Here is a 57,098-nt window from a genome sequence, read left to right on the forward strand (position 1 = left end):
CCGGTTTTCAATTTTGGGTGCCGCATCGGATCATTGCCAGGGTCGATACCTTCCCATTCATGCATCTAGGTATTCAGTCCCGGCATCTGGTGGATCGGGTCGACGATGAACCGGTCTGGCTCTGACGTCCAGATCTTGGCGATGTATTGTTAGGGTGTGGGCCCGCCGAGCGTCTTGAGCCGGCGGGCGAAGTTGTAGGCGGCCATGAAGTCGGCGAGGTGCGTCCGGAGCTGGTCGTGGCTCTCGTAGTGGAAGCGTTTGACGGTCGCCTCCTTGATGGTCCGGTTCATCCGCTCGACCTGTCCGTTGGTCCACGGATGGTTCGGTTTGGTGAGCCGGTGCTCGATGTCGTTTGCCTCGCAGATCATGTCGAAGCGCATTTGGCGGGATCAGGCGGTGTTGCGGTTGCGCGGCTGCTCGGCGAACTGAATGCCATTGTCGGTCAGGATAGTGCGGATGCGATAAGGCACGGCCTTGAGCAGGTGTTCGAGGAACTCCCACGCTGTGCGCCTGTCAGCCTTGTCGACCAACTGGGTGACCGCGAACTTGGCGGGAAGCGATCTATGCCAACGAACAGGTAGAGCTTGCCTTGGGCAGTCTGCACTTCGGCAATATCGATGTGGAAGAAGCCGATCGGGTAGCGTTTGAAGCGTTGCCGCTTCGGTTTGTCGCCTTCGATGTCCGGCAGGCGGGAGATCCCGTGCCGCTGGAGGCATCGGTGCAGCGCTGAGCGCGTCAGATGCGGGAGCGACGGTTGCAGGGCGTAGAGGCAGTCCCCCGCCTACGCGGGGGCAGGCTAGCGGCAGCAGCGTGTGCCGCCGGAACGCCACAACCATTGCCTCCTCCGCCTCGGACAGGGTTGAATGCGTTCGTCCAGGATGTTGCGAACATAGGCGCTGATCATGAGGTTAGCCTTCTGTTCAGAAAACCGGGACCACCTCTGTATGACCCTCGCCGCATCGATCACGTCCGCAGCGAGATATCCCGGTGGCAGGTTGGTCGTCCACCTATTTCCTTCGCTGCTGTCTGGTACGCGACCGACAGGCTGATCAGCGTAGTGACGACCAGACCGCTGGCGACGTTGAGTGATCGCGGCTAATGCAAACCCCTCATTTTTGCCGTTTTGACAAGGCCGAAGCAGTTGGAATCGTATCGACGTATCGGTCCCAATGGTCGAGCAGTTCGTTCACGACAGGCGCGCCTACGCGATAGTTGGCTTCATACGCTGCGATTTGACCCAGCCCTTCGTCGCTGACGCTGGCGACGGCGGACTTGCCGGGTGGGGGCATCGAGGGATTGCTACCCGTGCGAAGCACCATCACGCGCGCGGGATCGACCAGCTTCAGCTTTGCGCCGAGTTCGATCGCGCCCGCCAATGTCTGGCTTTCCATGTTGGTCATGGCGAACACGCCTTTGCCATGCGTCCACAACTTGACCCAGTCGCGTGCCCATTGCGTCCGGCCGGATCCGTGCCAGTAGCGCCGCGCCCCGAGTGTCTCACCCATCAGCACGAACGGAGGCCTCTGCGCATTGGGAAAGCCCTTCCAGGCGGCGCGCGCTTTCTGGAGGGGCCGGGGTATCCGGAATCGTGATCGAGCGTGTTCGTTCAAAGGCCCAGCGGGCGAGGCCTTGATTCAGTTCGATCGCCATGCCCAGCCCGGCCGTGTCGTCACTGCCACCGAAGCTATTGCCGTTGTCCGGCAAGGCATTGGGCGCCGTCGCCCCTATCGCGAACAGTCCGTAGGGCCAGGACTTCGGAACCTCACGGTCGTCGAATTCGCGCAGCGTGTCGCCCTGCACGACCCAGCGTGCCCACGCCGCGCTGCCGACCGAGGCAAGCTGCGGATCGACGCCCGATATCCCGGTGAACAGCCAGTAGGTCTTCGAAAAATCGAACCGCGGATCCATCAGCAGTCCGATCAACTGCTGCCCGGCATCGCCGAACAAGGTTCCGGTGCCGCCCCAGACCATCCCGTACAGCCCGCGCGCATTGCGGCGCAGCGGGTGGACGCCACCGGGCAACGCGATGACGTCGTCGAGCTTCTCCCGTTCGGCCCACAGCTGGAATTCCCCCGGGATGTCGCCGGTGTCCTCCCCCGGTTCGAAATTGGCGATCACGATCACCTTGACCGGGATGCGCTTCGTGACGGGAAGCGGTGGCACTGTAGGTTCTTGAGCGGCGGCGACGGGGGAGGCGGTGAGCGCGAGCAGTACGGCGGCAAGGATCGATTGCATCGTCATCTCCCGATTTAAAAGTCTATCCGCGCGCCGACCCGCAGGCCCCAGACTGAAAAGCGCGCCTGGTTGGTTTCCACCGGTGCCGTGAACGCGGAGTAGCGATACTGTGCACAGGCGTTGGCGCCGCTGGCGACACAGGCAACACTGACGATTGGCGAATTTGTCGCCACCGTGCGGTACGATCCCCAGTTGTGATCGATCAGGTTGAGCACGTTTTCAAGGTCCGCGAACAGTTTGAACTTCGCTGGCACAAATGGGATAGGCATTTCCTGATCCACGTGCAGATCGACCTTGAACCACGTCGGTGCACGCATGCTGTTCTTGGCGATGACCCCCTTGGTCAGCCCGTTGGCAACGGCATATGCATGCAGCGAGTCATAGGTCGCCGAACTGTCGTACACGACCAGCGGATCCGCAGTCGCGCTGGACAGATCCGGCACGTACAGCAGCGCTCGCGTTGCGGTGTTCGTCGTTCCAAACACCACCGAACGGCTGTTGACGGATGCCGGATCGCGCATCGTCAGACTATAGGGATTGCCTGAGCGTCGTTCACCATACAAACTGAACCGGGTCTTATTGTCGCCGAAGAACGCATGATTGAAGTCGAGATTGAACTTTAGGCTGCCGCGGATTTCATATTGGCTTGTGCCGTAGGCGGATCCGTTCGGATCGACCGCAGCACTTGCACTGTAGAGTTCCGACGCCAGCGAGCCGTTGAGCGGCGCCAGTTCGGTGATATCCTGGAAGGTGTAGCTGGCACCTAGTCCCAAGCTCTTCCCGAAGCGTTTGTCGATGCGGGCGACGGCCACCAGCGAATGGCCCCGGTCAGTGTTTGTCAGCCGGAAATCGCTGTTAACCGTCGCGGTCGAATAGCGTGGGCGACCGTCTGGGGTCGTGCCGATTACTACCGAACGTAAGTCGGTGTAGATCGGCGCGTCCTTTACGACGCCATAGTATATGTCGCCGCCGATGCGCCAGCCATCGCCGAGGAAGCCAAGGTTGGCAATATAATCACCCGAGAGGCTGGTTTTCCACGTCGAGGCAGGCCGATAGTTCGCGGCCATCGATGCGGTGCCCGCATTGGCCAGGCTGGCGGTGTTCGTCCGTAGATAGTCGAGCACGGCGGGAGTGAACGTACGTCCGTTGACGCCGTCCAATGCCGCTGAACACAGTGCCGCAGCGACGTTACAACTGCCGTTCGCAAGCCGTTGGATGGTTATAGAATTGCTGACGACCCCGGTATCGGTAAAACTGCGCCCGATCAGCACGTCGGGTGTGCCGCCCTGAAAGAGCCCCCCGCCCGCGCGTAGCGTTAGCCGGTCACTCGCTCGCCATGTCGCCCCGATGCGAGGTTGCGGCACAAACTTGCCCTTGAAGGTGCTGGTATTGGTGAAGCCGTACCGCGCTTGGAAGAAGTTACTGTCCGCCGGTCGGTCCGACATATCGTACAGGTCGGCTCGGACGCCATAAGTGACGTTCAGCCGGTTGCTAACGTCCCAGCTGTCCTGCAGACCATAGGTGATTTGATTGTAGGAAAAGTTGCCGTACGCATCGGCGTTGTTGCCCGAAACGGCTCCCGCCAACACCAGCGAGCTTGCCCGGCCGCTGCGCAAATCCGCGATAGAGTCGAAGTAATACGTCCCCAGCGAGTTGGCAATAAACTGGTTTACGATGTCGTTTCGGTTATATCCAAAGTTTAACTTTACCGAATGCGCGCCAAATTCGCCCCGCAGTGTAACATCCGCCCCATAATTCTTGGTACGGACTACGTTGGTCTGGTTGAAACGAGCAGTGCCTACTACCAGGCTGGCGTTATCGGCAACGCCAATCGTCCCGGATACGCAGTTTATCGGATTTCCAACCGACGACGGATCAAGACAGGTCGTTAGTTGCGCGAATCCTGCTTCGCCGGCTGGCAACCTCGGCGCATCATAGCTTCGGTAATTGACGCGGATTTCGGAATGGAAATTGTCGGACCAATCTGAATTAAGCTGTGCAATTGCCGCATCTGACTCTTGCGGGACTTTCGTTGCGTTGCTTGCCAGTGCCAGCGAGGGCTGGCTGACGGATACCGATCCGCCCCCCGCGCTCACATTTGTGTTCGAATTATGGATATACGTAAGCGCCAGACGCTGCCCATCGACGATATTCCAATCGATTTTAGCCGTATATTTCTCGTCAGTCTCGCGGACCGATCCAAGCACCCCCATTGCATCGTATTTATAGTTGGATGACAGGATCGAACTGACCGTGTCGATCTGCGATTGCGCAAGGCTGGGCACAACGTTCGGCGAGCCCGCCAGCCCGAAAGTCGCCGGGGTAGTCTCGCTTAACCGTTCATAGGCTAATGCGAAGAACAATTTGTCCTCGAAAACTGGTCCAGACAGAAACCCGCCGTAGCTCCGGCTACTAAAATCGAGGACGAGCGGGATTGCTCGCGTGCTGTTCCCGGTAAGGCCGTCGCTAGTGTAGGTGAAGAAGCCGTCACCGTGGAACTTGTTGCCGCCCGAGCGCAGAACGACGTTGATGGCGCCACCCTGAAAATCGCCCTCGGCAACGTCGTATGGCGCTACCTTGACCGACAATTGCTCGATCGCATCGAGCGGTACGGGACCGCGTGCGGTCGGCAGGCCGCCGGTGTTGAGGCCCAGCGTGTCACTGAAGCGCTGGCCGTCGACCGAAAATTTGTTGGTGCGTGCATTCGCTCCGGCGATGCTAATGCCGTTGTTGGTTGGGTCGATCGTCGCAAAGGGATCGCGCTTGGCAATGTCGCGAATGTCGCGTTTGACCGACGCAACGCCAGCGATCGCGGTGCGATCAAAGACTGAAATCGGGCCAGTTGACAATTGTGTCGCCTCGCCACGTTTGCTGCCTGTAACGACGATGTCGGCCCCGTCGCCAGGCTGGCTCAGTTCGATAGGCAGACGCAGCGGCTGACCGGCGGTCAGGCTGATCCCGGTAATTTCGAGCGGAGCATGTCCCGCTACCTCCACACGGACGGTGAACGGGCCACCCGGGCGCAGGCCAGTCGCGGCGAAAGTACCCGAAGCGTCCGTCCGGCTAGTCGCAGTGGTGCCCGACGGCACGTGGACGATGGTGATGTCAGCATCGGCGATGGCCATGCCGCCATCCGTCACTATTCCCCGGATCGCGGATGTCGTCTCCTGCGCATGGATCGCCGTAGCGGAACACAACGCCATCGCAAACAGGCCGGAACGATGAAGAACACGCATGACGAAGCCCCCTTTGACGGCAATGGATTGCATTGATCAGACGCGGAAAGAGCGTTCATTACCCTGCGTCGGATTTTCAGCGGTGCGCGGCTATGGGAGCCGATCTGCGTCGCTATCCCGGCCGTTCGATTACGGAAGGCCACGGGAAAATCAAAACGCAATGATTATCACAGATCGTTGCAAAAATGAGCGCGGTCCACGATCGACGCGAGTTTAGCATTACGGTTGGGTTCTTGATCGTGTTCTGAATCAATGTGTCACCATAGCGAGGAGGTCGCGGTGACGGGAGCATCGATCGAGACAACGCTGGAGTTTTGGGCATCACCGCTGCGTAAGGTGAAGGCGCGGATGCAGTCCCTGTTCAGCCAAGCGTTCAGCCAGGCGCGAGTTGCGGCATCGGCGAACAGTTTTCTGGATGGCCTGCTGGGCTCGAACAGCAACGGGCGGGGTTGACCCCGCCCGTTGCTTCACCCGCGCTCATGCGCGACAACACCGGTCGGTCTCTGGTCGCCGCTGGATGAAAGACTGGGGTCACGTCAGGGTCACGTCATCTGCGCCGACAAATCCCCGAAAAGCTGCGTCCTGCATTCGACGGCAAGGCGTTGTCGAAGGTATCGCTGGGCACCAAGAATGGCAGCGAAGCAACGGTGCTCTTCCTCCAGGCCAACGCCACACTCGAACAGTGTCTCGAAGAGGCGTGAGCCCGGCTGAAGGCAACAGGCAGCCCCTGCCCGTCCGCACGCGATCGTGCCGACGAATTGATTTCTGCTATTTCCAGGGCCCCGAGTTGAAGGCCGGCGGTCTTGATGGCATCGAACCTCTGCTGCTTGCCCGGCTGGAGCTGGACCGTGGATTGTGGAACGCAACGCAGCCCGGATGCAGTTCCCCCTAGCCCACTGGGCGGTCAGCAATGGTGGGAGGTGGCGAACATGGCGACGATCCGCGCCGGGATTGCGACCCTGATGCGGGAGCTGGGGTGGTCCGCACCGGGGACATGGCGCGGCGATGGATGCCGCATTGCTGACAATCCTGGTCGAGGCACTGCGCGCTTTGGGCGCGATGCAGAGCGGCGCGGTCTGTACCGGACCATCATCACAACCTCGTCGCCCGCCTCCGCGCGCGGATCGACGAGCGTTTTCGGCTGCGCGAACCGATCGCGGACTATGCCGACGCACTGGGGACCAGCGAAAGCCACCTGTGTGTCGCCCGTGCCCGGATCGCGCCTCTATCCCCCGCCGCGATGCTGGACCAGCACGCCATGCTCGATGCCAAGCGGGCGCTCCTCTACATCAATTTGTCGGTGGCGGGGGTGGGCTATTCAATCGGCTTTTCCGCCCCGGCCTATTTCACGCGCTTCTTTATCCGCCATGCGGACGTATCGCCGCGCGCCTATCGCCAAATGGGCAATAGCTGATCCGCGATGCGATCAGATTGCGCGCTCACCCGCCACGCGCAACCCATAGCCCTCCAGCCCGACCAGTGTGTGGCGGCTGTTGGTCAACAGGATCATTTCCTCGACGCCCAATTCGTTCAGGATCATCGCGCCCACGCCATAGTCGCGCAGCTCCTCCATATCGGGCACCGCTGCACCAGCACGGGCATGGATCGCCAGCGTCAGGCCATCGGGGCGCGGGCGGTTGATGACCACGACGATCCCGCTTCCCTCCCGGCCAATCGCCTCCATCGACCGGCGAAGCAGACCGCTGCGCGCACCCGCCTCACCGAACAGGTCGGCAAAGGGCGACAGAGCATGCATCCGCACCAGCGTCGGCCGCGTCGGATCGACCTTCCCCTTGACCAGCGCGACCTGCTCGCTGCCGGTCGCGCGGTTCCAAAAGGTCATGGCCCGCCATTGTCCGCCCCATTCGCTGTCGAACACCGTCTCCGCGCGCTTTTCGACCAGATGATCGTGACGGCGACGATAGGCGATCAGGTCGCGGATCGTCCCGATCTTCAATCCATGGAATTGCGCGAAGGTAACGAGCCGGTCGAGCCGCGCCATCGTCCCGTCCTCGTCCATGATCTCGCAGATCACGCCGGAGGGATTGAGCCCGGCGAGCCGCGCAACATCGACCGCCGCCTCGGTATGCCCGGCGCGGACCAACACGCCGCCGTCGCGCGCAACCAGCGGAAAGACATGACCCGGGCTCACGATCGCTTCCGCACCCTGGGCCGCGTCGATCGCAACCGCGATGGTGCGGGCGCGGTCGGCGGCGGAAATGCCGGTGGTCACGCCATCGCGTGCTTCGATCGAGATGGTAAAGGCCGTCTCGTGCCGCGTCCAGTTTGTGCGCGTCATCAGGTCCAGCCCGAGGTGTTCGACCCGTGCACGCGCCATCGCGAGGCAGATCAGACCGCGCCCATGCCGCGCCATGAAGTTGATCGCATCGGGGGTGGCCATCTGGGCAGGGACGACCAGATCGCCCTCATTCTCCCGATCCTCATCGTCGACGAGGATGAACATGCGCCCGTTACGCGCTTCGTCGATGATCTCCTCGGGGGTGGAAAGAAAGGCGTGGCCGCCGGTCATGCGCGGACCACGCACTGGTCGATGGAGCCGAACTGCGACCCCGCCCACATCGTCACCCGGTCGCCGAAGGACAGGAAAGACGTACGCGGCGTACCGCCCTCGATCATCTCGATCGCCCGGCGTTCGGACAGGCAGGTTGAGCCGACCCGCGCATGATCGACATTCGACACGGTGCCCGAACCGATGATCGTCCCCGCGGGCAGGTCGCGGGTTCGCGCGGCGTGCGCGATCAGTTCGTGGAAGCCATAGGCCATCTCGTCGCCCACCGGGTTTCCGAACCACGCCCCGTTGATCTCGACCGTCAGCGGCAGGCAGACGCGACCGTCGCGCCAGTCATCGCCAAGTGCCTCGGGCGTGACCGCAAAAGGCGCGACCGAACAGGCGGGCTTCGCCTGGACCCAGCCGAAGCCGGTCTTCATCTCGATCGGGGCGATCGCGCGCAACGACCAATCGTTGAGCAGGAGGACCAGTCGGACATGGCCAAGCGCCGCCTCCGGTGTACACCCCATCGGCACATCGCCCGTCACCACCGCGAACTCACCCTCGAAATCAATGCCGTCGGCCTCGCTGGGGAGCGGCACGTCCTGCGTCGCCGCGAGGAAGCGGTGCGACATGCCCTGATACATCAGCGGCTTGTCGGTCTCGATCGGCGGCAGGTTAAATGCCTTCTGCATCAACGCGCCGTGCGTCGGGAAGGCCGAGCCGTCGAGCCACTGCCAGGCGCGCGGTAACGGAGCCAGTAACGCGGTCCCGTCCAGCGCCTCCCCCTCCGCATCGGCCCGCCCGGCCAGTGCGCGCAGAGCGGGTTCGACGCGCGTCCAATCGTCCAGCGCCGCCTGCATCGAAAGGCCCGTATGCAGGCAGAGGCGGCCGTCGGTCGAGACCACGACCAGCGCTCCGTCCCGGCTGCCATCGTCCCGGGTCGCAAGCCGCATCGCGATCAATCCTCAAAGATGGCGACGGCGCGGCACCAGCCCGCCGAGCCGCCCTTCACTTTGACCGGCAGGCAGGAGACGGTGAAACCGGTGGACGGAAGCTCGGCCAGTCGGGTCAGCTTTTCCATGTGGCAATAGCCGATCTCTCGCCCGGCCTTGTGCCCTTCCCAGACCAGCGAATAGTCACCGGTCTGGGCGACGCGCGCGGCGGTGTGGCTGAACGGCGCGTCCCAGCTCCAGGCGTCGGTGCCGGTCACGCGCACACCGCGCTCGGTCAGATACATGGTTGCTTCATAGCCCATGCCGCACCCGCGCCCGAGAAAATCGGGCTGGCCCAGCGCCGCCCCTGCGCCGGTATTGACCAGCACGATGTCGAGCGGTCGTAGCTCGTGGCCGATCCGTGCCAGTTCCGCTTCGACCTCGGCCGCCGTCACGACATGGCCATCGGGCAGGTGTCGGAAATCGAGTTTCACGCCCGGCTGGACGCACCATTCCAGCGGAACCTCGTCGATGGTGAGCGCACGCCTGCCGCCATCCGCCAGCACCTCGTCCATCGTGGGATGGTAATGCCAGGGCGCATCGAGATGCGTGCCGTTATGCGTGCTGAGCGTCAACATCTCGGACGCAGCGAAGCCCTCGCCACCCGCCATCGCCTCGGCAGTGATGCCGGGGAAGAACATCGCGGCCTCCGCCACCGTCTCGCGGTGCGTCTGGCGGGTGATGCTGGGCCGCATGAAGGGTGGATCAGTGATGACCTCGGGGTCGATCGCGATCGACAGGTCGACGATGCGGCGCGTCATGCCGTGTGCCTTCCCAATGTCTCGGCGAACCAGTCGGAAATCAGGTCGCGGCCATAGGCCATGTTGTCGGCTCCGACATGCTCGACGCCGCCTTCACGCGCCGTGAAGACGAGCTTCTCGCGGCGGGGCGAATTCACCAGCTGATCGTAAAGGTCGTCGGCATATTTCACACTGATCTGGCGGTCGTTTGCGCCGTGGGTGACGAGGAACGGCACCTTGATCCGATCCATATGCCCGTTGAGGTTCATCGCCTCCGACTTGGTGAGAAAATCTTCCTGATCCTCGGCACCAAATGCCCAGTGGACATGCGCCCAGTAATGCGGAACGGGGTTTTCGCCCTCGCGCGCCATGCGCCTGTCCTGCACCTCGCGCCAATTGTGGTTCGCCCCCCACACCGCGCCGCTGGCGAAGCGGGGCTCATAGGCGACCGCGCGGGGGGCGAAGTGTCCGCCCAGCGAAATGCCGGTCATGCCGATCCGCTTGGGATCGACATCGGGCTGCCGTTCCAGCCAGTCGACCGCCGCGCTGGCCCAGTGTTCGCTGTGCGGATCGACCGGCAGATCCTGAAGCCGCAATGCCTCGCCGGAGCCTGGCTGGTCGACGCACAGGGTCGAAATGCCGCGCCGCGCCAGTTCCTGCGGTAGCCGCGTCCAGTAGAGCAATTCCTTGCAGCTATCGAGACCGTTGCAGAACACGACCACGGGCTTGCGGCCGTCGCCGGGCGCGCGGGTATAGAGCGCGGGCATGGTACCGACCGTCAACGGGATTTCCACACGCTCCCGGTTCAGTTGACCCAGCACCGTAGAACGATCGAAGGCATTGCGCGCACGTGCAAAGGTTTCGCGGCGGCCCGGATGGCCATGGCCCTGCATTCGCTCGGCGGTGATGAGGTACAGGCTGGCCCGCTCCAGCTTGTTGGAGGCGGAGAAGCCCCGCCCCTTCGCCTCATCTTCGGCCGCAAGCGCGATCAGCTTGTCGCCCATCGCGGCCCAGGCCTTCATGAACATCGGCGTGCCGGCGTCCGCGCCGCTGGCCGCCGCGTCCTTGATCGGCTGGCACATGTCGATGATCTCGCCGAGCTGCGCGCCCGACTCCATCGCGATCGCGACCGACAGATTCCAGATATAGTTGGGAAAGGGTTCGTAGAGCGCCATCGGGCCTACACCAGGACCGGCTGGAACAGCCCGGCATCGGGCTTGGGATGCGGCATGGTCTGCGGACCGCCGACACCGATGCCCCATTGGTCCATCGTGCCGGGGCCGGGGACATGCACCTGATGCTCGTGGGTCTCGAAATCGACATGCTCCAGCTCGGAGGTATATTCGACCGCGAAAACCGTTGGGCGTCGTGAAATAGCTGAAGGTATTGTTGCCCGCCGTATGGCGACCCGGCCCCCAGCGAATGTCCGTCCCCGCCTGCTTCAGGCGCCGGATACCCGCCATCATGTCGTCGACGGTCAGCATGTCATAGGCGACATGATTGAGGCAGGGCGGCCCCGGCAGGATCGCAAGACGATGATGCGCCGAGTTGCAGCGCAGGAAGCACATGAAATCGCCCAGCCAATCCGATACGCGGAAGCCCAGCACGTCGGTGAAGAAGGCCACCATCGCCCGGTGATCGGGCGAGTGGAGCACGATATGGCTGATCTTCTGCGGAATGCCTTCCCAGCGGCTGAGCACACGTGGTGTGCGGCGCTCGACATCCGACGAAATCTCGAAGGGCAGACCGTCGGGCGAGAAGAAGCGGAAACCATAGCCCCCGCCCATCGTCGTCAGGTCGCGCGGGACGAAGATGATCCGGCATCCGGCGTCGACGACCTTGTTGTGCAACGCATCGACATCGGCGCGGGTATCGGCGGCCAGCGCGATGACGTCGATACGGTTGGCATCATCCTGCCGCAGGCGAACGACATAGGCCTCGTCATGCCCTTCGGCGGCGAAGTGATACAGGCCGTCCTGCTCGCCCGCCTCCACCAGTTTCCAGTCGTCGCGATAAAAGGCACGCTCGGCATCAAGGTCGGCGACACCGTAGCCGACGTAACGGATCTCGGTCACTCTTGCCATGTCATGCTCCAGGGGTGAGGCATTCCCCGGCGGTGGCCCCCCGCCCCGCCGGGAAAAGGGTCGTCAGAAGCGGAATGAGCCCTGCACGCCGTAGGTGCGCGGCTGGCCGAAATTCCAGTTGTAGATGTTGATGCCGCCACCGGTGAACCCGGCATAGGTCTTCACCCGATTGTCCTCCAGATTGCGGACATAGCCCTGGATGCTGAACCGGTTGTTCGGCATGTTGAGTTCCAGGCTGAGATCGGTGGTGGTGAACGCATCCACTTCGTCGCCCTTGTAGTTGAAGGCGGTGAGGAAGTAGCGCGACTTGAACCGGCTGAAGCCGTTGGCGACCAGCTTGTAGCCGTCACCCAGCTCGATCGTCTTGGTATAGTTGATACCGATCGTCCATTTCGGGGCCTGCGGGGCGACATTGCCCGCCAGATCCAGCGTCAGGCGCGCGACAGTGGACGCCGGGTTGGCCAGCGTGGGCGCCGGAATGCCAGCGAACTGCTGCAACCGTGCATCGATATAGTTGACGATCAGGCTGACCCGGTCGTTCGGCGACAGGCGAACGGCGGTGTCGGTTTCGATACCCCAGACCCGGCTCTTGCCCGCGTTAAAGGTGCGCGCGCCGACCGTGGTGTCGATATACACCTGAACCTGCTGGTCCTTATAGTCGTAATAGAAGGCGCTGGCGTTGAATTCGAGCTGGTTGCCCATGAAGCGGTTCTTCGAGCCGATCTCATAGGCGGTCAGATTTTCCGCGTTGAACGACCCGACCAGATCGAAGCCGCCGCTTTTGTATCCGGTGCTGACCTTCGCGTAGAGCAGGTTGTCGCGGGCGGGCTTATATTCGACACCCGCCGTCCAGGTGATCTTGTCTTCCTTATAGGTCGGATAGCGGATCAACGCCCCCGCCCCGCTGCCGTCGGCGGGCGGCCGTGCCATGGTCGGCGAACGATAGAAGCCGTAATTGATGTACTTCGCGTCCTTCTTGTCATCCGTATAGCGAATGCCGCCGGTGAAGCTCAGCGTGTCGGGCACGACCCAATAGGTCGCCTGGGCAAAGGCTGACTTGGAGTCCGAGGTGACGTAGGGGCGATAGAAAAAATTGGCGAAGGCACTTGCCGTAGTCAAATAAAGACCACGCGCGATGATCTGGTTTTCGTGGAAATAGAAACCGCCGACCTGCCAGACGAACTGGCCCTGCGTACCCCCGTTCAGACGGACTTCATGGCTTTGCGTACGGGTATCGTAGCGGTCGTTATAGAAAGTGAACAGCTCCGGCAGATAGCCGTTTTGCGGGATGACGGCCTGGTTGTCGACATGCCGGTAACCGCCGATGTAGCTGAGCGTCGCACCGCCGAAATCATAGGAGATGCGGCCGCGCACCGCATATTGCTGGCTCTTGAAGCTGCCCATCCGGCCGAGGGGGAAGCTGGCGGGATCGAAGCCCTGCGGCACGTCCACGAACGACGGGACCTGCCGCTGGGCCAGTGTGGGATAGGTCGTGGGCGAGGCCACGGACGCGGGCAGTTCCGTTACCCCGGGGGTCGTCCCGCTGACGGGCAGCCCATATTGCATCGGCCCGGTCTGGTCGATGTCGACATATTCCCCCGCGAGATAGACCTCGAGCGCACCGGGAGCGAACAATATGCTGCCGCGAACCGCATCGACATTGGCATCGTCGCCGCGCCCCGCCGGGCCGTTGTTGACATAGCCGTCATGCTGATTGTGCAGTCCGGCCACGCGGATCGCCAGCGTATCGCCGATCGGCACATTGACGGCGCCCGTGACATAGATCGCGTTGTAATTGCCGTAGCCTGCCGTCGCCGAGCCCTCGAAACTCTGGAGCACCGGCTTGGCCGCGACGATGTTGAGCGCACCCGCCGTCGAGTTGCGGCCGAACAGCGTCCCCTGCGGCCCGCGCAGGACTTCGATCCGTTCCAGGTCGAAGAAGTTGGCGTTCAGGCCGACCGGGCGATTGATATACTCGCCGTCGATCGAAACGGTCAGCGCCGGATCGGCGCTTTCCGAAATATCCTGGCTGGATACGCCCCGGATCGCGATCTTCGTGAAGACCGAGTCCGGGGTGATGCCGAGATCCGGAGCGAGACGCTGAAGCCCGCTGACGTCGGTCACCTGCGCCTTGGTCAGGTCTGCACCACCGATCGCGCGGATGGCGATCGGCGTATCCTGCAACCGGGTTTCGACCTTGGTTGCGGTGACGATGATGTCTTCGGAATTCATCGTATCGTCGGACGCCGCCGTCGTCGTCTTGTTGGCCGACGTCTGGGGCGTGGCACCCGCCGGATCGGCGACCTGGGCAAAGGCTGGGTTGGCCACCCACATGGCGGTGGTGGTGAGCGCCGTGGTTGCGACGCGACGGAACCTCATCATACGATCCCCTCTCCTTTGATCGGAGGCGTACCCGCCCCTCGTTTAGAACTAGAATGATTGTTCTGTTTATTTACCGAGTCAAGCGCTGATATACAGCCCCGCCCGATTATTTTGCGTGGTCGTTCAGAACATCGGATGGGGATTGCGCGAGGTCGTCGGCATGGGCTGGATGACGTCCCAATGCTCGACGATCTTGCCGTCCTTCAGGCGATAGATGTCCGCGACCGCGCCGCCGGCGGAGGCCGGATCGGTGCGGCCATGGAGGTGAATGACCGCCATGTCACCGTCGACGATGATCCGCTTCACATCGAACCGGGCGCCCGGCGTCGCGAATTTGGGGGCGAGCGCGGCGACCGCCGCCACACGTCCATCGGCCAGGCCCGGATTATGCTGGATATAGTCGGGCACCACGTAGCGCGCGAACGCCCCCGCCACATCGCGGCGGGTATAGAAGTGATCGGCGAAGTCGGTGATGATCGCGCGGTTGCGCTCGGTCAGCGTCGCGCCCGATCCAGCGATCGCAGCGGGAGCCAGGAACGGCGCGGTCAGGACAAATACATGAAACAAGGCCTTCATAACGTCACCTCGACGGTGAAGGGCAGATCGTCGCTTGCCCGACCGACGGCCAACACCGCACGATCGACCGCAACGCGCCAACCATGATCCCCCCAAATGCGGAACAGACGGGGCTCCGGAGTCACCCGAACGGTCGCGATTTCTCCTGCCGCCAGCGTGACCTTGGCGAATCCGACCAGCGCGAATTCGGGGGCGTGACGATAAAGCTGCACGACATCGCTTCCGGCGCGGTCGCCGACATTGCGCAATCGGACCAAGACATCACCCCCGTCGGCGTCGACACCCAACCATTCGAACCGCGTATAACCCTGCCCTGCCCCAAAGGCGTAGAGCGGCGTCGTTCCCCGCGCTTTCAGACCCCGATAGCCGATCAGCACACCATCGTCATAAGCTACGTCCCCCTGCCCGTCCGGCTGGAGGGACAGGGCGGGATAGTCCGCCTCCCGCCGCGCCAATGTGACTGGCAGACGGCCACCCGGTTCCACATCGCCCGCCAGGACCGCCGCGAGCGCGGGGCCGAACCCCTCGCCGGGATACCACGCGGATATCAGCGCGGATGCCTGGTCGCTCCACGTCGCATCGAAAGCATGGCCGATATTGGCGATGATCGCGGTGTTTGGGTTCGCGGCGCAGATCGCGTCGATCAGCGTGCGCTGCTCCGGCGCGATCGCCGTATCGGGTCGATCCTTGCTCTCGACGCTGGAGTCAGACGTTTCGCCGATCATCAGGATCACCGCATCGGCGCCGGTCGCGGCTTCGACCGCACGCGCCAGCATCGCCTCCGCACTGTCCGGGCCGCGAATGCCGTACCAGAGGCCATGCACACGGGCGCCGTCATAGTGGAATTCGACCTCCACCAGCACGCGTTGCCCGGCGGTAAGCATCATCTCGGCACTGTCGGCATCGCCCCGCTTGAGCGATCCCATGACGTCGGACGCCGCCATCCGTTCGGGCTGGTCGATCAGCGCCTCGCCATCGACTTTCAATCTGACCGCGCCGGTCGCCCCGACATAGAAGCGGTAGGCGCCATCCACAGAGGCCATGAACCAGCCGCTGGCGCGGATCGCCGCCGAACGGTCGAACACCCCCTGATCATGGACGCCGACGAACCAGACAAGCGAGTTGGTATCTCGCACTTCCTGCCCGATGGGCTGACCGGACAGATCGCCATCGGCGAAATACTCGACCGTCATGCCGGGGCCCTGGCCCCGCACCGGCGCGACCGGCATGGCGGGCAGCCGTGGTTGCGGGTCGACGCCGGGTTCGTAGACGATGTCCGCGGTCCCTGCATATCGGGCGATGATCGCCTCCAGGGGGCGTGCCGCATCGGGCGAGAGCGCGATCTTGGCAAAGGTCCCACCCTGATAGCAGGGCGCGGCAGCATTCGGGCCGATCACCGCGATCCGGCGGTGCCTGCCCGGCGTCATCGGCAACAAATCCCCCTCATTGCGCAGCAGCACCATACCGGCCGCCGCCGCCTCGACCAGCAAGGCATCGGCATCCTCTTCGGGCGCCGATTTCGGACCGGACCAGCGGCGGGCCGCTCGGGCCACCCGCTCGGCAGCATCGGCCACCCGCTCGGCCGCGACCTCTCCCGCCTCGACCGCCGCGACGGCCTTGGCACCGACGAAGCGTGCTGGCCCCGGCATCTCGAGGTCGAGCCCGCCGTTCAGGCTGCCCGCCGTCGAATGCGTTCCGAACCAGTCGCTGATGAACGGGCCCTCGAAACCCCATTCGCGCTTCACGATGGTCGAGATATGGCCGTGCTCGGCGCACCAGTCGCCATTGACCCGGTTATAGGCGGTCAGCATCGCCCCCGCCCCGGCTGCCGCGCAAAACTCGAAGGGCAGCAGATAGATTTCGCGCAGAGTCCGCTCGTCCACCACCGCGTTCATGCGGTCGCGGTCGGTCTCGCTATCGTTGCAGACCAGATGCTTGACGCAGGCGCCGACGCCGGTCGACTGAAGCCCCCGCGTCCATGCCGCTCCGGCTAGGCCCGTCAGCAGCGGGTCTTCGGAAAAATACTCGAATGCCCGCCCGGCCAATGGGCTGCGCGCCATGTTGACGTTGGGCGCCAGGACGAGGTCGACACCCATGCGGATCGCCTCTCCACCGACCAAAGCCGCGACCCGCGCGATCAGCGCGACATCGAAGCTGGCGCCGAGCGACGTTGCGCAAGGCGACAGGCGCGCGACGTCGCGCTCGTCGACCTTGCCACTCGCGATGCCCATCGGCCCATCGCTCATGTGTAGCGACGGAATACCCGCCTCCGGGATCGCGACCGATCGCCACATGGCCGCTCCGGCGGTCAGGCTGGCCTGCTGCGCGAGCGTCAGCGCGCTCATGCGACCAGCTCCAGCCGGAAGGCCATGATCTGCCGCGCCTGGGTCGCGATCTGCCCCGCCACGCCGTCATCGACGATCGCGCCGTCCGCGCCGAACGGCTTCTGCGCGATCGAGTTGATCGCGATCCCCGCCGGGGTCGGCCAGCCGCGCATGGCATGGACGATCCCGCGCAGCGCCGCCAGCGTGACGCCACCCGCCTGCCATCCCGCCGCCGAGACGATCAGCCCCACCGGCATGCCATCGAAATAGACCCGCTCGTCCCCGCGCAGATCCTCGAGCAGGTCGATGGCGTTCTTCACCACGCCCGATACGCCGCCATGATAGCCGGGCGTCCCGATAACCAGACCATCCGCTTCGCGCAGCGCGGCGACGAAGGCCGCCTGTTCGGCGGTACGCTCGGGACGCTCCGGGTTGAAGTGCGGCAGTGCCGCCAGCGCCGGACCGTCGAACATGGTGGTCTTCGCCCCCATGCTCTCGCACTCCGCCAGAACCGAGCGAACCAGCATCTCGCTCGACGAACGGGGTCGGAAGGTGCCGCCGATCCCCACGATATGCCGTGCCATCGGCTCAGGCCTTCTTGAACGCGGGCATGACCTTTTCGGACAGCAGCCGCAGCGTCTGGTCGCCAAGCCGCAGCCGCTCGTCGGTCAGCGGACCGGTCGTCGTGCCGCACAGGATGTTGCCGATGCCCAGTTCCTCATAGGGCTTGAGATGTTCGATCACCGTCTCGGGTGAGCCGTACAGGCACCAGGTGCCGATCCAGTCCTCGGTCAGCGCGTTGGGCGTGCGATCGGTCTTCTTGTTGGCCTCGTTCGACTCGGCGCGGGCATTGAATTCGGCCTCGCGTTCGATCGCGTCCTGATAGGCGCGCAGGATGGTCATCATCTCGTCGCGCGCCTGTTCGTCGCTGTCGGCCAGATGAACCAGCTGATAGGTATGGGTCGTCCAGTCCAGTGCGCGGGCGATCTTTCTCCGCACTGTGCCCGGCCTCGTCCAGCAAGGCACGATAGATGCCGAAATATTTGGCGACGTGCTTCATCGGCTCGGTCCCGCCGATCTGCGGCGGGGTGAAGGCCGGGATGAAGGCGGGCCAGGCGTTCTCCGCGGCGCGGCGGGCACTCGACTCCTTCATCGCCACCGGCATCAACCGGGCATGGCCCTCGCTATAGGGCGCCGGTGCGATCCGTTGCAGCACCCGGCCCTGGTGCGGGCCGTTGTCGATCTCGACCGCCGGATCGTCCATCGTCTTGGCCCAAAGCTGTTCGGCCAGGGCGAGGTTCTTTTCCGAAATGGCGCCCGCATCGCGGTAATCGACGCCGAAGCCGATCATCTCCTCGGGCGTGGTGCCCGAGCCGACACCGACCAGCAGCTTGCCGTCGGTCAGCTGGTCGAGAATGTTGATCCGCTCGACGAAGCGCACCGGGTGATGCAGCGGCACCGACGTCACCGAAAAGCCGAAATGCATGTGCGGGAATTTCGCCGCCAGATAGGATGCGAACATATAGCTGTCGCTGGCGATCGGCATATAGCCGTTGAAATGGTGATCCGGCATGAAAAGCGCGTCGAAACCGAGCGCGGCGGCCCGCTCGGCATGGCGGGTCAGACCATGGATCAGCGCGCGATCCTCGTCAGGCGCCATGGACCGTGCGTTGAGGAATACCGAGAAACGCATCAAACCTCTCCCTTTTTATCATGCCTGCCGTGGTCCGGCGCGTTGCCGCATTGATGCGGTTCGTTTAAAATAAAATTAGAACTGCAATTCTGATATGACGGTCTCCCACGGGCTGTCAATGGGGTGTTGATGGATATCGAGACGATCTTGGCGAAGGCGCGCGCGCCACAGCAGGGCCGCAGCAAGGCGAGCTTCGAACGGATGCTGGCCACCGCCGAGGAATTGATGACCCAGCGCGGTTCGGACGAATTCACGCTGAACGAGGTCGCCAAGCACGGCAAAGTGTCGATTGGTTCAATCTATTGCCGCTTCGACAGCAAGGACGATCTGGTCCATGTCGTGCAGCTGCGGGTGCTGGAACGGGTGGACGCCGACATGCTGGCCGTGATCGCCGATCTGGCTGCGCGCGGCGGCGGCCTGATCGACATGGTGCACGATCTGGTCGAATCGGTGGCCGAAGTGCTGCGGCGCTATGCCGACCTGATGCGCCCGCTGATGCTCCGCGCGAGCGCCGATCCGGTGATCGCCGCCATCGGCAAACGCAGCTATGGCCGCACCAGCGAGGCGGTGATCGCCGCATTGCTCAGCAATCGCGACTCGATCCGCCATCCCGATCCCGAGCATGCCGCCGATGCGGGTTTCCGTATCCTCTATGCCTCGATCGCGCGCTATCTGGGCTTCGGCTCGTCGATCGACGCGGCGGGCGAAGGCGACTGGACCGAATTGAAGGCCGATCTGGCCGACATGCTCGCCGCCTATCTTTCGACCAGCCCCAAGGCGCGCCCCACCCGCGCTTAGCGCTTGCACCGTCTTCCGAATCGTCTTACTAGAATGGTAGTTCTAATTATAGCCGCTGGCAAAAGCGGCGTAGGCGAGGATGGGGCACGGCATGGCCGATACGGGCTTGGCTCGGCGCGAGCTATTGGGAGGGGCGGCGCTGTTCGCGATGGCGGTGGGCGTTCCCGTCGCCGCCGTCCGCTGGACCGACACGGCAGAGGTCGTCACCGACCGGCAACGTGCGCTTCTGCGCGACGTCGCCCAGCGTGTCCTGCCCCGAACCACCACCCCCGGCGCGGGCGAGATCGGCGCGCATGACTTCGTCATTCTCGCGCTTGCCCATGGGCTGGACGGCACCCGCGCTCCGGCCGCCGGAGCGGCTCTGCCCGCGACGATCACCCGCCATCAACGCCGCGATGGGACGCTCGACTATCTCGACTGGCTGGAATGGCAGCTCGACGCCGCGACGCACGGCGATTATTTGGCCGCCCCCCCGGCCGGGCGGGAGGCAGCGGTCGCGGCGATCGACAAGGCCGCCTTTGCCGATGCTGGACCCGACGCGGTCGAATCGCCCTGGCGCAAGCTGAAGGGCCTGATCCTCACCGCCTATTACACCTCCGAGGTCGGCGGCTCACGCGAGTTGCAATATGAGCTCGTCCCTGGTCGGTGGGACGCCGACATCCCCTATATCCCCGGAAGCCGCGCCTGGTCGAGCGACTGGACCGCAGTGGAGTTCAGCTGATGGCGCAACAACCCGTTTTCGACGCCATCGTGGTGGGCTCGGGCATTACCGGCGGGCTGGCGGCCAAGGAACTGACCGAAGCCGGGCTGAAGGTCCTGATGATCGAGCGTGGGCCGATGATCGAACATGGCAGCGGCTACACGCGCGAGACGCTGGCACCCTGGGATCTGGAATTTCGCGGGGTCGGCGACGCCGAACTCTATGGCAAGGACTACGCCGTCCAGCGCAAGAACCGGCACTTTACCGAGTTCACGCAGGACCATTTCGTCAACGACCGCGAGAACCCCTACACCACCGAAGGCGAAACCGAATTCAACTGGTGGCGCAGCTACCAGCTGGGCGGGCGGTCGCTGACCTGGGGACGGCAATGCTATCGCTGGTCGGACTATGATTTCGACGCCAATCGCCGCGACGGGCATGGCACCGACTGGCCGATCCGCTACGCCGATCTCGCACCCTGGTACGACAAGGTCGAGGAGTTTATCGGCGTCGCGGGCATGGCGGAGGGCCTGCCCCAGCTTCCCGATGGGCGCTTCCAGCCGCCCATGGCGCTGAATGCCGTCGAGCAACACACCCGCGAGGTGATCGGTCGGCAATGGCCCGGCCGCCGCCTGACGATCGGACGCAACGCCAACCTCACCGAGGCCAAGCCCGACCAGGGGCGCGCGGCGTGTCAGTATCGCTCGATATGCGCGCGCGGCTGTTCCTATGGAGCCTATTTCTCAACGCAGAGTTCGACGCTGCCCGCCGCGCAAAAGACCGGCAATCTGACGCTCGTCACCGACGCGGTGGTCGAGGCGATCGAGCAGGACCCGGCGACCGGCCGCGCCACCGGCGTGCGCTTCATCAACACCAAGGACGGCACGAGACAGCGCGCTCACGCCCGGATCGTGTTCCTGAACGCCGGGTCGTTCAACAGCGTCGGCGTGCTGCTTCGCTCGGCGAACGAAGCCAATCCCCACGGCCTTGCCAATTCCAGCGGCGTGCTGGGCACCCATATCATGGACCATGCCCAGACGGTCGCCGGGATCGCGGTCATGCCGGGGTTCGAGCAACACAGCTATTTCGGCAATCGCCCGACCGGCGTGGTCATCCCGCGCTTCCGCAACCTCGATACGATCGACGGCAAGGGGCATACGCGCGGCTTCTCCTATCAGGGCGGCGCATTCCGCGCAGCCTGGACGGGTGGCAAGCGCGCGCCCGGCGTGGGCAAAGACTATAAGGACAGCCTGCGTGAGCCCGGCATGTGGCGCATGGTGCTGGTCGCCTTTGCCGACTCCATGCCGCGTCCCAGCAACCGCATCACACTCGACCCGACCGTCAAGGATGCCGCGGGCCTCCCGGCCCTGCGCATCAATTTCTCACACGGGGCGCAGGAACATGCCGCACTTGCCGATGCCAAGGCGGAAGCCGCCGCGATGCTGACCGCCGCCGGGGGTCATGTCATCATGGGTATGGACACGCCCAATCCAGGGGGGTCGGCCATTCACGAGATGGGCGGCGCGCGCATGGGGCATGATCCCCGGACAAGCGTGCTCAACAAGTGGAGCCAGGCGCATGACGTGCCCAACCTGTTCGTCACCGATGGCGCGCAGATGTCGTCCTCGGCCTGCCAGAACCCGTCGCTGACCTATATGGCGCTGACCGCGCGGGCCTGCGCGAACGCCGTGTCGATGCTGAAGGAAGGCGCGATCTAAACGACACATCAGAAAAGGGGCGGCCTTCCGATCGGACGGCCGCCCCTTTTTTATTCACCGAAGCCGCCGATCAGCGCAGCATCAGCGTCTTGCTATCCTTGGTCGTCGGCACGAACGGCAGATAGGAGATGCGCATCGTCTCGGCCAGTTCGATCCGGTGCTCGCCCGGCGCCAGCCCCCCTGCCCGCTTCACGCCCACCAGCGCCTTCTCGCCGAAATTCCAGCGGTCGCTATATTCGGTTTCCATCTCGTCCAGCGTCCAAGTGCGCCCACGCAGCGACACGGTGATGTCCTCGCGCCGGACTGCTTCGCCATCGACGCTGACCGCCACATTCTCGATCATCGACAGGCCCAGGCCCCGATAATAGGGCAACCGCGCCTCAATGGTGAAACCAGTGTCAGTCGCCTTCAGGCTGTCTTCCACGATCATCTTGTTGTCGAACATCGGTCAAGTCCTTCAGGCGGCGATTGTGGTGTTGGCAGGCACGTCGATGAGTTGCTTCAGCATGTCCTGATGGCGGCGGACCTGTTCGACCGAGTCGACCTCATACGCATCCTCGATCCAGCGATTGCCCTCATATTCCGAGCAGATATAGCCGTCGTAATTCCCCTGCTTCAGAACCTGGACGATCTCGTCATAGGGGATGCTGGGTTCGACCAGTTTCTCATCCATCTGGTAGAATTTGCCGTGCACATTGTGGATGCGGTGCATGTAATCGAGCATCCGCTTCGGCTCGAACGCGGCATTGTGGCGCAGCGTCTCCGCCATTGCTATCGCCGGGCCGACCCCACCCATCTCGCGCACGTTCAGGATGACATATTCGCTGAGAACCCGGTCCTCATAAGCCTTGGTGATATAGTCGGCGATGTTCTGGGGCACGCCGTTGCGGATGAAGCGCTCCTTCCACACGGGCGGAAACTGGAACAGGAACATGCCCATGTCGGGCAGGAAGCCCAGCGCGTCGCTGCCCGACTTTTCGAAGGCCTCGGCATGGCGGACGATCCAGGGATGATCGAAGTGCAGCGGTGCATGCACCTCGATCAGGATCTTGATCCCCTTTTCCTCGGCATAAGGCGCGGCGGCGACCAGCACCTCCGGTGCAATCGCCACCAGCGCGCGGACATATTTCACGCCCAACCTTGCAGCGAATTCGATATCCTTGCGCACGCTCGCAACCTGCTCGGCAAACGGCATTTCGCGGCCCTTGTAGCGTTTATAGTCGAGCATGAAGTCATGGCAGACCGGCACGGCGTCATATTTGTTGATCAGGTGATGCCACTCGGCGATCTTCTCGTCCGCGACGCCAGCTTCGGGCCAGCCCCAGAAGGTCTGTTCGCCGATGACCTCGATCCCGTCGGCACCGAAGCCGACAGTGGTGCGGATGCAGTCCTCCAGCGACATTTTGCCGAGGAACGTCTCGTTCTGATAGCTATAGAGGCTGACGCCCCGCTTGATCGTCATGTCATATCGTCCTGAATGGTGGGATGGGGATCAGACAGCGGCGGCAATGGCGGGCGTACCGCCGCCACGACGGGCTGCCGCGATAAGGAAGGCCGTGACCGCGCCGACGACCCCGGCGGCACCCATGATCAGGAATGCCGCCTGCATCGTCCCAGCCTGGGTTCGGAACATCGAGACCAGGAACGGGCTGGAGAACTGGCCGAAGAAGAAGCAGGCCGTCCACACGCCCATGCCGCGACCGCGATGCTCGAAGGGCAGCTTGGTCTGCGCCCACGCGATCAGGGTCGGTACCGCCATGCCCGCACCGGTCTGCTGCACCACCAGGCCCGCGATCATCCAGCGCCAGTCCGGCGCCAGACCGATGGTCGCCAGCCCACCGCCGATCAGCGACAGAAAGATGCCGAGCTGCACCACCGGACGCGCCCGACCCGTCGCCCAGAAGATCGCAGAGCCCAGCATGACGAACAGGCTGGGAATGAAGGTCAGCTTGCTGAGGTCCTGCGACGACTGGATACCGACTTCGCGGAACGCCATGCCGCCATTGATGATGAAGACGTAGTAGAGGGCAGAGGCGAACAGGGTCACGCCGCCGATCATGGCGACGGACGCCATCGGGAACGGGGTACGCGCAGGCGCCTGACCGATGCCCAGCATCTTGCGCGCCGTCGCATCGCTCTGCGGCTCGTAGAGAAACTTCACCGCTGCGATGAAGATCGGGAAGGCGACCAGATAGATCAGGAAGATGCCGTTCCAGCGCAGGCCGGTCAGGAAGCCCGAAGCCAGGATAACCCCGCTGGCCAAGAACGGCCCGGCCAGCCCCTGCATGGTCAGCCAGTTGCGCCGCCCCTTCTCGTCCCAATAATCGCCGATCAGCGTATTGAGCGTGGTCAGGATCACCGCCTCCGACACGCCCAGCAACAGCCGCGAGGCGTAGATGCCGTTCAGGCTGTCGAGGAAAAAGGGTGCCGCGCCGAACAGCGCGTAGAGCAGGGTCGCGGCCAGCATCAATTTGCGCCGTCCGAAGCGATCGACGAGAATCCCGGCGAACAGCGCGACCACAGCAATCGTCAGGCCTGGCGCCGATACCATGGCGGGCACCTTCCACGACGCGGACGGGTCGGCCGAGAAATGGTCGATGATGGACGGCACCGCCGGAAACAGCGACGCGATGGCCAGGATCGGCAAAAAGCCGGCGGTGATGACGGTGATACCCTGACCTATGCCGGGTCGGCGTGCCTCGGGGTCTTCCGGCGTCATGACCATCGGCTTCTCTCCCAATCGATTCGCCGCTCTTACGGCTTAATTAGAACTTGCATTCTGATACGTGGTATCGCCATGACGTGCCACTCTGTCAAGCAAGGATCATCACGGTGGCGACACGCGCGGTTTCGGATCGGTTGAGCGAGCGACAAAGGACGCTGGCGTTCGCGACGGTGCTGCTCGCCTTCGTCATGGACGTGGCGGATTCGACGATCGTCAACACCGCACTGCCCGCAATCCAGCAGGGATTGGGGGCGTCGGACCGCGCGATGCAATGGGTCGTGTCGGGCTATTTCCTGACCTTCGCCGTGCTGCTGGTCGTGGGCGGTCGGTTGGGTGATCTGTTCGGCTATGCGCGGATGTTCGCAATCGGGGTGGCAGGGTTTTCCATCGCGTCGCTGGGGTGCGGACTGGCGCAGGATGCGACGACGCTTGCCGTCGCGCGGCTGTCGCAAGGAGCGGCCGCCGCGATCATGGCACCGCAGGGCGTGGCGCTGATCCAGCTTTTATATTCACCCAGCGAACGGATCGGCCGACTGGCCGCCTTTGGCGTGGTCGGCGGGCTGGCAGCGATCGGCGGCCCGGTGCTTGGCGGCTTGTTGATTGAGCTCAACCCGTTCGATCTGGGCTGGCGCAGTGTCTTCCTGATCAATCTGCCCTTCGGCGCACTGGCGCTGATCGCGGGGCTGACGCTCTTGCCGCCTGGACGCTCGGGCCATGCGTTGCGTGTCGACGGGCCAGGATCGCTGTTGCTGTTCCTCGCGCTCGGCACGCTGCTGCTCCCCCTGATCGAGGGGCGGAGCGCCGGGTGGCCGTGGTGGACGGCGGCATTGGTCCTGACGAGTGCGGGCCTATGGTGGTGGTTCTGGCGTTATGAAGGCGCACGCCGGTCCCGACTGGGGTCTGCGCTGATCGAACCGTCGCTGTTCCATGACCGCAGTTTTCGGGTCGGACTGGCGGCAACAGGAGCCTTTGCGATCGCCTCGGGCGGTTTCCTGCTGACCTTCAGCCTGACGCTGCAACAGGGGCTAGGTTACAGCCCGATCGACGTCGCGCTGCTCCACATACCCTTTGGAATGGGGGTCATGGCGGGCATCAGTCAGATCGGGCGCAAGGCCCTGCCCGTCCATGGACGTCGTGTGCCGATAACGGGTGCGATCCTGATGGCGCTCGCCTGTTCGGCGACCGGGGTCGCCGTGCACATCGCACTTCCAAGCGTGGTCATCGGCGCACTGCTGCTATTCGCGGGTGTCGGCATGGGGACACTCAGCGGTCCACTGGGGCCAATCACGCTGTCACGCGTCGATCGCAATCACGCGGGTGTCGCGGGGGCCATGCACAAGACGATGCAACAGATCGGCGGCGCCATGGGCACGGCCCTGATCGCCACCATCTATTTCTCATTGACGGGCGATTATCGGCCGCCCGTGACCGCCTTCTTGATCGCGACATTGGTGGTGGCGGCGGATCTGCTGGCCATCGCGTTGCTGCTGACCCGCCTGCCGGAGCGGCTGTTCGATTGAGGGGGGCACTTGCGCCCTCCCCTCAGTCGTAGATGGGCCGCAATTCCTTATCGAGGTGGTATCGTGTCAGGGCCATCGACGCGAGGAGATCCGGCGACCCGTCATATTCGACCGACATCCAGCCCTTGAACTGATATTTCTTCAACAGGTGATACAGGCCCTTCAGGTCCAACTCACCCAGGCCGGGTTCCCAGAACCAGCGTGTGCCGTCATCGGTAATCTCCGGGTCCTGAGCATAGCGCACTTCATCGGGCTGGCGGACCGAGGCCGTATCCTTCAGGTGGAAGGTGCTGATCCGGTCGTGATAATCTTCATAGAAGGTCAGCAGATCCTCGCCCATGATCGCGACCTGCGCCGTGTCGATGCAATAGTGAACCAGCTCAGGATCGGTGCTTTCGATGAACTCGCGGTGGTTCGGCAGATTGATCGCGCAGAAGAACTCGTTGTGCAGACCGATCTTGACGCCGTGGTCGGTCGCATAGCGCCCGATCTCGTTGATCGTCCGGGCACATTGCTGAACCTGTTCACGCGACAGCGGACCCGACCCGTAATAGTTGTTGGTCGGACAGGTGTTCATATAGGTACCGCCGAACTTCACGATCGTGTCGACGGCCTCTCGTCCCGAGCGCACCGCTTCCTCGAAATGATCGGCGGCATGCGAGGCATGGGCGCCGTGGAACATCCCGATCACATCGACGCCGCGATCCTTCGCGAACGCGGTGAATGCCTCGGGCGAGCCGAACAGGGGCAGAATGTCAGCCAGGTCCCAGGGCGCGATCTCGATACCGTCAAAGCCGAGCGCCGACTGGTATTTCAGGATCGTGTCCCAGTCGGAATAATAGGCGGAGTTCGTATTGTTCTCGTAATAGAAATCGCGGAAGTTCTCGATCTGCCGATAGGGGATCGCCTTCCAATGGCTCATATTGGCGTAGCGGATATTGGGCATCACAGGGCACTCCGTCCGGCCTGATTCGGCAGTTGATTGAGGAAGGCACGAGTGCGCAGAAGAGCGCGGAACGGATCGCGTGTCTGGCGGGCGCTGCAGACGACCGGTCCGTCATAGCCCAGATCATCCAGTAGCTGGACGATACGCGACAGATCGACCGATCCGGTTCCGGGATCGCGGAACACCTGTGTGGCCCGCCCGGCCGGGAATTCCGGGTTCGGGCTCTTCCATGTCTCGTCCATATCGACGAAGTCGGTATCGGTGAGGTGCACGCAGCCGATCCGGCCGATATGCGCGTTGATGAACTCGGCGGGCGAGACACCCGCGATCGTCAACGTCGCGGTATCGACGTCGAGCTTCACGCTTTCCGGCAGGGCGTCGAGCATTTGGATGATGCCCTCGCCCCGGAAAAGGCTCCAATATTCGTTGCGCAATACCAGCGCCACGCCCGCCTCTTGCGCCTTGGTGGCAAGACCCTGGAGCAGTTCGGTCACGCCCGAGACGATGTCGCCCATCTTCGCGTCCAGATCGGGGTGATAATGCGCCATCCGCCCGTAAAAGGCGGACGGGCTGATCGCGAAATAATCGGCACCGAGGTCGGCGGCATGGGAAAGCGCCTCGCCCGCGAAATGGCCGCTGGCACCGAAGAAGAAGCCCAGATTGTCATTGCGCATGAACAGATTGGGATCGAATGTAACGCCGACGACCCGGTCGATGCCGCTTTGGCGCAACACGCCCCGGTAATTGGCGGCGCTTTGATACTTTGTGTTGATGCAATAGCGGTTCATCGGAACGCCGCTCCGGCCGCCAAATTGCCAGACCGGCTCATAGGGGATTTCGATCGCACGGAACCCGCTCGCGCTGATCAGCGGATACAGCTCCTCCCAGAAAATACTTGCCTTCATACCGGTTTCGGTTCGGTTCCTGATAATGGCGATTGATCAAATCCAGGCTTATGCCGATCGCATCTTTGTTCATGACGGTTTCCATCGTGTCTACGGATGTGTCGCCGCGCGACATCCGAATTTGCGTGATCAGGGCTTGGCCGGTCCCGTCCGGGGCCAGCAGAGAACGACGAGCGTCTGGACGGCGAGCACCGCCACCGCGCCGCCGCTATAGGTCCAGCGGATGGCCTCCCGCGCGGCGTCGCTGACATGGCCGGGGGCATAGTCGAATGCGCCCAGCACATAGGCGAAACCGGCCGTGCCCAGTGCCATGCCGAGCTTCGTCGAAAGGCTGATGCCCGCGGATAACAGCCCCTCGCGACGGGCGCCGAACTTCGCCTCGTGGTAATTTACGGTTTCCGCGATCATCGCATAGGTCGAGGTGATCGTGATCGAGGTCGCCAGGCAGCCCGCGACGTAGAAGCCCAGAAATACCGGCACATTGTCCTGAACGAAGGGCAACGCTCCGAACAGCACCGCCGCGATGGCGAGCGCGCCGGCCGTGCCGTTCCGCAGGCCCGTACGCGTCAGGATCGCGGGCGCGAAAAAGGCGGACAGGAGCAGCATACCTGCGACGGCGGGCAGCATGACCGAGATCATCCATGGCCGCTTCATGACGTCGATGGCGAAGTAGGCGGTGGCGGCCATCATCATGCCGAAGCGTGCGAAATAGAGCAGGCAATGGAAGAAGACGACCAGCCAGGCACGGTTTCGCAACATCTCGCCGACCGCGGAAAGAATGGCGAAGCCCGGCGGGGCATCATCCTCGTACCGCTCCTTGCAGTTGCGGAAGAGCGCCAGCGTGCAGATCAGCCCGACGATCGCGAACAGCACGGCGACGAGCGTGAACCCTCGCTGCTGGTTTCCTCCGCCCAGCAAACCGACCAATGGCATGACCGCCGCCGTTCCCAGCACGACGCCGGTTGCGGTGCCGATCGAACGCAAGCCCGACAGACGCAACCGATCCTTGCCGTCCAGCGTCATCATCGGCATCAACGCGGTATAGGGGATCGCCTGAAGCGACATGACGATACCCAGCGCCTTGAAGGTGACGAAGGCGTAGACGAGTTGCGCGCCCTGGCTCCAGGCAGGCATCGAGAACACGGCAACGGTCAACAGCGCATAGGGAATGGCCGTGCACAGGAAATAGACGCGGGTACGCCCCCAACGGGTGCGGGTCTTATCGACCCCGATGCCGACCAGCACATCGACCACGGCGTCCAATATCCGCGCGACCAGAAATACCGTGCCGACCGACGCTGCGGGCAAGCCCACGACATTGGTGTAGTAGAACAGCAGGAAACCGCTGGCCATATTATAGGCCAGACTGGTTCCCATGTCGCCAAAGCCGTAACTCAGGCGCTCGACAAAGCCCAATTCGCTTTTTTGCATGACGATGACCCGTTCAGGACTGGGAAGCAGCGGATGCGGGTCAGTCGGCCAGCGCTTCTTGCGAAGCGGCCAGCGATTGCACCATGGGCAGCGTCGGAAAATATTCGAGACCAATGGCTCCGGTATAGCCCAGATCACGCAAGGTCTGCGTGACCTCCTTCCAGTCGACAGCGCCGGTCCCCGGCTCGTTGCGGTCGGGCATATCGGCGACCTGCACATGGGCGACCAGATCAATACGCCCGGTGAGTACCGTGCGCATGTCCTCACCCATCACGGCACTGTGCCAGACATCGTACAGGAGACGCAGGTTCGGGCTGCCCACCGCCTCGACCAGGTCGAGGCCGAGCGTGGTGCTGACCAGATACATGGTCGCGAAAAGCCGGGTGTTGAGCGGCTCGAGCAGGAGCATGACGCCCGCCTCCTCCGCCGCATCGGCCGCGGCGCGCAAGGCGGCCACGGCATTGTCGAAATGCTCTTGCTCGCTCATGCCCTCCACCCGGAAACCTGAGGCGACGATCAGGGCGGGCTTGCCGAGCTTGGCGGTGGCGGCGATGGTTTCGCGAACGGCGGTGACCATCTCCTCACGCTCAGCGGGATCGACGATCGAGCGGCGCGGATCGACGCACAGGCTGGTCAGCCGCATTCCCGTGTCCGAGAGCGCCACCGCGAGCGCGTCGATGGGCTTGTCACGCCAAAGGTGGAATTCAGCCAGCTCTAAACCGGCCGCCCTGGCCGCGCGAAGACGCGCATCCAGCGCTCCAGCTTCGGCGAACTGCCATTCAATGCATGACGATAGCGAATAGACCGCAGACATAGGACCCTCTCCCATTCTACGGCCCCGTGGTGCGTTTGCACTCGTATGCCTGGCGAGTGAATCCCCGCTATTTTGTTTCTCGATTGGTCCCTCATTTGCCCGGCCAATGCAAGCCGAATGCGGCTCATTCAAAGGAAATCCAGCGAATAAGCCTCAGGCTGCCAAGCCTCAGGCTGCCCCATAATGGCTCCCTGCGCAGGCCCTCCTGGCTGATCGCAACGACACTCTACCCAACTTTCTGGTCAAATCGCCGCTTAGGTGCTCAGTGCTGTCATTTGCTGGTGACGTCCCCCCTGTTTTTTATCCAAGCTGGGTGAGAGTTTTCCGGCCCTTTGAAGCCTGCGGGCAAGGAGCTGGGACATGAAGAAGTCGAGGTACACGGAAGAGCAGATTGCGTTTGCGCTGAAGCAGGCGGAGACGGGCACGCCGGTGGCGGAGTGAACCGCGCCGGGTTTGCCGGAGGCCGTTGGATGTGAGTCACGCTGACATATCGACGATGTTCGCGGCAGCATAGTATTGCTCTTCGGCCTCGGCGGGCGGAATGTTGCCGATAGGCTCGAGCAGCCGGCGATGATTGAACCAGTCCACCCATTCCAGCGTGGCGTACTCGACCGCCTCGAAGCTTCGCCACGGCCCGCGGCGGTAGATCACCTCGGCCTTGTAGAGGCCGTTGATGGTTTCCGCCAAAGCGTTGTCATAGCTGTCGCCGACGCTGCCGACTGACGGCTCGATGCCCGCTTCGGCCAGGCGCTCGGTGTACTTGATGGACACGTACTGGCTGCCGCGGTCGGAATGGTGGACGAGGCCGCCACCCCGCATCGGCCGTCGGTCATGTAGCGCCTGCTCGAGCGCATCCAAGACGAAGCCGGCATGTGCGCTCCGACTGGCGCGCCAGCCAACGATCCGGCGGGCGTAGGTGTCGATGACGAACGCCACGTAGACGAACCCCGCCCAGGTCGCGACGTAGGTGAAGTCCGATACCCACAGCATGTTCGGTGCTGGCGCGCGGAACTGCCGGTTCACCCGGTCGAGCGGGCATAGGGCCGTCCTGTCGCCGACAGTGGTGCGCACCGGCTTGCCGCGCATCACGCCGGCCAGACCCATCGCCCGCATCAGGCGGGCAACAGTGCAGCGAGCGACGTCGAACCCTTCGCGTCGCAGTTGCCGCCAGACCTTGCGCACGCCGTAGACGCGGAAGTTCTCCTCGAACACGCGGCGCACCTCCGGTCCGAGCGCATCGTCACGCCGAACCCGAGCCGACCGTCTGGTCGGCTCAATCCTCCTGGCTGCATGAGCATGATAGGTGGACGGGGCGATCGGCAGGACCCGGCAGATCGGCTCGACCCCGTACGCCTTGCGATGCGCGTCGATGAACGACACCATCACTTCACTCGGCGGTCGAGCTCCGCCATCGCAAAATACGCCGACGCCTTACGCAGGATCTCGTTGGCCTGGCGCAGCTCGCGGTTCTCGCGTTCCAGCGCCTTCATCCGGGCGGCAACATCGCTCGGCACCCCGGCGCGGGCGCCACTGTCGATCTCGGCCTTCTTCACCCACTCGTGCAGCGTCTGGCCTGCACATCCGATCTTCGCCGCGATCGATACCACCGCTGCCCAGCGCGACGGGTGATCCTTCTCATGGTCCAGCACCATCCGCACCGCACGCGCGCGCACCTCAGGCGAAAACTTGTTCGTCGTCTTGCTCGTCATAGCCCCTTCCTCTCAGGAGTTGGGGCCTCCGACAAACCCGGCGCGGTTCACTGACCATCGCTATGCTACGAGATAGCGATCGCAATCGAAGAACAGCAGATCCGCTTGGATGGAGCACAAAACTCTACCCATCAGTGCGGTTATAAAAATTCCCAAATTTGAAAGGCGTACCCAAGGGGGGCATAGGGAGCGCCGCGGTCCGAAAGTCTTTCCAACCAAAGACTTGGAGCCGCCTGTTGGCATCAACCAAACTGAGGTCGTTTTTGTGTTCAGGATACTGCTTCGCTCCATGGCTCTTCCCGCTTGCGTGCTCGCGCTTTCTGCGTGCGGAAGCAAGGAAGAGGGAAATTCAAGCGCGGTGACAGCGGCTGCCGACCAGAACGAGATGCAGAAATACAATGCCTATGTCGAAGCGGCCAATACAGCGCGCACGCCCTTTGCCGACATAGTGGCCACCTATCAGCGCTCCATAAAACCGGTTTTCGACAGCGGCAAGGACCTGACAAAACTTTTCTTTCCGTCCGATCCGGGCATAGACCGGATCAAGGCGCAGTTGGACAAGGCTTTAGCCATGAAGCCCGCCATGCCGGAACTCGACGGGGCGGCGCGGACCTATAGCCAAGCGCTTGCCAAGGTTGCGCCGCTCTATCGTGATATGGCGAACTATATTGAGGCCAAGACCTATGTGAGCGACAATGGCGCCCATGGCCGCGAGCTCCAGCCGGCGCTGCTTACCGCCTTGGACAATGTTACATCGGCCCAGGCTACCTACGCAAAAGCCATCGACGCCGCAGACCGCGCGCGCATCAAGGCCGCATTCGAGGCGACGAAGAAGGATACCCTGGACTATTATCGCAAGGGCACCGTCTATTATCTCAAGGAAAGCATGGATCATGCCTCCGGCGTGCTCGATGGCAGGGGATTGGGCGACCAGAAGGCGGTATTCAAAGCGTCCCTGGACCAGTTCAACACCATGGCCGTCCAGTTCGACAACAAGGTCCGCGAGAAGGACAAGACGGCATGCGCGAGCTTTATGCTGCACGCCAATGCCTATCTTGCAGCCGGGCGCGATATCATCCAGCGCACCGAGGACGGCACCTATGCCAAGGATCGCAGGAATGGTGCCTCGTTCCAGATGATGAAGCCGAAGGCGGTAGAGGACGCCGAAACGCTGCTCCAGACCTACAACAGCGTCATCAACGACCTCAATGTCAGCCAGTGCTGACATCTGAGAGGGTTTTGTGAATTAACTGGCATCCCATTCCTCGATTTCGTAGGAATGGGATGCTGAGGCGAACGGCACCAAAAACGGGCGGACTTTTTACAAATGACACACTACCGGACATTCAGGATGCCTTATCCGCTTCCCAATTCCAGACGCTTGTTCACGTGCATCGTAGGCGTTAATGGACAGAGTATATCGGTCGATTGACGTTCACAGAGGCTGTATTGCGTCTGCTACCATGCCTGAGTAGCACACGTCCGGACTGATCTTCCGCCGACCATTTCCAGAACTAGCAAGAGGGGCAACCAGTCAGTCTCTTTCGAGAGTGTGGGATATGATCCTGCAAAGTGCTGGGTGTAGGTCAGCAAGCGTCCAAGAGAACACCGGTAAGAAAAATGGTGACGGCACGCTCAATAAGACGCTGCAATCCGGTATCAGTCGGCGGGCCTGACAAGCCAAGCGCGGCGTCGCGCAATACATCGGCCACGACCATCGAGACCAGCATCATCGCGGTGCCGTCCGGGTCGTCAATGGTCATTCGCCCTACCGACATATAGGCGGCAAGTTGGTTGGCGAGCGGCCTGATCCCATAGGTCTTAATCGTCTCAATATAGATACGAGCGACGTCGGGGAACTGCGCGCCTTCGCTCATAACGAGGCGGTAAGAGGTTATGCCTTCGTCCGAGAAGGCGAGATGGCAGAACGCCGTCAGATAGCCCGTCAACCATACCCTGGGCGGCGCATCGGGGTTGGGCGGTCCGGCCGTCGCGGCCAGTTCGCCAACCACAGAGCGGATCACCGCGAAAAGCAGTGCCTCCTTCGACGCCACATGGCGATAGATTGTCTTTTTCGACATCATCGCGGCCGTCGCGATCCGCCCGACATTGGCCTTGGCAAAACCGTGACGACCAAATTCCGCGCGTGCGCTTTCCAAGAGGCGGGGCGGCAGACGGTCGGTCAGAGGCGCTTCATTCATCCTCGTCCGATACGCCAATTCCGCCAAAAAGAGCACCTTGGAAACCGATGGGTTTCCAATTCTCATGTGGGCTCCTACATAGCGGATGAGGAGCAAACCGATGGGTCGTCGACACGATCGTCCGAACGCCGGGTCGATCATCGATGCCGCCGTCATGACCTGGAGGCACTGAACGATGGCCACCATTCCGCAACCCAAAGGCTATCCCCTGATCGGCAACATCGCCGCGCTCGATCCCAAGGCGCCGGTGCAGAGCCTGATGCGGCTGGCGCGTAAGCATGGCCCGCTGTTCCGCATCGAGATGTTCGGACGCGGTCTGGTGATCGTCGGCAGCCAGGCCCTGACCGAGGAGTTGTGCGACGAGACGCGCTTCAAGAAGGCGCTGCACCGCCCCTTGCAGGAGGCACGCTATGTCGGCGGAGACGGCCTGTTCACGGCGCATGACGAGGAGCCGAACTGGGGCAAGGCACACCGCCTGCTGATGCCCGCTTTCGGTCCGCTCGGGCTGCGATCGATGTTCGACCGCATGTACGATATCGCGGAACAGATGATGGTGCGGTGGGAGCGGTTCGGCGAGGGTGCCACCATCGACGTGGCCGACAATATGACCCGGCTGACACTCGACACGATTGCACTGTGCGCCTTCGATTATCGGTTCAACAGCTTCTATCAGGACGCGATGCACCCCTTCGTCGCGGCGATGGTGGGGGCGCTGGAGGAATCCGGACGGCGGTCGCGGCTGCCACCGGGGGCGGGCAAGCTGATGCTGCTGCGCAATCGCCGGTTCGAAGCCGATATCAGGATCTTGCGCGACGTCTCCGACCTGTTGATCGCGGAGCGCCATGGCGACCCGCGCCTGGGCGAACGTGGCGACCTGCTGGACCGGATGCTGACGGCGCGCGATCCCGAGACGGGCGAGATGCTGAGCCGCGAAAATATCGGCTATCAGATGATCACCTTCCTGGTGGCCGGGCATGAGACGACCAGCGGATTGCTCAGCTTCGCCACCTGGCTGCTGCTCACCCATCCGGAAGCGCTCGCCAAGGCGCAGGCGCATGTCGACGACGTGCTCGGCGGCCATGTGCCGACGATCGACGATATCGGACGGCTGACCTATGTCGAGCAGGTCCTGCAGGAGACGCTGCGGCTCTGGCCCACCGCGCCGGCCTTCGGCGTCCATCCACGCGAGGCGACGACGATCGGCGGCCGCTATGCTGTCAGCCCGGATGACACGCTGCTCATCCTGACGCCTGTCCTTCACCGCGACCCCACCGTCTGGGACGAGCCGGAAGCGTTCCGCCCCGAGCGGTTCGCGCCCGAGGCCGCCGCCAAGCTGCCGCCCCATGCCTGGAAGCCGTTCGGGAATGGCCAGCGTGCTTGCATCGGGCGCGGCTTTGCCATGCAGGAGGCGATCTTGGTCATGGCGCTGATGCTCCAGCGCTTCGACATCAGCCTGGCCGACCGCGACTATAAGCTCGTGGTGAGCGAGACGCTGACCCTGAAGCCCGCCAACCTCCATATCCATGCGCGTCGCCGGGACGGAGCGACGGCACGGCCGCGCAGCACGGCGCAAGACGCCCCGACACGTCCGCTGACCGCGCCAACAGAACCGAGCCCGGGCGACAATGGGCCCCTTCTCGTCCTTTACGGCAGCAACACCGGCACCAGCGAAGCCTTCGCCCAGCGGATCGGCGCCGATGCCGCCGTGCAGGGCTATGCCGCGACCGTCGCGCCGCTGGACGACTACGCCTCCGGGCTGCCCGAAGGCGTGCCCCTGATCGTCGCCACCGCTTCCTATGAAGGACGCCCGCCCGACAATGCGGCGCGGTTCGTTACTTGGGTCGAAGGCTTGCCCGACCATGCGCTGGACGGGCGACGTTATGCGGTGTTCGGGTGCGGCAATCGGCAATGGGCCCGCACCTGGCAGGCGATCCCCAAGCGGGTCGATGCCGCATTGGCCAAAGCAGGCGCGCAGGCCCTCCATCCGCGCGGCGAAGGCGATGCCGCTGGCGATCTGTTCGGCGCTTTCGAGACTTGGTATGCCGGTCTCTGGCCGTCGCTTGCAGCGTCACAGGGACGCGAACCGGCCGTTCAGGCGCAGCCCCGGATCGACGTGGAAGTGCGGCGCGGGACGCGCGAACGCCTGCTCAAGCTCGACGAGCTGCGACACGGCACCGTCCTCGCCAATCGCGAGCTGGTCGACTTGCACCGCCCTAGTGCCCGCTCGAAACGGCATATCGAGATCGCCCTACCCAAGGGCATGACCTATCGCGCTGGCGACTATCTGGCGGTGTTGCCGAGCAATCCGCCCGAAACGGTGCGCCGCGCGCTCTCACTCGCTTTGGCCTGGAGCCAAACACGGAAGTGATCGTCCATGGCGCGCCTGGTTTGCCCTCTGCCCTGCCCGTCGACAGGCCGGTCACGGCCGAGACGCTGTTCGGCGACTATCTGGAGTTACAGCAGCCCGCGACGCGTGGGCAGATTTCGGCGATCGCCACGACCATAGCCTGCCCGCCGGAGCGCAAAGAGGCCGAACGGCTGGCGCAGGAGGACGTCTATGCCGCGGAGATATTGGCGCGGCGGGTGACGCTGCTCGACCTGCTGGAGCGCTTCGCATCGGCTGACATGGCACTTGGCACGTTCATCGCGGCCCTTCCCCCGATGCGCGCCCGCCAATATTCGATCGCCTCGTCACCGCTCGTTGATCCAAACCGGTGTGCGCTCACGGTATCGGTCCTGCAGGCGCCGGCACTGGGGGGCGATCGGTTGCATCAAGGCGTCGCGTCGACCTTCCTCGCCCGGCTGAAGGAAGGCGATACGCTCGGCGTGGCGGTGCGACAGAGCCAGGCGGGATTTCATTTGCCAGCCAATCCGCTGACCCCGGTCATCATGGTTTGCGCGGGTAGCGGTATCGCGCCGTTCCGTGGCTTTCTTCAGGAACGTGCCGTGCGCAAGGCCGCCGGCGAACTGCTTGGCCCGGCCCTGCTCTTCTTCGGCGTGCGCGATCCCGATGGCGATTTTCTGTATCGCGAGGAACTGGAGGGTTGGCAGGACACGGACGTCGTTAGTCTGCGGATGGCCTTTTCCGCGACGGGTCAGGACGGGATCGTTCACGTCCAGGATGCCATCTGGCGGGATCGTGAGGAGATAGCTGGTCTGTTCCGCGCGGGGGCACGCATCCTCCTCTGCGGCGATGGCGAGCACATGGCGCCAGCCGTGCGCGAAGTCTTCATCCGCATCTACGAGGCTGAAACCGATGCCAGTCACGTCGAAGCACTGGCCTGGGCGGAGCGGATCGAGCGGGAGGGCGTACGCTATGTCGCCGACATCTATGCATGATGTCAGGTCGAGCGCTTATCTTCGACAGGTGCATGCCTTGCCGGGCACTAAAACGGCCTACCCCAATCCCAGTCGTTCATAGAATTCCTAGGCGGCACCTGAAACCGACCGCTCGTTCAGCATGACCATTGGCCAATCAACCACGTTTCAGAACGATCGGTTTACCCCGCCTGCGTAAGCTGCTTTGGCAATTTGGCCCGATGGAGGTGATCAATGGGTCATTCGTCGATGGACCCTGCCTTTCATGAACTTCGGCCTTGGAACGAGGGCCGGCTGATCGGTGCGAAGCGCGCTCTGAAACAGCAACAGGTATGGGCTATTCGCTTCTGGCTCGACCAGCATAGACGACTGCGCGACCGCGCGTTGTTCGACTTCGCCATCGACAGCAAGCTGCGCGGCTGTGACGTGGTCAGGGTGCGGATCGGAGATGTAGTTTCTGGCGGCCGGGTCCGTGACCGAGCCGTCGTGGTTCAGCAGAAGACCAGACGGCCAGTCCAGTTCGAACTAATGGACACGGCACGCAAGACGATGCGGGCATGGCTGGAGCGTCGTGGCGGAACACTGAACGACTTCGTTTTCCCAAGTCGAAACGACTACATGGCCCACATGAGCACCCGCCAATACGCTCGCCTCGTGCACGAATGGGTGGTCGGCATCGGCCTTCCAGCTCAAGATTATGGTACACACTCGCTTCGGCGCACGAAAGCATCGATCATTTACAAGGCGACCGGCAACCTCCGCGCTGTTCAGATTCTTCTCGGCCACGCCAAGATCGACAGCACAGTGCGGTACTTGGGGGTTGATGTTGAGGATGCCTTGGAACTGGCAGAACGCACCGAGGTCTGAACAGACCCAGAAGGCGACATTCGAAGCTGCCAGCTAGCTTCCCGCTTTCTGCCATTCGTTCATCTCGCGAGACCGGGGCAGTTCCCCCGGTGCTGGCTGGCTGGGTGTCGCCCGTTGGTGGTTAGGTGTTTGATCCCACGGTTTGATGGTGCGATCCTTTCGTTGGAATGGAAGGACGCCGTATGGGACAGGTACGTCATGGGTGCGCCACGACCACGCACGCCGTCCGAGCAGCAATACAGCACGCCAAGCTTCGCTCACGACGCTGAGCCGTGAGTTGGGGATCAACCCGAAGACGGTCGCGAAGTGGCGCAAGCGGGCGACGGTTGAGGACCTGAAGACCGGGCCGAAGGCTCCTCATTCGACAACCCTGTCCCAGGCCGAGGAGGCAATGGTTGTGGCGTTCCGGCGCCACACACTGCTGCCGCTCGACGACTGCCTCTACGCGCTGCAGCCATCGATCCCGCACCTGACCCGCTCAGCGCTGCACCGTTGCCTCCAGCGGCACGGCATCTCCCGCCTACCAGACGTCAAGGGCGACAAGCCGAGGCGGCAGAGCTTCATGCGCTACCCGATCGGCTTCTTCCACATCGATATCGCTGAGGTGCAGACTGCCGAAGGCAAGCTCTACCTGTTCGTCGGCATAGACCGCACGAGCAAGTTCGCGGTCACCCAACTGGTCGACAAGGCTGCCAGGCGCACAGCGTGGGAGTTCCTCGAACACCTGCTGAAAGCCGTACCCTACCGCATCCACACGATCCTGACCGACAATGGCATTCAGTTCGCCGAGCAGCCACGCAACCGCAACACCGCATGGTCCCGCCAAATGCGCTTCGACATGATCTGCGAGGCAAACGATATCGAGCACCGGCTCACCAAACCGAACCATCCGTGGACCAACGGTCAGGTCGAGAGGATGAACCGCACCATCAAGGAAGCGACCGTCAAACGCTTCCACTACGAGAGCCATGACCAGCTGAGGACGCACCTCGCCGACTTCATGGCCGCCTATAATTTTGCCCGCCGGCTCAAGACGCTCGGCGGCCTCACACCTTACGAATACATCGCCAAGATCTGGACGTCAGAGCCAGACCGGTTCATCGTCGACCCGATCCACCAAATGCCGGGACTGAACACCTAGCTGCCATTGCGCCAAGCACCTGCTCCGATAGTCTGTGCGGATGGAAATGGACGAGTTGCGACGCCGCTTGGCGGCAATCCTGGCTGTCGAAGAGCGCGAGCCTACCGATTGGCTTGAAGTGGAACGGCTAGCGAGCGAGCTTCAGCAAGAACTGCCAATCGACGCCACACCGGAGGCTGTGCACCGCTATCTTGATGATGCGGACATTCGCTGTCGCGACAACTTATACGGCACACGTCAGAGGCAAGACGTGCGCCTGTATGTCGAACGCGGAGAATATGACGACGGTATCCCCATTCCGTGGTGGGGATGCGCGTTGGTACTTTTGGTCGGCGCAGGCATTGTCAAGTGGCTGCTGGTATAGCCATGCGAATGTCTGCATTTGGGCGTAAGCCGCCGATACCAAAGAGAATCACGAGGAACGGAAAACCGATCAACGTCAGGAATATCGTCCACCCTTCCCACGTCGCCGGGAAGTAAGGCTTGCCTCAACCAACGACAAACCAGACGGATGGATGATTGAAGGGGGCTCGCAGCAAGGCGTGTGCGGCGGTAGTTTACATCCGGATGTTCGCAAGTAGGAGGCTTCAGCCATCCCTGACCCACGCTAGCATCGCCCGTGCATCCCGTTCCGCCGCGTCGGCGCTCTCATACAGCCCGGAGAGGTGCGTCGGAGCGAAATAGGGGCCGGTATACTCATCACCCTCGTAATCGCTATCTTCGACGAAGCGCCACATTCCGTTCGTGTCGCCGATCAGGGTCAGTCGCCTTGTTGCGGTTTCAGCGATAAGGCTGGCATTCTCTTCCATTGTCGCAATGTCCGCTAACGAAACCTAGGCGGCGTGGACAAATTTGAGCCAGTATCGTGCCGTGGCGAGGTGGACCATGCCGAGGAAGCTGCTGGCCAGTTAGTCGTGGCGAGTGGCGACGGCGCGGTTGATCTTAAGGTGGCCGAACATGCACTCAATGCAGTTGCGCTGCTTGTAGAGCGTCTGGTCATGCTCGATCTTCACGCACCGATTTGAGCGTCCAGGGATGACGGGCTCGATATTCCTTTTGGCAAGGTCGGCACGGATAGCGTCCGCATCATATCCCTTGCCGAACGCGACGGATCAGCACCTCGAGGCGATCACGCGCGCTTTCCAGATCATGGACAGGGTGGCGCCGCTGCGGGCTTGGTAGGGGGGAAGCGGCAGTAGCGCGGCCTTCCCGATCGGAGATGCTGCAAAGGGCGGGGTCAGGCGTCAGGCTAACTCCGAATGCACGAAAAAGCCCGCCGCGAACATATCAAGGTGGGCGATCCAGTCGGGACGCAATTTGCGCGGGGCCGTTTAGGCCTCAAGCATGGCCGTTTGGGGAGGGTCTAATTTGGGTCCCCGCAAATACATCTGTGACAGACCTCGCATGAGTTAGGATGAAATCCTCGCAATTTCTGAAACTTGCGTTACGATCCTGAACGCGAATCGCGCCTGATGGCCCATGCGCGTGCCGCAACCACCAATCAGTTCGTCAACCTGATCGTGGTACGGGAGAAAGAAAATGGGCACTCGACCCTTAGGGGATCGTACGCGTTGTAGCAGCATCACGCTGCGACACGCACTTGGGACGTTCGTCCTTTTGTTATGGGCCAATGTTGCACACGCGCAGGACAGTGAGACACCGCCGGACGGCCAGCCACCTGGTTATACGGGTCCCGAAGTTGTGGTGAATGGGATACGTCAGCCAGCTCTTAAATTGTTCGATGCCTATATCCCCAATATACCATTTGTTAGTGGCCAATTCATATTCGCAGATGAGCCAGAAGGCCCTGTACGTAATCAGCATCAGTGCACGCGCAAGAATGCACTGCGGGAAGCTGGAACGGATCAGACTGCCGTAGACATTGAGGAAAAGATCAAGGTCCAGCTCGACTACCCATCACGCGAATATGGGTCAGCCGTCATTGGCGATTTTCAAAACCCAGAAAACCCTTCTTTTCGAAACGCCGACTTGTCCCGAGGCGAAACCTGGGCCGAAGCGCGCGCGGCTGGCCGAGATGCCCCGAAGACAATCATCAGCATACCCACGTTGGGGACATTCGAACGTATTGTCGCGGTCGTCCATTCCCACCCACGAGTCGGCGTTCCCGACTATGAAGCAAACTTCCTGCCATCAGACAATGACTGGAAAGTGTATCGAACCCTACAGAGCAATTACCCATCAACGAAATTAGTTCCCGAGTATGCTTTCAGCCACTATATCATCGGGCCGGATGGAAAAATCCGCCAATATCGCCAGGATGCTGGTCAACCGACCCGTCCGACTAGCGGTATTCAGAACCGTTGCTAAAGGAGCCTAAGTCATGAGCAAATTGATATTACTTGGTGCTGCTCTGCTCCTCGGACAGACCACCCCCCCGCAAACGATTACGGTCGGCCCTGATCCTCAGCCTACTCAGTTGACTTCACAGTTCTCAGCGGTCTGCAACAACCATCTGGTTTTCGTGCAGCTTCAAACCGATCCCCATCGGAACGCCTCGCTGACAAATCTCAGCATCGACGGTCGGGACGTATTGAATAATCCGATCTTTGCCGAAGTTCGAAATTTCGTTCCAACATTGGAATACCCCTCAGTTTCAGCAGTTTACTGCCCACCCGACAAAGTATCCTTCATTGTGTCAGGTCGACCCAAGACGGGCGAGGACTCGATATTCCGCGTTTCGTTTCCGCTCGATATTCAATAGGCTATCATGCGCGTTCTAAATATTTGACCGGGAGTGCCTGCTACCCGTCTTAAAGGCGGGCGGCAGCAGCTTTTAACGTAAACGAGTTATAGATTGGCGCGTAAAGGGGTATTAGGTGAATCCTAAACCACTTCGGCGGGCTGAACGGTTGGCGCTACGCGACACTGCCCAACGGTTAGAAAATTAGGACGTCTGCTGCTCAAGGGATGTGAACCGACTGGACCTCAAGTCGCGCCTCTGGCGCGTCCCGCAATTGGGCGTGGAGGGTTAAATCGCTAACCTTTTCATAAACGGTCGTGAGGTCGACCAGGAACAGCCAATAGCCGTCCATCCAGCGATAAACAGACCGCTCCCACGTGGCGGCATTCAATGATGCCAGAGGAGCGTCATACGCGTTGATGTTGTTGACGATGCTTTCTGCCGTTTTGAGTTCGACAGGCTCCACCCGGCTTACTGGGTGATCTGACAGCTCAACGTCATCGCGCAGAAAGGCCTTCACGATTTGTACAAACCGGGCGCGCCAGCCCAAAGGTACTTCATGCTCGTCGTCTCGTAGCAGCATCGATACTCTTCCTGGCAACCCGTCGGCTCTTCTGAAACAATGGGAGCAGGGTCGGCAAGCAGCTGATCAGGCGGGAGGCGCGGCAGACGTTGACGCGATGCGATAGGCTTGATTCAGGGCTGTCTTTTGGAGGCAGGCTTGAGCCGAGACCATCTTACCGAGGCGGAATGGCGCATCCTCAAGGACCTGCTGCTGATCGACCGCAAGAACCGGGGCCGCGGCAGGCCTCCCGAACAGAACCGTTCGATCATCAACGGTATACTCTGGCGGCTTTGATGCGATGCGCCACCCAAATACGGAGCTGGAACACCATATATCGCCGGTTCCGGTGATGGAACGAGGCAGGGGTCTGGGAGATCGTGGCGGTGACGCTGGCCGTGACGTGACCCCCGTTTCTTCATCCAGGTGGAACTAGAGACCGGCCCCTCAAAGGGACGGACGGAATGAAGCGGAAGCAATTCTCGGAAGAGCAGATCATCGGCATCCTGAAGGAGGCCGAGGCGGGCGCAGTGGTGACGGAGTTGTGCCGCAAGCACGGGATGTCGAGCGCGACCTATTACGCGTGGAAGGCGAAGTTCGGCGGCCTGGAGGTGTCCGACGCGAAGCGCCTGCGGTCGCTCGAGGAGGAGAACGCCCGGCTCAAGCGGCTGCTCGCGGATACGATGCTCGACAACGCGGGGTTGAAAGACCTGCTGTCAAAAAAGTGGTGACGCCCGCCGCGAAGCGGCAAGCGGTCGCGCATCTCCAGGCGACCCTGGGGATGAGCGAGCGGCGGGCATGCGCGGTTGTCGGAGCGGATCGCACGAGCATGCGGTATCGCTCGTGCCGGGCAGATGATGGCGACCTGCGGTCGCGGCTGTGCGAGTTGGCACAGCAGCGTCGGCGGTTCGGCTATCGACGGTTGCACATCCTGCTGCGCCGGGACGGCATCACGATCAACCGCAAGAAGACCCAGCGGCTCTACCGGGAGGAAGGTCTGACGGTCAGGCGCCGGAAAGGACGAAGGCGCGCCGTGGGCGCGCGGGCACCTTCACCGGTGCTGGCGCTCCCCAACCAGCGCTGGAGCCTCGACTTCGTCCACGACCAGCTTGTCACCGGGCGGCGGTTCCGTGTGCTCAACATCGTAGACGACGTGACGCGCGAATGCCTCCGGGCGGTAGTCGACACGTCAATTTCGGGCCGGCGGGTCGTGCGCGAACTGGCCGATCTGATCGCCGAGCGTGGCAGGCCGAAGATGATCGTCAGCGACAACGGGACCGAACTGACCTCCAATGCGGTGCTCGCCTGGTCCGCCGATGCCAGCATCGAGTGGCATTACATCGCGCCAGGCAAACCGACGCAGAACGGGTTCGTCGAGAGCTTCAACGGTCGCATGCGCGACGAGCTGCTCAACGAGACGCTGTTCTTCACCACTGGCCAAGCCCGCTCGATCCTGGCCCGCTGGGTCGACGACTACAACACCGAGCGGCCGCACTCGTCGCTCGGCTACGCTACCCCGGCCGCATTCGCTGCCGGGCTCGAACAGCAACGGGCGGGGTTAACCCCGCCCGTTGCTTCACCTGTGCTCATGCGCGACAACACCGGTCGGTCTCTGGTTGCCGCTGGTTGACAGACTGGGGTCACGTCAGCCGAAATCATGGCAGACATCGACCACTACAGCATCGACAGCACAACCGTTCGCGCCCACGTTTCGGCAGCGGGCGGGAAAGGGGGGGGCTTATCGACGCGCTCTTGACCGCTCACAAGGCGGGTTCACCAGTAAGCTTCACTGCCTGGCTGATGCCCTTGGACGGCCGCTCGCCTTCCACCTGACGGGCGGCAAGGCAGCAGATTGCAAGGCGTATGACGCTCTGATCGTCTTGCCCGAGCGCACGCCGGATGCTCTGCTTGCGGACAAGGGATACGATGCCGACGCGATCCGTGCCGACCTTGCGAAGTGGAACATCGAGCCCGTCATCCCCGGCCGATCAAACCGCCGCGTGAAGATCGAGCACGACCGCACGCTGTACAAGCAGCGCAACCGCATCGAGCGCATGTTCGGCCACCTTAAGATCAACCGCGCCGCTGCTACCCGCTACGACCAACTGGTCAGCAGCTTCCTCGGCATGGTCCACCTCGCCACCGCACGATACTGGCTCAAATTTGTCCACGCCGCCTAGGAAACAAGTTCGAAACGTCCGGTATTGGGCGGAAGCCGCCCTGCCCTTCTATCGTGACGACCCAGATGCGGTCATTCGGGATTGCCCGGTAGCTTCCCGCATTCTGCCGTTCGTTCATATCGAGACAAGGGTAGTATCGGGCCCTCACCCAGCATAGGCCACCGAGCCCAGTACACTGGCAAAGCCGCTAATTCTTGCTTCACGATCCTATTGGACAAGCGCAGGGACGGCCAACTTCGCGATCGTCCCGCCGCCCTCCGCCTCGTCCAACGATAATGTCCCGCCGTGTAGATCCGCAAATGTCTGCACGATACTGAGCCCCAGTCCCACTCCGCCCGTGTCTCGGCTGCGCGAGGCGTCGCCACGCTCGAACGGGCGCAATAATCGAGCACGGTCGGCGGGCGGGATGCCGGGACCTGCGTCGATCACACGGACGATGGCGGCGTCGTCTTCGGTGGCAATCTCAACCCGGCCGCCCCCGGCATAGTCTTCGGCGTTACGAACAAGATTCTCGACCGCGCGGCGAAAGGCCGGCTCGACTGCGATCACCGTAACCTCCGGTCCGTCGATCAGACGCACAGTCAGCAGGTCTGCCACAATCTCGGCGACCATCGTCCGGACCTGCACCGGGTGTCGCGATGCGTTGGCGGTGCGGGCATAATCAAGGACATCGGCGATCATCGCGCCCATGCGGTCGGCGTCGGCGGCCATGCGGGCGCGCTGTGGCTCCGGCACCGCTTCGATCCGCAGCTTAAGGCTGGTCAGCGGGGTACGCAGGTCGTGTGCGACAGCGGTCAGCATGCGCATGCGTTCATCGGTTTCGGCGGACAGGCGCGCGCGCAGGTGGAGGATCGCGCGCGCGGCATCCTGCAATTCGCGCGGCCCTTGTGCTTGCGGTGGATCGCGGCCGTCATCGATCGCCAACGCCAATGCGCGAAACGGTCGGGTGAGGCGTCGGGCGAACAGCCAGACTAGGGGCGTTAGCACCGCGAGGCTGGCGACGAGCGCGACCAGCACCTTCAACCGCCACCCGCCAAAGGTCGGGGATTGTGGCGCAACGGTCAGCCATCGGCCATCCGCCAGACGCACGCTGGCGGTAAATGCGGGTTGTGGCAATGTGAGCAGGACCTTGCCGATCAGCGAATCCGTCATACCTCTCGGAACGATCCGCATGGGCAGCACGCCCTGGCGGCGGATAACGACCGGTCCGCTGGGCCGGGTGCCGCCCGGCCACAACATCTTGCCGGCGGCCTCGCCCTTGCCGCGCGCCGTGAAGACGACGACACCGTCACCGCGGGTCGGACGCGCAGCTCGATCGAGCCAAACGACCCGTACGTCCGCAATGGGACGGCCGATTGCCTGCGCCAGAACCGGCTGGAGCAGCACCGCCGGCGACCCGTCCGGGGGACTGCCGAACGTGCGGGCCAGACCGGCGTTCGTACCCCGCAGCGCTGCGACGGCCTCAGCGACGGTCATACGCACAGCGGGCGGATCGGGCATCAGCAGGACGATGCTGGCGGTGATCGCGACGCTGAGCACGGCGATCGCGACGCTGAACCCACCAATCGCGGTCAGGGCGCTCGGTCGCCGCCAGACGCTGCGCATCATGCCGGTCGAACCGCGGGCAGAAAGCGATAGCCAGCCCCCCGAACCGTTTCGATCAACGGGGCACTATCACCTTCCGCCAGCTTGCGACGCAACCGGCTGATGGCGATGTCGATCGCCCGATCATAGGACGCAGCGTCAATACCCCGCGCGACGTCCAGCAGCGTGTCCCGGCTGAGCACCCGTCCGGGGCGCCCCACGAAGGCAGCCAACAGCGCATGCTCGCCTTCGCTCAGCAGCAAAGGCCGCCCGTGCGGATCGCGCAGGCGGCGCTCGTCGGGGCTGAACCACCAGCCGGCGAACGCGACCGCATCGCCGTGTGCCGCTGGGCTCTCCATGCGCGGCCGCCGCAGCAACGCTCGTACGCGCGCCAGCAATTCGCGCGGCTCGAACGGCTTGGCCAGATAATCCCATGCCCCGACCTCTAGCCCGACGACGCGATCGGTAACGCCATCGAGCGCACTCAGCATTAGAATCGGCGTACCGGTCGGAGCCAGACGCCGGCACAGCGACAACCCATCCTCTCCCGGCATCATCACGTCGATCACCAGCAGGTCGGCCGGCGCCTCGGCTAGTAAGCGACCGCAGGCAACGGCACCGCTGGCCGTGCGGACTGCGTAGCCATGATCGCCGAGATACTCGGCCAAGGCGTCGCGGATGCTGGTGTCGTCGTCCACCACGACGATGCGATCTCGGGATATGGCAGCGCTGTGCATCGCTTCAGGCGATAGCACGGCTTTGTAGCATCTTCGTATCACGCGCCGTCACGAACGCGGCATCGTCCCGCTACCTCGATCTGCTTTCCTTGACCCGGCTTCAATTTGGAGAGCTGTATGATCGCGACCATTCTTCTCGCCATGGCCTCGCCCGCCGCGGCGCCGGCGCCAGCGCCGGCGCCGCCGTGCGCATCGACGCAGCCTGCCGATCACCTCGCCGGACACTGGATCGGCGCATTCGCAGGGGCCAACTGGACATTCGAACTGACCCGCAATGCGACAGGGTGGTCCGGGCGCTACCAATCGTCGAGGGCGCAGGTCTGGCGACCGCTCGAGGCTGTGTCCGTGACCGCGGGCTGTGCAACGTTCAGCCTGAAGTCCGAACCCCGAGTAACCTTTGTCGTGACGCTCGATGCCGGGGGCACGGCGCTGACGGGCGATGTGCATATCACTGGCCTCGCAACCTTGCCCTTCGCGGCGAAGCGAGCCTCGTGACGCGATGACGACGATCATCGGCATAGGTCTGCTCGCCGCAGCACAGGTAACGCCCCCCGCTGCGTCCCCGCCCCCGCCGCCTGCCATCCAATTCCACGGACCGGACGGCCAGCCGCTACCCGAGGACGTCGAGCGGAAACTGCGCGAGCAGTACAAGGACGCACTACCCGCGGCGCGGCCGGCGACCGCGTCTGGCGACATCGTCGTCAACGGGCGCCCGCCGCGTGGTTCGGTCATCGGCGATATCAAGCCCGAACGCACGCTATCGGCCCTCGACATCCGATCTTATGGCACGGCAACAGTGTCCGAACTGATCCAGGCGCTCGGCGCGCAGGTGTCGAGCGGACGCAACGATACGTCGGCCGATCCGATCGTCCTGCTGAACGGCCGCCGCGTGTCGAGCTTTGCCGAAATAGCCCGGCTTCCCACCGAAGCGATCGAACGGACAGAGATTCTGCCTGAAGAGGTCGCACTGAAATACGGCTATCCGGCCGATCGCAAGGTGGTGAACGTGGTCGCCTTCGAACGCTTTACGTCGCGGATCGTCCAAGGGAACCTCGCCGGGCCAACCGCGGGAGGACAGGCGACGACTGCGGGCGGTGCCAGTTATCTGCGCATCCGCGGCGATACGCGCACGATGCTCGATGCCGATCTCAGCCGGTCGAGCACCCTGCTGGAGAGCGAGCGCGACGTGCGGCAGCCGAGCGGTGATCGGACGCTCGGCGACTATCGGACGCTGTTGCCCGCCACCCACCGCGTCACCCTGAATGCGACCGTCGCGGCCAATCCGATTGCCGACGTGGCAGCAACGCTCAACGGAAGGGTCGAGACGAGCAAGACCAAGGCGCTGGTCGGGCTGGGACCGGATGGCGTGCTGCACCGCGACGTTGACAGCGCGACGCTACATCTCGGCACCACGATCGGCGGGCGGCTGCGCCAATGGCAATGGACCGCGACCGGCAACCTCGACCGCACCACGAACGACAGCACGACCGACACCGGCGTTCCCGTCACCCCGCAGAATCTTGCACGCTTCGCCACCCTGACGGCCAACGCCGACTTGCTGGTCAACGGATCACCCTTCACCCTGCCGGCCGGGTCCGCGTCGCTCAGCCTGCGATCAGTCGTCACGACGCGCGACGTCAGCAGCCGATCCCAACTGGGTGCGTCGACGCGGGTCGGGTCGCTGGAGCGCGACACCGCCAGCGTCCAGGCCAGCATTGACCTGCCGATCGCAGGGGCCGCCACACCGTCACTCACGTCGATCGGTGCGCTGTCGGCCAACGCGACCGTCGCCGCGGAAAGACTGTCGGACGTCGGCACGTTGTGGACCCTGGGCTACGGCCTACACTGGACGCCCCTGCCTGGGCTATCGCTGCTCGCATCGGTCAGCGACACGCGATCGGCCCCGACGGTCGAACAGCTCGGGGCGCCGTTGATCGTCGTGCCCAACGTTCGCACCTTCGATGCGCGCCGTGGAGAGACGGCCGATATCACGCGCAGCTTCGGCGGTAATCCCGGCCTTCACGCCGACGATCGCCACGTCCTTAGCGCAGGCGCCACCTTCAAGCCGATGGCCAGGACGGATCTGGTATTCACAATCGACTATATCCGCACGCGGATCGACGATCCGATCGCTGCCTTTCCTATCGCGTTGCCGCAGGTCGAGGATGCGTTCCCGGATCGCTTTACCCGCGACACCACCGGTCGCCCGCAGCGTATCGACGCGACGCCGATCAACTTCGCGCGATCGAACCAGCAGCAGATCCGCTGGGGCCTGAGCTTCATGAGGCCGCTAGGCCCGTTGCCGCCCGGTCTTCAGAACGCCAACGTCCGCGTGTTCTCTAGTCTCGAAGAGGCCAAGCGCCGCCTCCCGCCCGGCGCGCGCCTGGAGACTGTAGAGGCCGGGAGTCCCGCCGCCCGACGGGTTGAAAACCTTACGAGCCGGCTGATGCTGTCGCTACAACACAGCTGGCGGCTGGAGGATAGTGTATTGCTGCGCCCCAGCGGTCCGGTTCTGAACCTGCTCGACGGGGGTGCGCTCGACGTCCGGGGCGGCCGTTCCCGGCACGAGGTTGAGTTCCAGGCCAGCGCCTTCAAGCGCGGCCTCGGCGCCCGATTCACCGCGACATGGCAGAGCGGAACATCAATTCGTGGATCCGGCACACCGGCGGGAGATCTGAAATTCGGCGACCTGGCGACGATCAATCTCGCGCTATTCGCCAACGTTGGCGACTATCTAGGACGAACGAAGGCGCCCTCGTGGCTCAAGGGCATGCGCATGACGTTAGGCGTTACCAACATCGTCGATTCGCGCCAGAGCGTGCGCAATAGCTTGGGCACCACGCCCTTGATCTATCAGAATGCCTATCTCAACCCGGTGGGCCGGACGGTCGCATTTGGTTTGCGAAAAATGCTATAGCGTAGGTGATCGACAAAAGGACCCAATAATGGACACTCAGCGCCCTTTTTGCGCTTCTTAACTCCGGACACTCATTCATCGGTTCGCGATCGTTTTGTGGCGGCGCTGGAATGGCGAGCCTTGGGACATTTCCGACGTTCGCATGAGACATAGCGAACGGCAGCTTGTGTCGGAAGCCGACGCTCAATTCCCGGCCGACCAGCATTGCGGAACGACTGAAGCTGGGCCGATCCTGCCTGACGGCTTTCAAGCAGCCGAAAGGGAAAAGCTGACATTTGAGCGAGGCGCTGTGCCGGGCATCGGTCGCCGCCAACAACAGACGCCCCACTCCAACTTCACGGGTCCGGAAAGCCGTCCATCGTTCAGGCCGCGATCTTTGGGATCGGACCGACGTAGACTGATGCAGGGCGGATCAATCTGCCATTGCAGACCTGTTCGCGCGCATGGGCAATCCATCCCAGTGTCCGGCCCATGGCAAATACGCAGGTGAACTCGGCAGGTTCGAAGCCCAAGGCCTCCAGCAGGAGCGCCGTGTAGAATTCGACATTCGTCTGGAGCGATCGATCCGGCTTGCGCTCACTGAGTATCTGCAAGGCTGCGGCCTCCACGGCTTCCGCAAGTGCGAGCCGCCCCGTATTTGATGACAGTGGTCGCACGGCCTGCTTCAGGGCATCCGCTCTCGGGTCCCGGACCCGGTAGATGCGGTGCCCGAACCCCATCAACCTCTCGCCCCTGTCGATGGCGCGTTCGATCCAGGCCCGTGCGTTGGAGGCTTCGCCGATCTCGTCCAGCATCTCGACGACCGGACCGGGGGCGCCTCCGTGCAATGGGCCTTTCAGGGTACTGATCCCGGTAAGCACTGCCGACGTAAGGCCGGCAAGGGTCGAAGCCGTCACGCGCACCGCGAATGTCGAAGCATTGAGGCCATGATCGCAGACCGTGACAAGATAGGTATCAAGTGCGGCCGCCTCGTCCACGGTCGGATTGCTCCCTCGGACCATCCGCAACATATCCGTGGCATGGTCCGCCTCCGGATCGGGCGGTAGCGGCATTTGCCCCTTCCTCTGGCGTGCAACGGCGGCGGTGAAAACCGAAACTCCCGCCGGTAGCCGTATGGCGGTCCGCAGGTCGTCCCCGTCAGGTATCCGCGCCAACAAGGCACGGACCGCTTCCACGGCATTCAATCCTGCAGGGATAGCATCGACATAGGCGAACGCTTCGACCCGCGCCGCGCCCAGCATCGCTTCAAGCCCGGCCGGTTCCGGCAAATCGTCAAAAAAGCCATCGAGCAGCAGATGCGCGACTTCGCCAAACCGCGTCCGCCCTGCCAACTGGCCAAGTTCAAACCCGCGGATCACCAGCCGTCCTGCCGCGCCATCGACATCCGACAATATGGTGTTTGCGGCAACGACGCCTTCCAAACCTTCAGCCAATTTCTGGAACTCCTGCTTGACGAGCACAGGATTCCCATGGACATTATCTCGGTCAATCTTGATCAACTTAATCAATATATAGGCCCAGCTATGACCGGGTGGTCCACTGCCGAAGAGGTGATAGAGCGCTTGGGTCTGAAGCCGCAGACACTCTACGCCTATGTCAGTCGCGGCCGGATCGAGGCTCGACGGGATGCCGACGATCCCCGGCGCAGCCTCTATCGGACCGCCGATGTCGTTCGGTTGGAGAAGCGCCGGGCGCGCGGCAGAGCACAGGCTGCCGTGGCCGAGGAAGCCATCTCGTGGGGAGAGCCGGTGCTGGCATCTGCGATCACGACGATCGCCGAGGGCAAGCTCTGGTACCGGGGGCAGGACGCGGCAACGCTCGGCGAAACCGCCAGTCTCGAAGACGTGGCGCGACTGCTGTGGGACTGTGGCGACGAGCGTTTCCCAACGCAGACCAACACTATCCCGGCGGGGCGCCCTCACGACCGGATGTTTCAAGCTCTTGCCTGGCGCGCGGCGACCAGCCCGGCCATGCGCGGAAGAAAATCCAAGGCGCTCTACTTCGAAGCAGCGGGCTTACCGGAGAATCTTAATGGGCAAAGGTGATCGTCGCGGCTCGAAGCGCGGAGGATCGATGATCGAGAAGGTCTGGAGCGACAGCGAATTAACGGTCAGACCTGAGCAAATCTTCCCACTCCGTCCATTCACCGTCCGTTTCGATGATGACGGGTAGTATCCGCATATCGGTAATGACGGCGCAGCAAAAGGTTGTGGAATGTCGATTACGCAGATATCCGGCATAGTCGGGAGGGGCAGCGAGTAACGCAGGTGTCTGCCTGCGAGCGTATCAACGAGACGCATGGCGATTTATCTTCGGCGCGGTCGCTGCCGGCTACAGCAACGCTGAGCGAAGCCGCCGATGGGACGATAAGCTCGCGATCATGTCGACGCCTCCGCTCATTCAATCAGTTCGGTTCATGGAATTTTTAACGGGGAAGCAGCTACCGCGACGATGGATATTGCCTCCGATCCCGAAGCATCCGTAAGGTCGACGCAATGCTGTATCTTCTAACCATTGATGACCAGTCGGCGGGGGTCGTCTCCACGACCTTCGTGACCCGCGCACAGGCGATCGCGATCGCGATCATGATGATGGCGCCGGGCGACGCCGTGGAACTGGGTGATGGCGCCGCGCATCACCTTGGTCAGCCGAATGAAAAAGATCCACTGATCGAATTCGTCTCGGGAGGGGTGCGGCGGTCTGCCCGACGATCGCGTTTGCTTCCGCAGTTACGAGCAATTCGGGATCGTCGGGGCATCCCCGCCGAGGCGTGAGGACGCATCGGCGGGGAACGATGGCTAAAACATTGGGACACGATGAAGGCGCGACGTCGATCATGACGCTGGCTACGAGTAGCCAGCGCGGAAAATTGCCCAGACATCGAGCCTTTCAAAGGCCTGAGTTCTAAATTTTTAGGAGTACGGCGTAGGAAAAATACCTGCGTAGCAGATAAAAAATCCCACGGACAAAACCGGCAACGGAAACTCCACGGGCTTATTATCGTTCGGAAAGGACGCATTCACGTTCGAGGCCGGGATGGTAGCTTGACCTCCGTCCAAGGACACCAACGATGTCGCGGAGGATTGGGGGACGTAGATATTTGCCGAGCCTTGGCCAGCGCCTCCCGATCCCAGAATTGATTGATTTGCGGGCGTTCCAGTACCGCTAGCCGTCGTAGCCTTGAGTGGGAGAGCTATCTTTTGCTCCGCGATTGTGACCTGCCCCGATAGGGACGGCAGATTTTGCTGGGCTATCGTCCCGGCCGCAACCGGACCGGGATTAGTCGCAAAACTGTCTGGATAACGGTATCCGATCTTATAGTTTCCGCCATCGGCACCGAACGGGAGAACACCTCGGAAATCAGGAACACCGAAGGTCGTTTGGGAATCCCCGCCATAAGTATTGCCAAGTATCGCAAATAACGACGTATAATCTACAATCTTTAGCAATCTGCCATCGCATGGCATACAATAGATAGGAGCCCGTGCGATAGCCGGACTTGCGAACATAACTATTTCGCCTAGCGTGTAAAAATCGGGATAGTCGCTCATGTAACGCATCCTTCAAAGAAGCGATCGGCCGGACTTTTAAATAAATTCGGCGTGCCTCTGCGCCCCGGAGATATATCGATTGACGGCGATCCAAAGCGTCAGGGCATCTGCCCTGGAGGGCTGCCCGGCGGAAATAGTCTTCGCAAATATTTGCGCCACTTGCACCCCAAAAAGCGCCTGCAAATCAATGATAGCTAGGCACTGGTTATCGTCCGGCGCACCAAGCTGAAGAATCTGATTGCCGCTATACCACGAGAGAACGCTAGGATCATTAGTTGGCCAGAAGCCGGATTGCGTAATTGCGATGGCGAACGGACCGGCATTCTCGATCGATGGGGTTTGTATCTCAGCCTGGATATAGTGGGCGCTGTTATCTGCGCTCCTGGCCTGCAGCCATATCAGATTGGCTTGGCCGGTATTGGATGGCCCGAGGTTGATTTGCAGATCCGCCGCATCGTCCTCGTCCCCCACGCCGCGCAGAAACTGAGCCATGTATGTAGAGCTACTTGCGGCGGGCACCAGCACAAGCGCGGGGTCCGCAAACAGTGGCCAATTAAACCAACTATTCATCTGATACTGATTGTAAAACCCTTGGTTCGTCCCACCCGATCCGCTGAACAGAGGCAGCGACGAACAATTCAGTATCTGCAAGTTTGTCCATGCATCCGGTGTCACGTCGCTAGCTCCGCTCTCTTGATTGATAGATATTAGCACGGTGTATACATTCTCTCAGAAGCACCGAGACAATTTATGTCACCAATATCGTCACCAAAACCTTTCACCATAGTAAATGCGCCTTCGAACCTGACACATATTTTCAATTACAGCCATTACGGTTCCATTTTTTGACGATACATAGGGCCTGCGGGCTATGACAAGAGCGGAAAAGATCAAGGCAAAAAACAGGGAAAGATCGTAACCGCTGTGAATGTCGCGCGAGTTCGACAGAAAGCCAGAACTCAATTCGAATTAGATACGGGTTGTTATCAACGCCGCTTTAATTGGCCTGAAGCGTTACGCCCCGCCAACCCTGAAAGACGCATGGACGCGGTGGCGCGCACACGCCCCCTGAATTGGGACTGTTTACACCGGCCGCATTGTGGATTCTTGTCTGTTCCTGTGATTTGAGACGGGGGGATGGAATGCGTTGCCCAAGGTGTGATGGGACTGACCTGATCAAGCGGGGCCGGAAGGCGGGGCATCAACGCTATGTGTGCCGGGCGTGCGGTCGATACTGCACCGACAGCCAACCCCGGTTCAGTGCTGAGACCAAGGCGATGGCGATCGAGATGTACATGAACAGCATGGGCATCCGGGCGATCGGCCGGGTGCTGGGAGCATCACCGGCCGCGGTTCTCAAGTGGATCCGCAAGGAACATGCAGCGCTGCAGCAGAAACTGGCATATGCCGCTCCGGTCGACACCGGGGAGCCCGATGTCATCGAGATGGACGAGATCTACACCTACATCCAAAAAAACGGCAGCGAGCGGTAATCTGGACGGCGTACAGCCGCCGGCATCGACGCGTCGTGGCCTATCATGTGGGCGATAACGGCGTCAGAAGTGCGACTGCCATCTACGCGCTGGCCAAGGCCGCCGTCGGTCAGATCAGCGCCATCTTCACCGACGCCAACTCCTGCTACCACCTCGCCTTCCAGAGGATCGGCGCTCCCGAACCCCACCAGCAGACCAAGGCGCAGACGCATCTGATCGAAGCCTCCGACGCCTCGTTCCGCGACATGCTGGCCCGCTTCAACCGCCGAACCAAGCGCGCCTCCAAGACCCAAAACATGCTCGAGATCACCCTCGACATATTCCTCGCTAGAAAACGCCCGCAGAGTCCGGGGTGAACACTCCCCCCTGAATTAGCCAGCATCGCCCTTCAGCCGCAATCGGGCCGCAAACAAACCGCCGAGCAGTACTATAGTACCTGGGTGGCCGCTGACCCGCCAGGCGATTATGAAGAAGCAGCGCGAGCGCTCCTTCGCATCGGAGATCCCAGGGACTTGGTGTCCGCGACGCCTTCCGTCGCGTTTGATGCGACGGCAATTGCTCCCCAGGCTCTTGGATGCGTGACGTAGCGCCCCCTCAACTGCCATTCGCTCAGATATCAATGCCAGGCTATATACAGCGGCCCCCACCAAACCGAACATTCCATAGATCAATGGAATGGGGCTGCCCTGGCAAACGGCATCTTCAGCAACCTCCCGCATTACGGCGGCCATGAACGGCTCCAGTAACACTTCGCCGACCTTATGACCGCCCATACTTCGAGTGCCATTCGAAGAATTGACTCGCCTCTTTGGTACGAACAAAACGCTGGCATCCGAACGTGTGAGCTAGATCAGTTTACCGCCAACCCCGCCCAGCAACCACGAAGACTGACCAGCTACGGTCTTTCGGGATGCCTACCTTTAGACGCAATGCACACGGTCAAGGCCAATGAAGGATCCCGGATGTTAACGGGCGAAGGAGTTTCGCCATATGGCCTCTGATACGCAACAACGACATCTCCTCCCGTTACAGCCTTCACGGAGGTTTCATATTCCTTATTAGCCGGAGTACCTTCGAGTGCTACTTCGACACCGGATATTTTTATCCCGTCTACTTTTTTATTGTCCTTATCCTTCGGTATTTTGGAAGGATCGAGAAATATTGGCGCTGTACTTTGGCCAGAACCTCCCATTCCGATGAAGAAACCCTCTTTGGGAACCGATTCACCGATCGTGGCATATACCCGTAGATTTGACGTTATAGTCATGTTCCCGGAATTTGCCGGAATCTTAATAGGGACGTCGCCAAATTTTGAGGTGAACGTAGCCGTGTGATTATGGGGCGGCATATGGGGAGCCGCCAGCGTTACCGTTTCTGCACCTTCATAAGATGCAAAATCATAACCCTTCCCCGCTCCTATGGCCACCCGTCCGGTGAGATCGGGCAGCATAAAAAGCGGGTCTTGATCGACATTACCAGCTCTTGTGTCGAATGATCGGCCGATTAATGAAAACAGCTCCTGATACTCGGCAACTTTTTTCAATGATCCATCCGCTTTCAAATACCCCTTCGGGCAGAAATTGAATGCGAATGTTCTTATTGATCCAACATAATCATCTTGATACTCTTGGGCCTTGACGGGACCTCCACCGATCAACGGAATCGAGAAGGTAAACATTGCGAATATTTTGAGCGTAGATTTCATTCTCATGTTCTATCCAAGCTTCTAATCTAGGATTTCAGCATCCGCAAACTATCCTGCGGTTGAATCTAAATCGACGTTGCATCCACTGGATTTGTTGAACT

52 protein-coding genes, 6 pseudogenes and 1 other annotated feature are annotated in these 57,098 nt (G+C 62.2%); of the genes and pseudogenes, 26 read left to right on the forward strand and 32 right to left on the reverse strand.

The genetic code is table 11. The features are described 5' to 3' along the window. Positions 1–65: 65 nt before the first annotated feature. The 4 genes and pseudogenes from QE363_RS17980 to QE363_RS17995 all read right to left on the reverse strand — a co-directional run. Positions 66–878: pseudogene (locus tag QE363_RS17980) on the reverse strand (IS481 family transposase); the annotation flags it as partial. A 231-nt stretch (positions 879–1,109) separates the two neighbouring features. Next, positions 1,110–1,505: a hypothetical protein gene (locus QE363_RS17985; protein ID WP_405053225.1), complete on the reverse strand. Its 396-nt coding sequence runs from the start codon at positions 1,503–1,505 to the stop codon at positions 1,110–1,112. After that, complete coding sequence (locus QE363_RS17990; RefSeq protein WP_309697491.1) at positions 1,498–2,235, reverse strand: hypothetical protein; 738 nt, start codon at positions 2,233–2,235, stop codon at positions 1,498–1,500. Before QE363_RS17990 ends, QE363_RS17985 begins: the two co-directional genes overlap by 8 nt. Before the next feature lie 14 nt (positions 2,236–2,249). Next, positions 2,250–5,471: a carboxypeptidase regulatory-like domain-containing protein gene (locus QE363_RS17995; RefSeq protein ID WP_309697493.1), complete on the reverse strand. Its 3,222-nt coding sequence runs from the start codon at positions 5,469–5,471 to the stop codon at positions 2,250–2,252. Between the two features lie 252 nt (positions 5,472–5,723). Between QE363_RS17995 and QE363_RS18000 the strand changes: the two are divergent. The 3 genes and pseudogenes from QE363_RS18000 to QE363_RS18010 all read left to right on the forward strand — a co-directional run. Beyond that, positions 5,724–5,921, forward strand: a pseudogene (locus QE363_RS18000) (hypothetical protein); the annotation flags it as partial. Between the two features lie 101 nt (positions 5,922–6,022). After that, positions 6,023–6,172, forward strand: a complete 150-nt coding sequence (locus QE363_RS18005) for a DUF6538 domain-containing protein (protein WP_309698240.1) — start codon at positions 6,023–6,025, stop codon at positions 6,170–6,172. Positions 6,173–6,687: 515 nt separating this feature from the next. Then, positions 6,688–6,885: a helix-turn-helix domain-containing protein gene (locus QE363_RS18010; RefSeq protein WP_309698241.1), complete on the forward strand. Its 198-nt coding sequence runs from the start codon at positions 6,688–6,690 to the stop codon at positions 6,883–6,885. Between the two features lie 12 nt (positions 6,886–6,897). Here QE363_RS18010 and ribB read toward each other — a convergent pair whose 3' ends face one another. From ribB to QE363_RS18065, 11 genes and pseudogenes are all read right to left on the reverse strand, one after another. Continuing rightward, entirely contained in the window at positions 6,898–8,001 is a 1,104-nt protein-coding gene (gene ribB / locus QE363_RS18015; RefSeq protein ID WP_309697494.1) for a 3,4-dihydroxy-2-butanone-4-phosphate synthase, read from the reverse strand. Next, complete coding sequence (locus tag QE363_RS18020) at positions 7,998–8,936, reverse strand: fumarylacetoacetate hydrolase family protein (protein ID WP_309697496.1); 939 nt, start codon at positions 8,934–8,936, stop codon at positions 7,998–8,000. The genes ribB and QE363_RS18020 overlap by 4 nt, the downstream gene beginning before the upstream one ends. Positions 8,937–8,941: 5 nt before the next feature. Then, complete coding sequence (locus QE363_RS18025) at positions 8,942–9,736, reverse strand: cyclase family protein (protein WP_309697499.1); 795 nt, start codon at positions 9,734–9,736, stop codon at positions 8,942–8,944. Continuing rightward, on the reverse strand, positions 9,733–10,890 hold the full coding sequence (locus tag QE363_RS18030) for an alpha/beta fold hydrolase (RefSeq protein WP_309697501.1): 1,158 nt from the start codon (positions 10,888–10,890) through the stop codon (positions 9,733–9,735). Before QE363_RS18030 ends, QE363_RS18025 begins: the two co-directional genes overlap by 4 nt. A 5-nt stretch (positions 10,891–10,895) precedes the next feature. Further along, a pseudogene (locus tag QE363_RS18035) lies at positions 10,896–11,799 on the reverse strand (VOC family protein). 63 nt (positions 11,800–11,862) lie between these two features. Beyond that, complete coding sequence (locus QE363_RS18040; RefSeq protein WP_309697502.1) at positions 11,863–14,181, reverse strand: TonB-dependent receptor domain-containing protein; 2,319 nt, start codon at positions 14,179–14,181, stop codon at positions 11,863–11,865. A 123-nt stretch (positions 14,182–14,304) separates the two neighbouring features. Next, positions 14,305–14,757: a nuclear transport factor 2 family protein gene (locus QE363_RS18045; RefSeq protein WP_309697505.1), complete on the reverse strand. Its 453-nt coding sequence runs from the start codon at positions 14,755–14,757 to the stop codon at positions 14,305–14,307. Beyond that, positions 14,754–17,102 (reverse strand): glycoside hydrolase family 3 C-terminal domain-containing protein, encoded by a 2,349-nt coding sequence (locus QE363_RS18050; RefSeq protein ID WP_309697507.1) that lies wholly within the window; start codon positions 17,100–17,102, stop codon positions 14,754–14,756. The genes QE363_RS18045 and QE363_RS18050 overlap by 4 nt, the downstream gene beginning before the upstream one ends. Further along, positions 17,099–17,665, reverse strand: a complete 567-nt coding sequence (locus tag QE363_RS18055; protein WP_309697509.1) for an NAD(P)H-dependent oxidoreductase — start codon at positions 17,663–17,665, stop codon at positions 17,099–17,101. The genes QE363_RS18050 and QE363_RS18055 overlap by 4 nt, the downstream gene beginning before the upstream one ends. A gap of 4 nt (positions 17,666–17,669) precedes the next feature. Next, positions 17,670–18,080, reverse strand: coding sequence for an LLM class flavin-dependent oxidoreductase (locus tag QE363_RS18060; RefSeq protein ID WP_309698256.1), 411 nt, complete (start codon positions 18,078–18,080; stop codon positions 17,670–17,672). 52 nt (positions 18,081–18,132) lie between these two features. Then, positions 18,133–18,774, reverse strand: a pseudogene (locus tag QE363_RS18065) (LLM class flavin-dependent oxidoreductase); the annotation flags it as partial. A 129-nt stretch (positions 18,775–18,903) separates the two neighbouring features. On the opposite strand from QE363_RS18065, the gene QE363_RS18070 reads away from it, so the two are divergent. From QE363_RS18070 to QE363_RS18080, 3 genes are all read left to right on the forward strand, one after another. Continuing rightward, on the forward strand, positions 18,904–19,572 hold the full coding sequence (locus tag QE363_RS18070) for a TetR/AcrR family transcriptional regulator (protein WP_309697511.1): 669 nt from the start codon (positions 18,904–18,906) through the stop codon (positions 19,570–19,572). 91 nt (positions 19,573–19,663) lie between these two features. After that, positions 19,664–20,293 carry a gluconate 2-dehydrogenase subunit 3 family protein gene (locus QE363_RS18075; RefSeq protein ID WP_309697513.1) on the forward strand — a complete coding sequence of 210 codons (630 nt, stop codon included), beginning with the start codon at positions 19,664–19,666 and terminating at the stop codon, positions 20,291–20,293. Further along, positions 20,293–21,990: a GMC family oxidoreductase gene (locus QE363_RS18080; protein WP_309697515.1), complete on the forward strand. Its 1,698-nt coding sequence runs from the start codon at positions 20,293–20,295 to the stop codon at positions 21,988–21,990. The genes QE363_RS18075 and QE363_RS18080 overlap by 1 nt, the downstream gene beginning before the upstream one ends. A 70-nt stretch (positions 21,991–22,060) precedes the next feature. On the opposite strand, the gene QE363_RS18085 is transcribed toward QE363_RS18080, so the two are convergent. Genes QE363_RS18085 through QE363_RS18095 form a run of 3 tightly spaced genes read right to left on the reverse strand, consistent with a single transcriptional unit; the run spans position 22,061 to position 24,709 of the window. After that, positions 22,061–22,435 carry a DUF6379 domain-containing protein gene (locus QE363_RS18085; protein WP_309697517.1) on the reverse strand — a complete coding sequence of 125 codons (375 nt, stop codon included), beginning with the start codon at positions 22,433–22,435 and terminating at the stop codon, positions 22,061–22,063. A gap of 12 nt (positions 22,436–22,447) precedes the next feature. Then, entirely contained in the window at positions 22,448–23,452 is a 1,005-nt protein-coding gene (locus QE363_RS18090; RefSeq protein WP_309697519.1) for a TIM barrel protein, read from the reverse strand. Positions 23,453–23,482: 30 nt separating this feature from the next. Continuing rightward, positions 23,483–24,709, reverse strand: a complete 1,227-nt coding sequence (locus QE363_RS18095; protein WP_309697521.1) for an MFS transporter — start codon at positions 24,707–24,709, stop codon at positions 23,483–23,485. A 113-nt stretch (positions 24,710–24,822) separates the two neighbouring features. Between QE363_RS18095 and QE363_RS18100 the strand changes: the two genes are divergently transcribed. After that, on the forward strand, positions 24,823–26,235 hold the full coding sequence (locus tag QE363_RS18100) for an MFS transporter (protein WP_309697523.1): 1,413 nt from the start codon (positions 24,823–24,825) through the stop codon (positions 26,233–26,235). Positions 26,236–26,257: 22 nt separating this feature from the next. Here QE363_RS18100 and QE363_RS18105 read toward each other — a convergent pair whose 3' ends face one another. The 5 genes from QE363_RS18105 to QE363_RS18125 all read right to left on the reverse strand — a co-directional run bounded on the left by QE363_RS18105 (position 26,258) and on the right by QE363_RS18125 (position 32,040). Further along, a complete protein-coding gene (locus tag QE363_RS18105) occupies positions 26,258–27,181 on the reverse strand; it encodes a sugar phosphate isomerase/epimerase (RefSeq protein WP_309697524.1) in 924 nt (307 codons plus the stop codon). After that, positions 27,181–28,086, reverse strand: a complete 906-nt coding sequence (locus tag QE363_RS18110) for a sugar phosphate isomerase/epimerase (protein WP_309697526.1) — start codon at positions 28,084–28,086, stop codon at positions 27,181–27,183. The genes QE363_RS18105 and QE363_RS18110 overlap by 1 nt, the downstream gene beginning before the upstream one ends. A 129-nt stretch (positions 28,087–28,215) precedes the next feature. Next, positions 28,216–29,517, reverse strand: coding sequence for a glycoside-pentoside-hexuronide (GPH):cation symporter (locus QE363_RS18115; protein ID WP_309697528.1), 1,302 nt, complete (start codon positions 29,515–29,517; stop codon positions 28,216–28,218). A gap of 40 nt (positions 29,518–29,557) precedes the next feature. Continuing rightward, positions 29,558–30,331 (reverse strand): sugar phosphate isomerase/epimerase family protein, encoded by a 774-nt coding sequence (locus QE363_RS18120; protein WP_309697530.1) that lies wholly within the window; start codon positions 30,329–30,331, stop codon positions 29,558–29,560. A gap of 477 nt (positions 30,332–30,808) precedes the next feature. Continuing rightward, positions 30,809–32,040 (reverse strand): IS3 family transposase gene (locus QE363_RS18125; RefSeq protein ID WP_309690612.1). Its coding sequence is split into 2 segments (ribosomal slippage): positions 30,809–31,749 and positions 31,749–32,040, totalling 1,233 coding nucleotides; the frame shifts between segments, so codons are not numbered across the junction. Next, positions 31,640–31,756: a sequence feature (AL1L pseudoknot), on the reverse strand. It overlaps the preceding gene by 117 nt. A 289-nt stretch (positions 32,041–32,329) precedes the next feature. Here QE363_RS18125 and QE363_RS18130 point away from each other — a divergent pair. Beyond that, on the forward strand, positions 32,330–33,265 hold the full coding sequence (locus QE363_RS18130; protein WP_309697532.1) for a YiiG family protein: 936 nt from the start codon (positions 32,330–32,332) through the stop codon (positions 33,263–33,265). A gap of 361 nt (positions 33,266–33,626) precedes the next feature. Here the strand turns inward: QE363_RS18130 and QE363_RS18135 are convergent, their stop codons facing one another. Further along, entirely contained in the window at positions 33,627–34,427 is an 801-nt protein-coding gene (locus QE363_RS18135) for a TetR/AcrR family transcriptional regulator (RefSeq protein ID WP_307103507.1), read from the reverse strand. Here QE363_RS18135 and QE363_RS18140 point away from each other — a divergent pair. From QE363_RS18140 to QE363_RS18160, 5 genes and pseudogenes are all read left to right on the forward strand, one after another. Further along, on the forward strand, positions 34,417–36,609 hold the full coding sequence (locus QE363_RS18140) for a cytochrome P450 (RefSeq protein ID WP_309697535.1): 2,193 nt from the start codon (positions 34,417–34,419) through the stop codon (positions 36,607–36,609). The genes QE363_RS18135 and QE363_RS18140 overlap by 11 nt on opposite strands. After that, complete coding sequence (locus QE363_RS18145) at positions 36,606–37,580, forward strand: hypothetical protein (RefSeq protein WP_309697537.1); 975 nt, start codon at positions 36,606–36,608, stop codon at positions 37,578–37,580. The genes QE363_RS18140 and QE363_RS18145 overlap by 4 nt, the downstream gene beginning before the upstream one ends. Positions 37,581–37,808: 228 nt before the next feature. Continuing rightward, positions 37,809–38,426, forward strand: a complete 618-nt coding sequence (locus QE363_RS18150) for a tyrosine-type recombinase/integrase (protein WP_309697539.1) — start codon at positions 37,809–37,811, stop codon at positions 38,424–38,426. Positions 38,427–38,608: 182 nt separating this feature from the next. Beyond that, positions 38,609–39,567 (forward strand): annotated as a pseudogene (locus QE363_RS18155) (IS481 family transposase). 40 nt (positions 39,568–39,607) lie between these two features. Next, positions 39,608–39,931 carry a hypothetical protein gene (locus QE363_RS18160; RefSeq protein WP_309697541.1) on the forward strand — a complete coding sequence of 108 codons (324 nt, stop codon included), beginning with the start codon at positions 39,608–39,610 and terminating at the stop codon, positions 39,929–39,931. A gap of 223 nt (positions 39,932–40,154) precedes the next feature. Here QE363_RS18160 and QE363_RS18165 read toward each other — a convergent pair whose 3' ends face one another. After that, positions 40,155–40,376 carry a hypothetical protein gene (locus QE363_RS18165; protein WP_309697543.1) on the reverse strand — a complete coding sequence of 74 codons (222 nt, stop codon included), beginning with the start codon at positions 40,374–40,376 and terminating at the stop codon, positions 40,155–40,157. Between the two features lie 33 nt (positions 40,377–40,409). On the opposite strand from QE363_RS18165, the gene QE363_RS18170 reads away from it, so the two are divergent. From QE363_RS18170 to QE363_RS18180, 3 genes are all read left to right on the forward strand, one after another. Further along, a complete protein-coding gene (locus tag QE363_RS18170) occupies positions 40,410–40,592 on the forward strand; it encodes a hypothetical protein (protein ID WP_309697545.1) in 183 nt (60 codons plus the stop codon). A gap of 592 nt (positions 40,593–41,184) precedes the next feature. Then, complete coding sequence (locus tag QE363_RS18175) at positions 41,185–41,895, forward strand: hypothetical protein (protein ID WP_309697547.1); 711 nt, start codon at positions 41,185–41,187, stop codon at positions 41,893–41,895. 13 nt (positions 41,896–41,908) lie between these two features. Then, on the forward strand, positions 41,909–42,289 hold the full coding sequence (locus QE363_RS18180) for a hypothetical protein (protein ID WP_309697548.1): 381 nt from the start codon (positions 41,909–41,911) through the stop codon (positions 42,287–42,289). Positions 42,290–42,488: 199 nt separating this feature from the next. Here the strand turns inward: QE363_RS18180 and QE363_RS18185 are convergent, their stop codons facing one another. Continuing rightward, complete coding sequence (locus tag QE363_RS18185; RefSeq protein ID WP_309697550.1) at positions 42,489–42,851, reverse strand: hypothetical protein; 363 nt, start codon at positions 42,849–42,851, stop codon at positions 42,489–42,491. Between the two features lie 138 nt (positions 42,852–42,989). Between QE363_RS18185 and QE363_RS18190 the strand changes: the two genes are divergently transcribed. From QE363_RS18190 to QE363_RS18200, 3 genes are all read left to right on the forward strand, one after another. Beyond that, complete coding sequence (locus QE363_RS18190) at positions 42,990–43,127, forward strand: hypothetical protein (RefSeq protein WP_309697552.1); 138 nt, start codon at positions 42,990–42,992, stop codon at positions 43,125–43,127. A gap of 167 nt (positions 43,128–43,294) precedes the next feature. Further along, positions 43,295–44,460 (forward strand): IS3 family transposase gene (locus QE363_RS18195; RefSeq protein ID WP_405053200.1). Its coding sequence is split into 2 segments (ribosomal slippage): positions 43,295–43,556 and positions 43,556–44,460, totalling 1,167 coding nucleotides; the frame shifts between segments, so codons are not numbered across the junction. After that, positions 44,447–45,010 carry an IS5 family transposase gene (locus tag QE363_RS18200; RefSeq protein ID WP_309697554.1) on the forward strand — a complete coding sequence of 188 codons (564 nt, stop codon included), beginning with the start codon at positions 44,447–44,449 and terminating at the stop codon, positions 45,008–45,010. The genes QE363_RS18195 and QE363_RS18200 overlap by 14 nt, the downstream gene beginning before the upstream one ends. Positions 45,011–45,217: 207 nt before the next feature. Here the strand turns inward: QE363_RS18200 and QE363_RS18205 are convergent, their stop codons facing one another. Together QE363_RS18205 and QE363_RS18210 are read right to left on the reverse strand one after the other, a co-directional pair. Beyond that, positions 45,218–46,618, reverse strand: coding sequence for a HAMP domain-containing sensor histidine kinase (locus tag QE363_RS18205; RefSeq protein ID WP_309697556.1), 1,401 nt, complete (start codon positions 46,616–46,618; stop codon positions 45,218–45,220). Further along, complete coding sequence (locus QE363_RS18210) at positions 46,615–47,331, reverse strand: response regulator (RefSeq protein ID WP_058752450.1); 717 nt, start codon at positions 47,329–47,331, stop codon at positions 46,615–46,617. Before QE363_RS18210 ends, QE363_RS18205 begins: the two co-directional genes overlap by 4 nt. Positions 47,332–47,448: 117 nt before the next feature. Between QE363_RS18210 and QE363_RS18215 the strand changes: the two genes are divergently transcribed. Both QE363_RS18215 and QE363_RS18220 read left to right on the forward strand, forming a co-directional pair. Then, entirely contained in the window at positions 47,449–47,826 is a 378-nt protein-coding gene (locus tag QE363_RS18215; RefSeq protein WP_307103498.1) for a hypothetical protein, read from the forward strand. Between the two features lie 4 nt (positions 47,827–47,830). Then, entirely contained in the window at positions 47,831–50,248 is a 2,418-nt protein-coding gene (locus tag QE363_RS18220) for a TonB-dependent receptor (RefSeq protein WP_309697560.1), read from the forward strand. Positions 50,249–50,610: 362 nt separating this feature from the next. On the opposite strand, the gene QE363_RS18225 is transcribed toward QE363_RS18220, so the two are convergent. Beyond that, positions 50,611–51,708 carry a citrate synthase/methylcitrate synthase gene (locus QE363_RS18225; protein WP_309694792.1) on the reverse strand — a complete coding sequence of 366 codons (1,098 nt, stop codon included), beginning with the start codon at positions 51,706–51,708 and terminating at the stop codon, positions 50,611–50,613. 9 nt (positions 51,709–51,717) lie between these two features. Here QE363_RS18225 and QE363_RS18230 point away from each other — a divergent pair, with 9 nt between their 5' ends. Together QE363_RS18230 and QE363_RS18235 are read left to right on the forward strand one after the other, a co-directional pair. Continuing rightward, a complete protein-coding gene (locus QE363_RS18230; protein ID WP_309697562.1) occupies positions 51,718–52,293 on the forward strand; it encodes a hypothetical protein in 576 nt (191 codons plus the stop codon). Between the two features lie 450 nt (positions 52,294–52,743). Continuing rightward, positions 52,744–53,022, forward strand: coding sequence for a hypothetical protein (locus QE363_RS18235; protein WP_309697564.1), 279 nt, complete (start codon positions 52,744–52,746; stop codon positions 53,020–53,022). A 138-nt stretch (positions 53,023–53,160) separates the two neighbouring features. Here the strand turns inward: QE363_RS18235 and QE363_RS18240 are convergent, their stop codons facing one another. Both QE363_RS18240 and QE363_RS18245 read right to left on the reverse strand, forming a co-directional pair. Continuing rightward, complete coding sequence (locus tag QE363_RS18240; protein WP_309697566.1) at positions 53,161–53,799, reverse strand: phage tail protein; 639 nt, start codon at positions 53,797–53,799, stop codon at positions 53,161–53,163. A 36-nt stretch (positions 53,800–53,835) separates the two neighbouring features. Then, positions 53,836–54,291, reverse strand: coding sequence for a hypothetical protein (locus QE363_RS18245; RefSeq protein WP_309697568.1), 456 nt, complete (start codon positions 54,289–54,291; stop codon positions 53,836–53,838). 650 nt (positions 54,292–54,941) lie between these two features. Between QE363_RS18245 and QE363_RS19745 the strand changes: the two are divergent. The 3 genes and pseudogenes from QE363_RS19745 to QE363_RS18255 form a co-directional block, all read left to right on the forward strand. Next, positions 54,942–55,013, forward strand: a pseudogene (locus QE363_RS19745) (hypothetical protein); the annotation flags it as partial. A gap of 63 nt (positions 55,014–55,076) precedes the next feature. Further along, the gene (locus tag QE363_RS18250; protein WP_309692468.1) at positions 55,077–55,292 is read left to right on the forward strand and encodes a hypothetical protein; all 216 of its coding nucleotides are present in this window, start codon (positions 55,077–55,079) and stop codon (positions 55,290–55,292) included. Positions 55,293–55,327: 35 nt separating this feature from the next. Continuing rightward, positions 55,328–55,648 carry a hypothetical protein gene (locus QE363_RS18255; protein ID WP_309697570.1) on the forward strand — a complete coding sequence of 107 codons (321 nt, stop codon included), beginning with the start codon at positions 55,328–55,330 and terminating at the stop codon, positions 55,646–55,648. A 539-nt stretch (positions 55,649–56,187) separates the two neighbouring features. On the opposite strand, the gene QE363_RS18260 is transcribed toward QE363_RS18255, so the two are convergent. Further along, positions 56,188–56,997 carry a tail fiber protein gene (locus QE363_RS18260; protein ID WP_309697572.1) on the reverse strand — a complete coding sequence of 270 codons (810 nt, stop codon included), beginning with the start codon at positions 56,995–56,997 and terminating at the stop codon, positions 56,188–56,190. Positions 56,998–57,098: the final 101 nt, after the last annotated feature.

This window comes from Sphingomonas sp. SORGH_AS_0870 (genome assembly GCF_031453175.1).
Taxonomy (GTDB): Bacteria; Pseudomonadota; Alphaproteobacteria; order Sphingomonadales; family Sphingomonadaceae; genus Sphingomonas.

Excerpts from the sequence above, each read along its gene's own strand:
- QE363_RS17985 (WP_405053225.1), bottom strand. The coding sequence starts at position 1,505 with ATGGGTGAGACACTCGGGGCGCGGCGCTACTGGCACGGATCCGGCCGG.
- QE363_RS17990 (WP_309697491.1), bottom strand. The coding sequence starts at position 2,235 with ATGCAATCGATCCTTGCCGCCGTACTGCTCGCGCTCACCGCCTCCCCC.
- QE363_RS17995 (WP_309697493.1), bottom strand. The coding sequence starts at position 5,471 with ATGCGTGTTCTTCATCGTTCCGGCCTGTTTGCGATGGCGTTGTGTTCC.
- ribB (WP_309697494.1), bottom strand. The coding sequence starts at position 8,001 with ATGACCGGCGGCCACGCCTTTCTTTCCACCCCCGAGGAGATCATCGAC.
- QE363_RS18020 (WP_309697496.1), bottom strand. The coding sequence starts at position 8,936 with ATGCGGCTTGCGACCCGGGACGATGGCAGCCGGGACGGAGCGCTGGTC.
- QE363_RS18025 (WP_309697499.1), bottom strand. The coding sequence starts at position 9,736 with ATGACGCGCCGCATCGTCGACCTGTCGATCGCGATCGACCCCGAGGTC.
- QE363_RS18030 (WP_309697501.1), bottom strand. The coding sequence starts at position 10,890 with ATGGCGCTCTACGAACCCTTTCCCAACTATATCTGGAATCTGTCGGTC.
- QE363_RS18040 (WP_309697502.1), bottom strand. The coding sequence starts at position 14,181 with ATGATGAGGTTCCGTCGCGTCGCAACCACGGCGCTCACCACCACCGCC.
- QE363_RS18045 (WP_309697505.1), bottom strand. The coding sequence starts at position 14,757 with ATGAAGGCCTTGTTTCATGTATTTGTCCTGACCGCGCCGTTCCTGGCT.
- QE363_RS18050 (WP_309697507.1), bottom strand. The coding sequence starts at position 17,102 with ATGAGCGCGCTGACGCTCGCGCAGCAGGCCAGCCTGACCGCCGGAGCG.
- QE363_RS18055 (WP_309697509.1), bottom strand. The coding sequence starts at position 17,665 with ATGGCACGGCATATCGTGGGGATCGGCGGCACCTTCCGACCCCGTTCG.
- QE363_RS18070 (WP_309697511.1), top strand. The coding sequence starts at position 18,904 with ATGGATATCGAGACGATCTTGGCGAAGGCGCGCGCGCCACAGCAGGGC.
- QE363_RS18075 (WP_309697513.1), top strand. The coding sequence starts at position 19,664 with ATGGCCGATACGGGCTTGGCTCGGCGCGAGCTATTGGGAGGGGCGGCG.
- QE363_RS18080 (WP_309697515.1), top strand. The coding sequence starts at position 20,293 with ATGGCGCAACAACCCGTTTTCGACGCCATCGTGGTGGGCTCGGGCATT.
- QE363_RS18085 (WP_309697517.1), bottom strand. The coding sequence starts at position 22,435 with ATGTTCGACAACAAGATGATCGTGGAAGACAGCCTGAAGGCGACTGAC.
- QE363_RS18090 (WP_309697519.1), bottom strand. The coding sequence starts at position 23,452 with ATGACGATCAAGCGGGGCGTCAGCCTCTATAGCTATCAGAACGAGACG.
- QE363_RS18095 (WP_309697521.1), bottom strand. The coding sequence starts at position 24,709 with ATGACGCCGGAAGACCCCGAGGCACGCCGACCCGGCATAGGTCAGGGT.
- QE363_RS18105 (WP_309697524.1), bottom strand. The coding sequence starts at position 27,181 with ATGCCCAATATCCGCTACGCCAATATGAGCCATTGGAAGGCGATCCCC.
- QE363_RS18110 (WP_309697526.1), bottom strand. The coding sequence starts at position 28,086 with ATGAAGGCAAGTATTTTCTGGGAGGAGCTGTATCCGCTGATCAGCGCG.
- QE363_RS18115 (WP_309697528.1), bottom strand. The coding sequence starts at position 29,517 with ATGCAAAAAAGCGAATTGGGCTTTGTCGAGCGCCTGAGTTACGGCTTT.
- QE363_RS18120 (WP_309697530.1), bottom strand. The coding sequence starts at position 30,331 with ATGTCTGCGGTCTATTCGCTATCGTCATGCATTGAATGGCAGTTCGCC.
- QE363_RS18130 (WP_309697532.1), top strand. The coding sequence starts at position 32,330 with ATGGCTCTTCCCGCTTGCGTGCTCGCGCTTTCTGCGTGCGGAAGCAAG.
- QE363_RS18140 (WP_309697535.1), top strand. The coding sequence starts at position 34,417 with ATGGCCACCATTCCGCAACCCAAAGGCTATCCCCTGATCGGCAACATC.
- QE363_RS18135 (WP_307103507.1), bottom strand. The coding sequence starts at position 34,427 with ATGGTGGCCATCGTTCAGTGCCTCCAGGTCATGACGGCGGCATCGATG.
- QE363_RS18150 (WP_309697539.1), top strand. The coding sequence starts at position 37,809 with ATGGACCCTGCCTTTCATGAACTTCGGCCTTGGAACGAGGGCCGGCTG.
- QE363_RS18160 (WP_309697541.1), top strand. The coding sequence starts at position 39,608 with ATGGAAATGGACGAGTTGCGACGCCGCTTGGCGGCAATCCTGGCTGTC.
- QE363_RS18165 (WP_309697543.1), bottom strand. The coding sequence starts at position 40,376 with ATGGAAGAGAATGCCAGCCTTATCGCTGAAACCGCAACAAGGCGACTG.
- QE363_RS18180 (WP_309697548.1), top strand. The coding sequence starts at position 41,909 with ATGAGCAAATTGATATTACTTGGTGCTGCTCTGCTCCTCGGACAGACC.
- QE363_RS18185 (WP_309697550.1), bottom strand. The coding sequence starts at position 42,851 with ATGCTGCTACGAGACGACGAGCATGAAGTACCTTTGGGCTGGCGCGCC.
- QE363_RS18205 (WP_309697556.1), bottom strand. The coding sequence starts at position 46,618 with ATGATGCGCAGCGTCTGGCGGCGACCGAGCGCCCTGACCGCGATTGGT.
- QE363_RS18210 (WP_058752450.1), bottom strand. The coding sequence starts at position 47,331 with ATGCACAGCGCTGCCATATCCCGAGATCGCATCGTCGTGGTGGACGAC.
- QE363_RS18215 (WP_307103498.1), top strand. The coding sequence starts at position 47,449 with ATGATCGCGACCATTCTTCTCGCCATGGCCTCGCCCGCCGCGGCGCCG.
- QE363_RS18220 (WP_309697560.1), top strand. The coding sequence starts at position 47,831 with ATGACGACGATCATCGGCATAGGTCTGCTCGCCGCAGCACAGGTAACG.
- QE363_RS18230 (WP_309697562.1), top strand. The coding sequence starts at position 51,718 with ATGGACATTATCTCGGTCAATCTTGATCAACTTAATCAATATATAGGC.
- QE363_RS18235 (WP_309697564.1), top strand. The coding sequence starts at position 52,744 with ATGCTGTATCTTCTAACCATTGATGACCAGTCGGCGGGGGTCGTCTCC.
- QE363_RS18240 (WP_309697566.1), bottom strand. The coding sequence starts at position 53,799 with ATGAGCGACTATCCCGATTTTTACACGCTAGGCGAAATAGTTATGTTC.
- QE363_RS18245 (WP_309697568.1), bottom strand. The coding sequence starts at position 54,291 with ATGGCTCAGTTTCTGCGCGGCGTGGGGGACGAGGACGATGCGGCGGAT.
- QE363_RS18250 (WP_309692468.1), top strand. The coding sequence starts at position 55,077 with ATGGCGATCGAGATGTACATGAACAGCATGGGCATCCGGGCGATCGGC.
- QE363_RS18260 (WP_309697572.1), bottom strand. The coding sequence starts at position 56,997 with ATGAAATCTACGCTCAAAATATTCGCAATGTTTACCTTCTCGATTCCG.